General features: G+C 59.5%; 61 protein-coding genes and 1 pseudogene (2 of these 62 running past the window's edge). 38 read left to right on the top strand and 24 right to left on the bottom strand.

What is annotated here, in order from left to right:
* The 7 genes from ACA072_RS11730 to ACA072_RS11700 all read left to right on the top strand — a co-directional run.
* Positions 1–342: the 3' portion of a RidA family protein gene (locus ACA072_RS11730; protein ID WP_008038953.1), read on the top strand. It extends 75 nt beyond the left edge of the window; the window shows 342 of its 417 coding nt (coding positions 76–417); the start codon falls outside the window, past its left edge; the stop codon is at positions 340–342.
* A 168-nt stretch (positions 343–510) separates the two neighbouring features.
* Positions 511–1,188 carry a DUF1028 domain-containing protein gene (locus ACA072_RS11725; protein WP_497624438.1) on the top strand — a complete coding sequence of 226 codons (678 nt, stop codon included), beginning with the start codon at positions 511–513 and terminating at the stop codon, positions 1,186–1,188.
* On the top strand, positions 1,185–2,336 hold the full coding sequence (argE, locus tag ACA072_RS11720) for an acetylornithine deacetylase (protein ID WP_497624437.1): 1,152 nt from the start codon (positions 1,185–1,187) through the stop codon (positions 2,334–2,336). The genes ACA072_RS11725 and argE overlap by 4 nt, the downstream gene beginning before the upstream one ends.
* A 286-nt stretch (positions 2,337–2,622) precedes the next feature.
* Positions 2,623–4,038 (top strand): purine-cytosine permease family protein, encoded by a 1,416-nt coding sequence (locus tag ACA072_RS11715; RefSeq protein ID WP_497624436.1) that lies wholly within the window; start codon positions 2,623–2,625, stop codon positions 4,036–4,038.
* A gap of 175 nt (positions 4,039–4,213) precedes the next feature.
* Entirely contained in the window at positions 4,214–4,432 is a 219-nt protein-coding gene (locus ACA072_RS11710; RefSeq protein WP_497624435.1) for a PLD nuclease N-terminal domain-containing protein, read from the top strand.
* A 218-nt stretch (positions 4,433–4,650) separates the two neighbouring features.
* On the top strand, positions 4,651–4,965 hold the full coding sequence (locus ACA072_RS11705; RefSeq protein ID WP_462026762.1) for an immunity protein CdiI family protein: 315 nt from the start codon (positions 4,651–4,653) through the stop codon (positions 4,963–4,965).
* A 606-nt stretch (positions 4,966–5,571) separates the two neighbouring features.
* Entirely contained in the window at positions 5,572–5,865 is a 294-nt protein-coding gene (locus ACA072_RS11700; RefSeq protein ID WP_497624434.1) for a fructose-bisphosphate aldolase, read from the top strand.
* A gap of 53 nt (positions 5,866–5,918) precedes the next feature.
* On the opposite strand, the gene ACA072_RS11695 is transcribed toward ACA072_RS11700, so the two are convergent.
* Entirely contained in the window at positions 5,919–6,341 is a 423-nt protein-coding gene (locus tag ACA072_RS11695; protein WP_497624433.1) for a hypothetical protein, read from the bottom strand.
* Positions 6,342–6,470: 129 nt separating this feature from the next.
* Between ACA072_RS11695 and ACA072_RS11690 the strand changes: the two genes are divergently transcribed.
* The 3 genes from ACA072_RS11690 to ACA072_RS11680 all read left to right on the top strand — a co-directional run bounded on the left by ACA072_RS11690 (position 6,471) and on the right by ACA072_RS11680 (position 9,313).
* Positions 6,471–7,943 (top strand): hypothetical protein, encoded by a 1,473-nt coding sequence (locus ACA072_RS11690; protein WP_497624432.1) that lies wholly within the window; start codon positions 6,471–6,473, stop codon positions 7,941–7,943.
* Between the two features lie 252 nt (positions 7,944–8,195).
* Positions 8,196–8,624 (top strand): hypothetical protein, encoded by a 429-nt coding sequence (locus tag ACA072_RS11685; RefSeq protein WP_497624431.1) that lies wholly within the window; start codon positions 8,196–8,198, stop codon positions 8,622–8,624.
* A 239-nt stretch (positions 8,625–8,863) separates the two neighbouring features.
* Positions 8,864–9,313: a hypothetical protein gene (locus ACA072_RS11680; protein ID WP_497624430.1), complete on the top strand. Its 450-nt coding sequence runs from the start codon at positions 8,864–8,866 to the stop codon at positions 9,311–9,313.
* Positions 9,314–9,428: 115 nt separating this feature from the next.
* On the opposite strand, the gene ACA072_RS11675 is transcribed toward ACA072_RS11680, so the two are convergent.
* On the bottom strand, positions 9,429–9,899 hold the full coding sequence (locus ACA072_RS11675) for a GNAT family N-acetyltransferase (protein ID WP_497624429.1): 471 nt from the start codon (positions 9,897–9,899) through the stop codon (positions 9,429–9,431).
* 328 nt (positions 9,900–10,227) lie between these two features.
* On the opposite strand from ACA072_RS11675, the gene ACA072_RS11670 reads away from it, so the two are divergent.
* Both ACA072_RS11670 and ACA072_RS11665 read left to right on the top strand, forming a co-directional pair.
* Complete coding sequence (locus ACA072_RS11670) at positions 10,228–10,578, top strand: DUF6152 family protein (RefSeq protein WP_497624428.1); 351 nt, start codon at positions 10,228–10,230, stop codon at positions 10,576–10,578.
* The gene (locus tag ACA072_RS11665; protein WP_497624427.1) at positions 10,578–11,090 is read left to right on the top strand and encodes a DUF6644 family protein; all 513 of its coding nucleotides are present in this window, start codon (positions 10,578–10,580) and stop codon (positions 11,088–11,090) included. Before ACA072_RS11670 ends, ACA072_RS11665 begins: the two co-directional genes overlap by 1 nt.
* Here the strand turns inward: ACA072_RS11665 and ACA072_RS11660 are convergent.
* From ACA072_RS11660 to ACA072_RS11640, 5 genes are all read right to left on the bottom strand, one after another.
* Positions 11,050–11,529: an NUDIX hydrolase gene (locus ACA072_RS11660; RefSeq protein WP_497624426.1), complete on the bottom strand. Its 480-nt coding sequence runs from the start codon at positions 11,527–11,529 to the stop codon at positions 11,050–11,052. The two genes, ACA072_RS11665 and ACA072_RS11660, sit on opposite strands and share 41 nt — an antisense overlap.
* A gap of 105 nt (positions 11,530–11,634) precedes the next feature.
* Positions 11,635–12,183 carry a cupin domain-containing protein gene (locus ACA072_RS11655; protein ID WP_007946335.1) on the bottom strand — a complete coding sequence of 183 codons (549 nt, stop codon included), beginning with the start codon at positions 12,181–12,183 and terminating at the stop codon, positions 11,635–11,637.
* Positions 12,184–12,625: 442 nt separating this feature from the next.
* Positions 12,626–13,909 (bottom strand): NAD(P)/FAD-dependent oxidoreductase, encoded by a 1,284-nt coding sequence (locus ACA072_RS11650; protein WP_497624424.1) that lies wholly within the window; start codon positions 13,907–13,909, stop codon positions 12,626–12,628.
* Positions 13,910–13,966: 57 nt separating this feature from the next.
* On the bottom strand, positions 13,967–15,457 hold the full coding sequence (locus ACA072_RS11645) for an aldehyde dehydrogenase (protein WP_497624423.1): 1,491 nt from the start codon (positions 15,455–15,457) through the stop codon (positions 13,967–13,969).
* 169 nt (positions 15,458–15,626) lie between these two features.
* Entirely contained in the window at positions 15,627–17,003 is a 1,377-nt protein-coding gene (locus ACA072_RS11640) for a glutamine synthetase family protein (protein WP_497624422.1), read from the bottom strand.
* Between the two features lie 280 nt (positions 17,004–17,283).
* On the opposite strand from ACA072_RS11640, the gene ACA072_RS11635 reads away from it, so the two are divergent.
* From ACA072_RS11635 to ACA072_RS11615, 5 genes are all read left to right on the top strand, one after another.
* Positions 17,284–18,045, top strand: a complete 762-nt coding sequence (locus tag ACA072_RS11635; RefSeq protein ID WP_497624421.1) for a gamma-glutamyl-gamma-aminobutyrate hydrolase family protein — start codon at positions 17,284–17,286, stop codon at positions 18,043–18,045.
* A gap of 365 nt (positions 18,046–18,410) precedes the next feature.
* Positions 18,411–19,553 (top strand): polyamine ABC transporter ATP-binding protein, encoded by a 1,143-nt coding sequence (gene potA, locus ACA072_RS11630; protein ID WP_497624420.1) that lies wholly within the window; start codon positions 18,411–18,413, stop codon positions 19,551–19,553.
* 29 nt (positions 19,554–19,582) lie between these two features.
* Positions 19,583–20,464 carry an ABC transporter permease subunit gene (locus tag ACA072_RS11625; protein WP_167362304.1) on the top strand — a complete coding sequence of 294 codons (882 nt, stop codon included), beginning with the start codon at positions 19,583–19,585 and terminating at the stop codon, positions 20,462–20,464.
* The gene (locus tag ACA072_RS11620) at positions 20,461–21,345 is read left to right on the top strand and encodes an ABC transporter permease subunit (RefSeq protein ID WP_497624419.1); all 885 of its coding nucleotides are present in this window, start codon (positions 20,461–20,463) and stop codon (positions 21,343–21,345) included. Before ACA072_RS11625 ends, ACA072_RS11620 begins: the two co-directional genes overlap by 4 nt.
* A gap of 218 nt (positions 21,346–21,563) precedes the next feature.
* Positions 21,564–22,661, top strand: a complete 1,098-nt coding sequence (locus ACA072_RS11615; protein WP_497624418.1) for a polyamine ABC transporter substrate-binding protein — start codon at positions 21,564–21,566, stop codon at positions 22,659–22,661.
* Between the two features lie 243 nt (positions 22,662–22,904).
* On the opposite strand, the gene thpR is transcribed toward ACA072_RS11615, so the two are convergent.
* Positions 22,905–23,444 carry an RNA 2',3'-cyclic phosphodiesterase gene (gene thpR / locus ACA072_RS11610; RefSeq protein ID WP_497624417.1) on the bottom strand — a complete coding sequence of 180 codons (540 nt, stop codon included), beginning with the start codon at positions 23,442–23,444 and terminating at the stop codon, positions 22,905–22,907.
* A gap of 60 nt (positions 23,445–23,504) precedes the next feature.
* Between thpR and ACA072_RS11605 the strand changes: the two genes are divergently transcribed.
* On the top strand, positions 23,505–23,699 hold the full coding sequence (locus ACA072_RS11605; RefSeq protein ID WP_497317210.1) for a hypothetical protein: 195 nt from the start codon (positions 23,505–23,507) through the stop codon (positions 23,697–23,699).
* 14 nt (positions 23,700–23,713) lie between these two features.
* On the opposite strand, the gene ACA072_RS11600 is transcribed toward ACA072_RS11605, so the two are convergent.
* Both ACA072_RS11600 and ACA072_RS11595 read right to left on the bottom strand, forming a co-directional pair.
* On the bottom strand, positions 23,714–24,067 hold the full coding sequence (locus ACA072_RS11600; protein WP_438660366.1) for a DUF1428 domain-containing protein: 354 nt from the start codon (positions 24,065–24,067) through the stop codon (positions 23,714–23,716).
* 16 nt (positions 24,068–24,083) lie between these two features.
* A complete protein-coding gene (locus ACA072_RS11595; protein ID WP_497624416.1) occupies positions 24,084–25,151 on the bottom strand; it encodes a hypothetical protein in 1,068 nt (355 codons plus the stop codon).
* A 415-nt stretch (positions 25,152–25,566) separates the two neighbouring features.
* Here ACA072_RS11595 and ACA072_RS11590 point away from each other — a divergent pair, with 415 nt between their 5' ends.
* Complete coding sequence (locus ACA072_RS11590; RefSeq protein WP_497624415.1) at positions 25,567–25,836, top strand: hypothetical protein; 270 nt, start codon at positions 25,567–25,569, stop codon at positions 25,834–25,836.
* On the opposite strand, the gene ACA072_RS11585 is transcribed toward ACA072_RS11590, so the two are convergent.
* The 3 genes from ACA072_RS11585 to ACA072_RS11575 all read right to left on the bottom strand — a co-directional run bounded on the left by ACA072_RS11585 (position 25,833) and on the right by ACA072_RS11575 (position 28,787).
* Positions 25,833–26,471, bottom strand: a complete 639-nt coding sequence (locus ACA072_RS11585; RefSeq protein ID WP_497624414.1) for a Vgb family protein — start codon at positions 26,469–26,471, stop codon at positions 25,833–25,835. The two genes, ACA072_RS11590 and ACA072_RS11585, sit on opposite strands and share 4 nt — an antisense overlap.
* A 35-nt stretch (positions 26,472–26,506) precedes the next feature.
* The gene (locus tag ACA072_RS11580) at positions 26,507–27,727 is read right to left on the bottom strand and encodes a helix-turn-helix domain-containing protein (RefSeq protein ID WP_497624413.1); all 1,221 of its coding nucleotides are present in this window, start codon (positions 27,725–27,727) and stop codon (positions 26,507–26,509) included.
* 229 nt (positions 27,728–27,956) lie between these two features.
* Entirely contained in the window at positions 27,957–28,787 is an 831-nt protein-coding gene (locus ACA072_RS11575; protein ID WP_497624412.1) for an AraC family transcriptional regulator, read from the bottom strand.
* Positions 28,788–28,922: 135 nt separating this feature from the next.
* Here ACA072_RS11575 and ACA072_RS11570 point away from each other — a divergent pair, with 135 nt between their 5' ends.
* The 3 genes from ACA072_RS11570 (at position 28,923) to ACA072_RS11560 (ending at position 30,302) form a co-directional block, all read left to right on the top strand.
* Positions 28,923–29,441 carry a carboxymuconolactone decarboxylase family protein gene (locus tag ACA072_RS11570; RefSeq protein WP_497624411.1) on the top strand — a complete coding sequence of 173 codons (519 nt, stop codon included), beginning with the start codon at positions 28,923–28,925 and terminating at the stop codon, positions 29,439–29,441.
* A gap of 30 nt (positions 29,442–29,471) precedes the next feature.
* Positions 29,472–29,723 (top strand): glutaredoxin 3, encoded by a 252-nt coding sequence (gene grxC, locus ACA072_RS11565; protein WP_461958364.1) that lies wholly within the window; start codon positions 29,472–29,474, stop codon positions 29,721–29,723.
* 147 nt (positions 29,724–29,870) lie between these two features.
* A complete protein-coding gene (locus tag ACA072_RS11560) occupies positions 29,871–30,302 on the top strand; it encodes a nuclear transport factor 2 family protein (RefSeq protein WP_497624410.1) in 432 nt (143 codons plus the stop codon).
* A gap of 79 nt (positions 30,303–30,381) precedes the next feature.
* Here ACA072_RS11560 and ACA072_RS11555 read toward each other — a convergent pair whose 3' ends face one another.
* Positions 30,382–31,587: an NAD(P)/FAD-dependent oxidoreductase gene (locus ACA072_RS11555; protein ID WP_497624409.1), complete on the bottom strand. Its 1,206-nt coding sequence runs from the start codon at positions 31,585–31,587 to the stop codon at positions 30,382–30,384.
* A 257-nt stretch (positions 31,588–31,844) separates the two neighbouring features.
* Between ACA072_RS11555 and ACA072_RS11550 the strand changes: the two genes are divergently transcribed.
* The 5 genes from ACA072_RS11550 (at position 31,845) to ACA072_RS11530 (ending at position 34,715) form a co-directional block, all read left to right on the top strand.
* A complete protein-coding gene (locus ACA072_RS11550) occupies positions 31,845–32,414 on the top strand; it encodes an RrF2 family transcriptional regulator (RefSeq protein WP_497624408.1) in 570 nt (189 codons plus the stop codon).
* A gap of 33 nt (positions 32,415–32,447) precedes the next feature.
* Entirely contained in the window at positions 32,448–32,849 is a 402-nt protein-coding gene (locus tag ACA072_RS11545; RefSeq protein ID WP_497624407.1) for a hypothetical protein, read from the top strand.
* Between the two features lie 11 nt (positions 32,850–32,860).
* On the top strand, positions 32,861–33,400 hold the full coding sequence (locus tag ACA072_RS11540) for an HD domain-containing protein (protein WP_497624406.1): 540 nt from the start codon (positions 32,861–32,863) through the stop codon (positions 33,398–33,400).
* A 182-nt stretch (positions 33,401–33,582) separates the two neighbouring features.
* Positions 33,583–33,861: a DUF3303 domain-containing protein gene (locus ACA072_RS11535; RefSeq protein ID WP_497624405.1), complete on the top strand. Its 279-nt coding sequence runs from the start codon at positions 33,583–33,585 to the stop codon at positions 33,859–33,861.
* Positions 33,862–34,040: 179 nt separating this feature from the next.
* On the top strand, positions 34,041–34,715 hold the full coding sequence (locus ACA072_RS11530; protein ID WP_497624404.1) for a DUF3313 domain-containing protein: 675 nt from the start codon (positions 34,041–34,043) through the stop codon (positions 34,713–34,715).
* A gap of 173 nt (positions 34,716–34,888) precedes the next feature.
* On the opposite strand, the pseudogene ligD reads toward ACA072_RS11530, so the two are convergent.
* The 3 genes and pseudogenes from ligD to ACA072_RS11515 form a co-directional block, all read right to left on the bottom strand.
* A pseudogene (gene ligD, locus ACA072_RS11525) lies at positions 34,889–37,489 on the bottom strand (DNA ligase D).
* Positions 37,486–38,478: a methyltransferase gene (locus tag ACA072_RS11520; RefSeq protein WP_497624403.1), complete on the bottom strand. Its 993-nt coding sequence runs from the start codon at positions 38,476–38,478 to the stop codon at positions 37,486–37,488. Before ACA072_RS11520 ends, ligD begins: the two are co-directional and overlap by 4 nt.
* Positions 38,479–38,487: 9 nt before the next feature.
* The gene (locus ACA072_RS11515) at positions 38,488–39,873 is read right to left on the bottom strand and encodes an iron-containing redox enzyme family protein (protein ID WP_497624402.1); all 1,386 of its coding nucleotides are present in this window, start codon (positions 39,871–39,873) and stop codon (positions 38,488–38,490) included.
* Between the two features lie 193 nt (positions 39,874–40,066).
* Between ACA072_RS11515 and ACA072_RS11510 the strand changes: the two genes are divergently transcribed.
* Positions 40,067–40,513 (top strand): cupin domain-containing protein, encoded by a 447-nt coding sequence (locus tag ACA072_RS11510; RefSeq protein WP_497624401.1) that lies wholly within the window; start codon positions 40,067–40,069, stop codon positions 40,511–40,513.
* A gap of 168 nt (positions 40,514–40,681) precedes the next feature.
* On the opposite strand, the gene ACA072_RS11505 is transcribed toward ACA072_RS11510, so the two are convergent.
* Positions 40,682–41,401: a tellurite resistance TerB family protein gene (locus ACA072_RS11505; protein WP_497624400.1), complete on the bottom strand. Its 720-nt coding sequence runs from the start codon at positions 41,399–41,401 to the stop codon at positions 40,682–40,684.
* Positions 41,402–41,671: 270 nt separating this feature from the next.
* Between ACA072_RS11505 and pcsA the strand changes: the two genes are divergently transcribed.
* The 4 genes from pcsA (at position 41,672) to ACA072_RS11485 (ending at position 44,329) form a co-directional block, all read left to right on the top strand.
* Complete coding sequence (gene pcsA / locus ACA072_RS11500; protein ID WP_497624399.1) at positions 41,672–42,394, top strand: phosphatidylcholine synthase; 723 nt, start codon at positions 41,672–41,674, stop codon at positions 42,392–42,394.
* A gap of 6 nt (positions 42,395–42,400) precedes the next feature.
* Complete coding sequence (locus ACA072_RS11495) at positions 42,401–42,787, top strand: DUF488 domain-containing protein (protein WP_497624398.1); 387 nt, start codon at positions 42,401–42,403, stop codon at positions 42,785–42,787.
* Between the two features lie 69 nt (positions 42,788–42,856).
* Positions 42,857–43,327 (top strand): GNAT family N-acetyltransferase, encoded by a 471-nt coding sequence (locus ACA072_RS11490; RefSeq protein WP_497624397.1) that lies wholly within the window; start codon positions 42,857–42,859, stop codon positions 43,325–43,327.
* 75 nt (positions 43,328–43,402) lie between these two features.
* Positions 43,403–44,329 carry a universal stress protein gene (locus tag ACA072_RS11485; protein WP_497624396.1) on the top strand — a complete coding sequence of 309 codons (927 nt, stop codon included), beginning with the start codon at positions 43,403–43,405 and terminating at the stop codon, positions 44,327–44,329.
* 136 nt (positions 44,330–44,465) lie between these two features.
* On the opposite strand, the gene ACA072_RS11480 is transcribed toward ACA072_RS11485, so the two are convergent.
* Both ACA072_RS11480 and ACA072_RS11475 read right to left on the bottom strand, forming a co-directional pair.
* Complete coding sequence (locus ACA072_RS11480; protein WP_497624395.1) at positions 44,466–45,278, bottom strand: class I SAM-dependent methyltransferase; 813 nt, start codon at positions 45,276–45,278, stop codon at positions 44,466–44,468.
* Positions 45,279–45,314: 36 nt separating this feature from the next.
* A complete protein-coding gene (locus ACA072_RS11475; protein ID WP_403101622.1) occupies positions 45,315–45,584 on the bottom strand; it encodes a DUF4242 domain-containing protein in 270 nt (89 codons plus the stop codon).
* A 180-nt stretch (positions 45,585–45,764) separates the two neighbouring features.
* Here ACA072_RS11475 and ACA072_RS11470 point away from each other — a divergent pair, with 180 nt between their 5' ends.
* Positions 45,765–46,757: an AraC family transcriptional regulator gene (locus ACA072_RS11470; protein WP_497624394.1), complete on the top strand. Its 993-nt coding sequence runs from the start codon at positions 45,765–45,767 to the stop codon at positions 46,755–46,757.
* A 9-nt stretch (positions 46,758–46,766) separates the two neighbouring features.
* On the opposite strand, the gene ACA072_RS11465 is transcribed toward ACA072_RS11470, so the two are convergent.
* The 3 genes from ACA072_RS11465 to ACA072_RS11455 all read right to left on the bottom strand — a co-directional run bounded on the left by ACA072_RS11465 (position 46,767) and on the right by ACA072_RS11455 (position 48,676).
* The gene (locus ACA072_RS11465) at positions 46,767–47,975 is read right to left on the bottom strand and encodes a cytochrome c biogenesis protein DipZ (protein ID WP_497624393.1); all 1,209 of its coding nucleotides are present in this window, start codon (positions 47,973–47,975) and stop codon (positions 46,767–46,769) included.
* Between the two features lie 172 nt (positions 47,976–48,147).
* Positions 48,148–48,360 (bottom strand): hypothetical protein, encoded by a 213-nt coding sequence (locus tag ACA072_RS11460; RefSeq protein ID WP_497624392.1) that lies wholly within the window; start codon positions 48,358–48,360, stop codon positions 48,148–48,150.
* Positions 48,361–48,409: 49 nt separating this feature from the next.
* Positions 48,410–48,676: a DUF2790 domain-containing protein gene (locus ACA072_RS11455; protein WP_497624391.1), complete on the bottom strand. Its 267-nt coding sequence runs from the start codon at positions 48,674–48,676 to the stop codon at positions 48,410–48,412.
* 306 nt (positions 48,677–48,982) lie between these two features.
* On the opposite strand from ACA072_RS11455, the gene ACA072_RS11450 reads away from it, so the two are divergent.
* The 5 genes from ACA072_RS11450 to ACA072_RS11430 all read left to right on the top strand — a co-directional run bounded on the left by ACA072_RS11450 (position 48,983) and on the right by ACA072_RS11430 (position 53,296).
* Complete coding sequence (locus tag ACA072_RS11450) at positions 48,983–49,723, top strand: response regulator (RefSeq protein WP_497624390.1); 741 nt, start codon at positions 48,983–48,985, stop codon at positions 49,721–49,723.
* The gene (locus tag ACA072_RS11445) at positions 49,720–51,030 is read left to right on the top strand and encodes an ATP-binding protein (RefSeq protein WP_497624389.1); all 1,311 of its coding nucleotides are present in this window, start codon (positions 49,720–49,722) and stop codon (positions 51,028–51,030) included. Before ACA072_RS11450 ends, ACA072_RS11445 begins: the two co-directional genes overlap by 4 nt.
* 103 nt (positions 51,031–51,133) lie before the next feature.
* Entirely contained in the window at positions 51,134–51,766 is a 633-nt protein-coding gene (locus ACA072_RS11440; RefSeq protein ID WP_497624388.1) for a CDP-alcohol phosphatidyltransferase family protein, read from the top strand.
* On the top strand, positions 51,753–52,352 hold the full coding sequence (locus tag ACA072_RS11435) for a lysophospholipid acyltransferase family protein (RefSeq protein ID WP_497624387.1): 600 nt from the start codon (positions 51,753–51,755) through the stop codon (positions 52,350–52,352). The genes ACA072_RS11440 and ACA072_RS11435 overlap by 14 nt, the downstream gene beginning before the upstream one ends.
* Complete coding sequence (locus ACA072_RS11430; protein ID WP_497624386.1) at positions 52,349–53,296, top strand: phosphatidate cytidylyltransferase; 948 nt, start codon at positions 52,349–52,351, stop codon at positions 53,294–53,296. The genes ACA072_RS11435 and ACA072_RS11430 overlap by 4 nt, the downstream gene beginning before the upstream one ends.
* Positions 53,297–53,432: 136 nt before the next feature.
* On the opposite strand, the gene ACA072_RS11425 is transcribed toward ACA072_RS11430, so the two are convergent.
* Positions 53,433–53,511: the end of an HvfC family RiPP maturation protein gene (locus ACA072_RS11425; RefSeq protein ID WP_497624385.1), read on the bottom strand. The gene runs 680 nt beyond the window's last position; only the last 79 of its 759 coding nucleotides appear in the window; its start codon lies off the right edge, out of view; its stop codon occupies positions 53,433–53,435.

The raw sequence follows: 53,511 nt of genomic DNA, 5'->3' as shown, positions 1-53,511 counted from the left end.
GACCTGTGCCAGGCAGTCCGCGCCGGTAACACGGTTTATGTTCGGGGCCAGGTCGGGACTGATTTCGAGGGCAGGCTGGTGGGTCTGGGTGATCCGCGCGCGCAAACCGAGCAAGCCATGCGCAACGTCAAGCAGCTGCTGGAAGAGGCTGGCAGCGACCTCAGCCACATCGTCAAAACCACGACTTATTTGATTGACCCTCGGTATCGCGAACCGGTGTATCAGGAAGTCGGGAAGTGGTTGAAAGGTGTGTTTCCGATTTCCACTGGTCTGGTGGTTTCGGCACTCGGGCAGCCGCAGTGGTTGATGGAGATTGATGTGATTGCGGTGATTCCTGAGTAAGCAGGTTCACCGAGTCGCGGCCTTCGCGAGCAAGCCCGCTCCCACAGGGGATCTTTAGCGAACATACAATTTGTGAGCAATACCGATCCAAATGTGGGAGCGGGCTTGCTCGCGAAGGCGCCAGCACAACCACCCATTTCCTCCAAGGCAACCCAAGGAGCAAAACCCATGACCTTCTCCATCGCCGCCCGTTGCCCCGAAACCGGTCAGTTTGGCATTGCGATCAGTTCCTCCAGCATCGCCGTCGGCGCCCGTTGCCCGTGGCTGCTGCCGGGTGTCGGCGCCGTCTCCACACAAAACATCACCCTGCCGTCATTAGGCCCGGAAGTCCTCGCCCTCATGGAGCAAGGCCTTGCCCCTGCCGAGGCGCTGGACAAAGTCCTGACCCGCAACGGCTACAGCCAATACCGACAGATCACTGCGATTGACCACCTCGGCCAGACCGCTCATTTCAGCGGCGCGCAAACCCTCGGCAACCACAACGCTGTGTCGGGCGAGCAATGCGTCGCCGCCGGCAACATGCTTGCGGACCAGGCGGTGATCGAGGCCATGGTCGAAGCGTTCGAACACGGCGAAGGTCAACTCGCCGACCGCTTGCTCGCCGCCATGAAAGCGGCCATCGCCGCTGGTGGCGAAGCCGGGCCGGTGCATTCGGCGGCGATGGTGGTGGTCGGCGAACTCACCTGGTCGATCATCAACCTGCGGGTTGATTGGGCGGACGAAAATCCGATCGGCCAGTTGGAAAAACTCTGGGACGCCTATCGCCCACAAGTCCAGGACTACATCGACCGCGCCCTCGCCCCCGACAAATCCCCAGGCTACGGCGTCGCCGGAGACGACCGATGAGTACCCGCCGCGATTTGCTGCAAACACTGGTGGCGTTCGACTCCACCAGCCGCGAATCGAATCTGCACCTCATTGAGTTCGTCCGCGATTACCTCGCGGGTTTCGATGTGCCGTGCGAGCTGATCTACAACGAGCAGCGCAGCAAAGCCAATCTGTTTGCGACCATCGGCCCGGCGGACCGGCCGGGCATCGTGCTGTCGGGACACACCGACGTGGTGCCCGTCGATGGTCAGCCGTGGACGGTTGCGCCGTTCGAACTCACCGAGCGCGACGGCAAGCTGTACGGGCGTGGTACGGCGGATATGAAAGGCTACATCGCTTGCGTGCTGGCGTTGGTGCCGTCTCTGGTTAAAGCCACGCTGCGGCTGCCAGTGCACATCGCGCTGTCCTACGATGAGGAAGTCGGTTGCCTCGGCGTGCGTTCGTTGCTGGCGGAACTGGAGCAGCGTCCGGTCAAACCGATGCTGTGCATCATTGGCGAACCAACCGAGTTGAAACCGGTGCTCGGGCATAAAGGCAAACTGGCGATGCGTTGTGATATTCACGGCGAAGCTTGCCATTCGGCGTACGCGCCGCTTGGGGTCAACGCCATTGAATACGCCGCTGAACTGATCGGTGAGCTGGGGCGGATCGGTCAACGCCTCAAAGCCCCCGAACATCACGATGCGCGGTTTGATCCGCCGTTCAGCACCGTGCAGACCGGGGTGATTTCCGGTGGCAAAGCCTTGAACATCGTCCCCGCCGATTGCCGCTTCGACTTCGAGATCCGCGCGTTGCCTTCCCATGATCCGAGTGAGGTTGCGCAGGAGCTCAAAGCCTATGCCGAGCAGCAGGTTTTACCGCGCATGCGTGCGGTGAGTGAACAGAGTGAGATCCGCTTCAGTGAGTTATCGGCCTACCCCGGTTTGGCGACTGATGCGCACAGCGAAGCGGCTGAGTTGATCGCCAAGTTCTGCGGCTCCCGCGAGTTTGGCACCGTGGCCTTCGGCACCGAAGGAGGCCTGTTCGACGCGGCTGGAATCCCCACCGTCGTCTGCGGGCCCGGCAGCATGGACCAGGGCCATAAACCCGACGAATTCGTCAGCCTCGAACAACTCACTGCCTGCGACGCCATGTTGCAACGGATGCTGCTATCGATCACTGAATAACAAAGCTGTTGAACACCCAAAAAACCCCTGTGGGAGCTAGCCTGCTAGCGATAGCGATCTGTCAGCCAAATCAGTTTGGACTGTCAAACCGCTATCGCTAGCAGGCTAGCTCCCACAGGTTTTTCGGCGTCCAATCGACCTACATTTTTTAACGTCTATACCCACAATCTTACTAATTTATCTATCCGCCCCCACCCCACATCATCCACTCCAACAAGAAAAGCGTCGCCCCCGTGCAGCGCTCACCGAAGTACGTCCACGTACTCAAATTGCCTTGGAGTCCGTCATGGTTACCACCGCAACAACCGCCGCCCCGCTCATCGAAAAACACACCATCGGCTACGTGCCGCCCGAAGATCGCCACGGCAAAACCCGCGACTTGTTCACCCTCTGGTTCGGCGGCAACATCGCCCCGCTGCCCATCGTCACCGGCGCCCTCGGCGTGCAGATGTTTCACCTCAACCTGGTGTGGGGCATCGTTGCCATTCTCGTCGGCCACCTGGTCGGCGGCGTGCTGATGGCGCTGCACTCGGCGCAAGGCCCGCAGATGGGCATCCCGCAAATGATCCAGAGCCGAGCCCAGTTCGGCTCCCTCGGCGCGCTGCTGGTGGTGCTGATCGCCGGCATCATGTACATCGGCTTCTTCGCCTCCAACATCGTCCTCGCCGGCAAATCCCTGCACGGCGTCGTCGACAGCGTCCCGGTGCCCGTGGGCATCGTCATCGGCGCCCTCGGCTCGGGCATCATCGGCATCATCGGCTACCGCTTCATCCACGTGCTCAACCGCATCGGCACCTGGGTGCTCGGCGCCGGCATCGTGCTCGGCTTCGGCTACATCTTCACTCACGTGCAGACCGCCGATTTCCTCACCCGTGGCAGCTTCAACATCTCCGGCTGGCTGGCCACCGTGTCCCTCGCCGCACTCTGGCAGATCGCCTTCGCGCCCTACGTTTCCGACTACTCGCGCTACCTGCCGGCCAACGTGCCCGTCGCCGCAACGTTCTGGACCACGTATCTCGGCACCGTCCTCGGCTCCAGCCTCTCGTTCATCTTCGGCGCCGTCGCCGTCCTCGCCACGCCCGTCGGCATGGACACCATGGACGCCGTCAAACTCGCCACTGGCTCCATCGGCCCGTTGATGCTCGTGCTGTTTTTGCTCAGCGTCATCAGCCACAACGCCCTCAACCTCTACGGCGCCGTGCTGTCGCTGATCACCCTGATCCAAACCTTCGCCTACCGCTGGATCCCCACCGCCAAAAGCCGCGCCGTGCTTTCGATAGTCATCCTCGCCGCCTGCTGCTTCGCCGCCGTCGGCGCCTCCGCCAACTTCATCGGCCACTTCGTCGACATGGTGTTGGTGCTGCTCGTGGTGCTGGTGCCGTGGACCGCGATCAACCTGATCGACTTCTATGCGATTCACAAAGGTCAGTACGACATCAACTCGATCTTCAAAGTCGATGGCGGGATCTACGGCCGCTACAACCCGCAGGCGTTGCTGGCGTATGCGATCGGGATTGCGGTGCAGATTCCGTTTATGAACACGCCGCTGTATGTCGGGCCGATCTCCGAGCACATCAACGGCGCTGACCTGTCCTGGCTGGTCGGCCTGCTCATCACCTCCCCGCTCTACTACTGGCTGGCCAACCGCGACACCGCCTACAAACGCCGCCTCTCAACCGGGAAACTGGCCAACTCGATCTAACTAACCCCCCAATCCCCTGTGGGAGCGGGCTTGCCCGCGAAGAGGTCCTGACAGCCAATATTAATTTGACTGACAGACCACCATCGCGAGCAACCCCCGCTTACGTCCCCCAAAAATTAAATGAACCCTGCCCACCACAACCCACCTAACGGAGAGACTATCTGGAGGGTGACCAATGCAAATCGAAACAATCTGGATCGTACTGACCGTAGTCCTTTTGCTGGTCGAGCTATGGGCAATCAACCGAGTTCGCAAAGCCCAAGGCAAATCGAGCAACAAACTCTTGTGGATCGTCGTGATCGTGTTTGTGCCGCTGATTGGGGTGGTGGCGTGGGCGTTGGCGGGACCGAAGCACACTGAGCACAATCCGCATTCGCCGCAGGCTGGGCAATGAGGTCGGATGGTCCGCGATAAGGATTAGAAAACTGCGCAATTTGAAATGACAAAGCCCCGATGATTTGGGGCTTTGTTTATTCTGACTGACTCAAAGCACAATTTACTTTTGCAGGTACATCTGAAATCTGTTTCAGGTCTCACCAGCTGTTGTGGATGGTTGCCCTTTAAAATTACCGCTACCATCTCGGGCACTATTACCCCCGCCGGAACAGCGCGATGAAACAAAAATTCGTTATACGCTTGATGTTCGAATGGGGTGGCGGCGTGTTGTGGTGCGGGAACGAAGCCGCACGCGAACAATTTTCGGTAGGCCCAATTGAAGATCAGCTACCGCTTACTGACAAAACCCGAACGTCTCTGAATGAATTGACACGCTGGCATGACACATCTCTAAACTGGGACTACCCACCAGATCCCGGCCCTTGGGAATCAGAGGAGTACACACGGTTCGATTCTGCGGCGCACGCCCTGCTCGCCACTATCCAAATCGAACTGGGATCTAATTTCGAAGTGGTTTATGAAAAGCTATGAATGAAGCCGTGCCTCTCCGGCCACGCTTAATGACCACGCAACAGAGGCTGCTTTTCTTTGATTTTCATCTCCGAAAATCATGTGGGAAATCACCCTCTGTGACGAGGGAACTTGCTCCCGCTGAGAGGCGAAGCCGTCCCAAACCCCACCGAACTTTTAAACATGCACACATCCTGTAGCAGCTGGCGAAGCCTGCGTTCGGCTGCGCAGCAGCCGCAAATCCAGCACGCACGGTCCACCTGACATTAAACAACCTCTGATTAAACGACTGCTGCTCAGCCGAACATAGTCTTCGCCATCAGCCACAAAACACCGATTTACGTCCTACACCCCTGTTTGCAGCCACCAAAATCGCCGCCTATATTCGAACCATCGCTGACCAAAGTCAGCGATTGGGTTTCGCAGCCCTCCAGAAGTGATCACACCGCTAAAAACAACTGTGGCAAACTTTGCCGCCGTTACGTTTTATGGCGGCTGTGTGTGGGAGACCTTCGGGTCTGCCGGCTTTGATCTCTTCTCCGGTCTGCGAACCCGCACATAGCTGCCACCCCTTTGTTTCGCAGCAGAAAAGGTGGCGCCTCATAATTCCTTGAAGAGCTCATCCTAATGTCCACAAACAATCCGCCCCGCCGCTTCACCCCAATGTCCCAGCTCGCCACCGACTACCCCGTCCTGCTCATCGACTACGACGCCCCACTGCGCGAGCTCCACAACTGCCTAAGCGAACGCCTCAACGCCGTCCTCAAATACCTCAACCTCATGGCCTGCACCAGCCTCCCCGACTACGCCGAACACGACATCAACACCGTGACCAACATCGCCCGGATCATGGTCCAGGATGTGAGCGATGTGTTTCGGGTGATTGAACAGCGTGGGTTTGATGTACCAAAGAGTCAGTGATCAGAGTTGAGTCGTAAAAAAACCCGCATTGAGTTGCGGGTTTTTTGTTCTATTCAGGCCTGTCGAGTTGGCGAGAGGATCATCTTCTCTATCAACGCAGCGACGTCCTTCGCACCAAAACAGCGGAATTTAACGCTACCAGCGCTGGTATCCAAACGGATGATCTTCGTCATGAACCCACCCTCAATAGTGACCTTTCGAACTAATGCCAGTGGGAGCTCAACATCCAGCGTCCCATCCTGAACGAGGCGGTTCATGGCATTTGCGCTCAAGTGAACTGCGGTTTGAGTCAGCACCATCTTCCCGCCAACCCAAAGTCCTCCGTATGCTTCCTTGAAGGCCTCCAGCACATCGCCCAACGCGTCCACATTGCCAGCCTCAGCCATGGAATATAAATCGTCGACGTTGTCATAGTTCACCTCGACATCGGCCACCAAGAAATTGACCAACTTCGACTTCAAAACCTCTCCAGTCATCCTCGCCTCTCCATAATTTGAGTAGCAGCCCTGAAATCCGGAGGCCTGTTTGTTGCTATAAGCACCGTTCTATTTGGCAGCCAGCACTCATGTTAATATGCCATCACTCTTTCAATGAAGTACACCCGCATGGATGCCACGTTCCGCCCTTCCCGCTTTTTTTCACTGCTTACCGTTGCCGTGATCCTCTCTGGATGCCAAGCAACAAAACCCGCTCAAATCACAACACCTGAGGCCCAGCCGGGTTTTTCGGTTTTCAACAGTGTGCTGTTCGAGACACCCGAGCCGAACTCGATCATTCGCGAGGGAGATCGGATCACCTATATCGTGGCTTCGTCCCCAAGTCCGGAACTCCACTATCTGGCACGTTTCGACGCCAACTGCAGCCAGCCGGATGCGCAAATGGCGTACTACAGCAAAGCGGGAATGTCGCTATTCGCCGCCAACCCGAGGGGGCGTTCGGAGGAGTCCCGGCAATTACCTGCCGAACAAAAGAGCCAGTACCTGCAAAGTGCGCAGTTGAAGCAAGTGTGTGCCCAGACAGCACCTCCTCAATGGCGCGTGTTCTCGGCACCCGAGCATCAGGATTGGCAGATAATCGACCGCAGCAGCCTGAGAGTAAAAGGTGATGAGGTGACTTTCTGGACGGCTCGGGTACAGCCCGGCGAAATGTTGGTGCCCGACGGAAAAGTCTTGTATGGGCAGGTACGCCAGCGGTGGACGGCCAACTGCGCCCTGCAACAACTGACCGCGTTAAGCCGTTTCTACCTTGATACTCACAGTCGTGTGCTCGCTGGAAACGTGCAGACAGATCTCAAAGCTATTGGCTCGCAAAGCCTCGGAGCCGATGAGCGTCAGTTGGTTCAAGTGGCCTGTGGCAAACCGCAGTCGCTGGACCAATACAAACCATTTGAAGGGCGTGAGCAGTCGCCTTTCGAATTACCGGTCCCCATCGTTGCCGCCCCGGTGTTGAAAGCCATCGAGGCATTGAATATGCCCAAACCGGAGAAAAGCATTCGGCACCTGCGGCGAGTGTTCAAGGACAACTCCGTGCCAAGACAGTATTCGGATGAAGGCGTGCGGCTCAACGGGCGTGACTCGACATACCTTTCAAGCGAGGCAGGCAATCAACTGACGGAGCGTTTTGAAAAGCAAGGAAGTCAGTGGGTCAAAGCCACTTTCCGGGGCCTGATTGACTTGGGTGAAAGTAAATACAGAACTCGTGCAGGTGAAATATCGATCGAGGATAAGGCGCTGACGAACCTCAGCTTCGAGGGCGATTGGGCGCACATGCCGGTCGGCGCACTCCTGCGATACACGGCGCAGGAAATGCGGCTTCAATACACCAACGGCGGGAAAGGTCCCAGAGCCCTGGTGCCGGTCCACGACAGATACAGCTGTGAGGTGCAGTCGCAGAAACCCGCCAGCACGTATCACCCGAGTTTGACCGGGACTGCCAAGGTACTCAGCTGCATAAAAGATGCTTACCAATACAGCACCGACATTTACGTCTACCTCGAAGCATATGGAATATTTGTGCCGTTCCAATACGTCACGAAGAATGTGCTGGGCGAATGGACGATTGAGGTGGTGGAATCTTGAGTTGGCGGGTCATTCGAAAAACGGTGACAGATCTAATTTAAATAGACCTGTCACCTGATGTCGGGGCCACCCCACATTGGAAAACCAAATGCCCGTTCCTTGGATACAGGCATTTTTATCGCTCTCCTCGCCCTCTCAGTTGTACCTTGGAACTTATCTACAAACTGATGTCGATATGATGGCGCACCACGACGTCTTGTCAGTGGGGCCACCAGCGTCAGGCTGATTCCTGGCAAACCATGGACGTGTGTGATGAGACTAATCCTCGCGGTGATGCTGATGTTCAGCAGCTACGTTTACGCCAGTTGCGAAAACATTAGCAACGATGACCAGCGCAACTATTGCAAGGCCCGGGAGGGTCGGGGCGGCTGTCAGAATATTAAAGACGACGACCAGCGCAATGCCTGCAAAGCGGAAACGGAAGGTACGGGTGATTGTGCAAACATTCGCAACGATGACCAACGCAACCTTTGCAAGGCCAAGCAGGGTTCGGGGGGATGCCAAAACATTAAGGACGACGACATGCGCAATGCCTGCAAAGGGGAAACGGATGGCGGTAATTGCGCAAACATTCGCGACGATGACCAACGCAATTACTGCAAGGCCAAGCAAGGCTCGGGAGGTTGTCAAAACATCAAGGACGACGGTCTGCGCAATCAGTGCAGATCCTTGGCTCCCTAGTTGAACAGCACGCTGACGGGGCTGATAAAACTGCCGTCGGTTAAACCCTGTCGCGTGCCTTTTCGATGCGCTTGCATGAATCAGGTATTTCCAACGGTGACAGATCTGTTTATTTAAATAGATCTGTCACCTTTATTGGTCACCTTTATTGCAGACGCAATGAGTGAGCGGTCCATCTGAGAGACAACTTGGATCAACCAGCGTCAGGCTGTTTCCTGTCAAAACCATGGACGTGTGTAATGAGACTGATCATTGCGGTGCTTTTGATGCTTAGCGGGTATGCCTACGCCGGTTGTGCCAACATCAACGACAGCGACCAGCGCAACTACTGTAATGCCAAATCAGGTAATGGGAGCTGTGCGAGTATCAACAACTCGGATTTGCGCAATGCCTGCAACGCGGAGACCGGCAGCGGCAGCGGCAGCGGCAGCGGCAGTTGCGCCAACATCAATGACAGCGACCAGCGCAACTACTGTAATGCCAAAATAGGTAACGGGAGCTGTGCGAGTATCAACAACTCGGATTTGCGCAATACCTGCAACGCGGAGACCGGCAGCGGTAGCGGCAGTTGCGCCAACATCAATGACAGCGACCAGCGCAACTACTGTAATGCCAAAATAGGTAACGGGAGCTGTGCGAGTATCAGCAACAGCGACCTGCGTAACCAGTGCGAATCCATGAAGCGATGATTGAACGGTTCACGGATTGAACCAGGTAGAAGCCGCAAGCAAATTTCAGCCACAAAAAACCCGCATCACTGCGGGTTTTTCATGACCTGTTTTTACCCCTGCCCGCCTTTCCCAATCAACGAAATAGCCCCTTCACCATAGGCACACACGCCAACTGAAGCCCTGACGGTGAATGGTAAACAGCAGGTTCGTCACCCACGAAACCGCAGCGCCGGTAAAAATCAGCCGCGTTCAACGTAGCGTCCAGATTGACCTCCTTCAGACCCAACTCCCGCGCCAGGCATTCCAGGTAGTCGAGCATCTTCAAGCCGATGCCTTGCCCCATGAATTCCGGCAGCACAAAGATCGCGCCGATTTCGCTGTTCTCCAGATCAAGCATCCCTGTCGCCACCGGTTCACCCTGAATACAGCCCAGATAAAAGTGTTTTTCCACTAAATCGCCATACCCATCCTTGGCGGCTCCGGCTGTCCAGGCGAACATTTGTTCTGCGGTATAAGCCCCGATGCATTGGTGCCGTATCGCCTGAAGGCGGATATCGAATGCCGTTTGGGCATCGCTGGGCTGGGCGCGTCTGATCTCGAGCATTTCATTCTCCTTGAGCCATCGGTGGACGGAGAACTAAAAAGCCCCGTCCATTTCTGGCGGGGCTTTGGGTCACTACGTCAAATCCTGCGAACGCGTGACCTCACGGCCCGCCAGCGGCGGTCATGGAAGTGCACATCATGTTCATGCGGGAAATGTAGGTCATGGGTCGATAGTGTTTTGGATGATCCGAATTGTCAATTTTGAGGGGGAAATAGGCCGGCCTCCCCACGTCGCGAATTTGTACTATTTTTATAGATTCTCCGGATTGACCTGTTCCTGATCAGAACGGGCTGACGGTCATCAATGATCCGTAACAGGAGGTCGCATCATGAAGCGCTTGCTTGCATCCCTTGGATTCTCATTGTTACTGGTGGCATCGGCGGTGTTCGCTCATCACGGCTGGAGTGAGTACGATTCGAGCAAACCCTTGCAGCTGGACGGAACGATCGAGGAGTCCGGCTATTCCCACCCGCATGGGTTCGTTCGCCTGAAGACCGACGACAAAACCTGGAACGTCGTGCTGGCGCCACCCTCGCGCATGGAGAACCGTGGACTTTCCCCGGAAATGCTGAGTGTCGGCAAGCGCGCGCTGGTGGTTGGCTATCAGAATCGCAGCAACCCCGATGAACTGCGCGCAGAACGCATCACGGTCGACAACAAAACCACTGAGTTACGCTGATGCAGACAACCAGCACCAGCGGTGGATCGGGCCTGGGGAGCTGGCTGGACTATGTGGGTGACTCGCAACTCGGGTCGGCCATGCGAAGCGAAATATGGCTGTATCCGATAGTCGAAGTGGTTCACATCATTGGATTCGTGGTGCTGGTCGGCTCGGTCGTCATGTTCGACCTGAGGGTACTCGGGCTGTCGAGAGATCTTCCGGTGACGGCACTGGCTCGCCACCTCCTGAGGTGGGGAGTTGCGGCGCTGCTATTGATAGTTCCAGCCGGGCTGATGATGTTTTCAGCCCATCCGCACGACTTCGCATCCAATGGCGTTTTTATTCTGAAGCTGTGCTTGATCGGCATTGCGGGCCTCAATGCGGCTCTTTTCCATGTTGGTGTCTTCCGTTCAGTAGATAGGTGGAACACCGACACCGCGGCGCCTGGAATAGCAAAAATACAGGCGATTTTTTCGATTATGTTATGGATCAGCGTGGTGCTCTGCGGTCGACTGCTGGCGTATACCTGACAGGTGCGACCTTCTCCAGCAGCTCATACAACCCGGCAGGAACCAGCGGCGTATCGCCAGTAATACTGTCGAGCGGCAGCCACTTTGCAATAAAGGCAGCACCATCGCTTTCTTGAGCGTTCAAGTGGGTCAGTTCATAGACGCTGGCATCTACGAATTTCGCATCATAGACCTGCACAATTTCGTGCCCGGGCGTGCCGGCATAGGTGAAGATGTTTTCGAGCGTGCCGAGTAGGCGAACATCGGTGATGGATAAACCGAGTTCTTCATCGACTTCACGTATTACGGCCTGGGCGCTGGTTTCGCCAAACTCGATTCCGCCACCGATTGGGCGCAAGAATGGCTTTCCAGTAACGGGGTCCAGTGCTTCGTTGACCAGTATCTTGCCGTCGTGGTGGAAGATGCAGAGTGCGAGGGCGCGAATACGGAGTGCGGTCATGAGGTGAAGTCCATTTACTTGTTTAAACCCTGTAGCAGTTGCTGCCCATCGGCGTTGGCCGCGGACGCAGCCTTCGGCAGGCGCTACAGGGTGTCCGTTTTGATATCAGAAGTTGGCTGGAGTGTTAGCGCTGATGATTTCCGCTTCATCCTGGCCGATATTGCGAAACTTGTGAGGCAGCGTCGTCGGGAAGTAATAGCCGTCGCCCGCATTGAGCACACTAATCTGCCCATCAACCGTCAGCTCAACAGTCCCCCGCGTAACCAGCCCACACTCCTCCCCTTCAGAATGCACGATCGGCTCTTCCCCCGAACTCGCACCCGGTGCGTATTGCTCCCGCAACAGACGCATCTGCCGGCTCGGCACCGAAGCGCCGATCAGCAGCAACCGCAGTCCATGACGGCCAAGATCCGGCTGTTCATTGGCGCGGAATACGTACTGATGTTCGCGCGGCGGTTGATCAAAGGTGAAGAAGTCCGCCAAAGACATAGGAATGCCTTCGAGCAGTTTTTTCAGGGAGCTGACGGAGGGACTGACGCGATTCTGTTCGATCAGGGAAATGGTGGCATTGGTGACGCCGCTACGCCGGGCCAGCTCGCGCTGGGACAGTTTGTAGCTTTCGCGTACTAATTTGAGTCGTGAGCCCGTGTCCATGACAGCCTTATGCGAGAAATACTTAAGGGTTATGGGGGTGGATGGCGGGCGACTTTTGGCCGCGAAAGTACCGCTTCCCTGTCCCGGAAATGTGAAAGGCGGGTATTAAATCACGTTTGGTGGTGTTGCTCAGCAGGATCGATAAGTGGCTGGGTAAAAAGGTTGTTGGGTGGTGATGGCAGCTAGTTCAGTGATGTGAATTGTGGGAGTGGGCTTGCTCGCGAATGCGGTGTTTCAGTCAACATCATTAGTGACTGTGCCGCCGTCTTCGCGGGCAAGCCCGCTCCCACAGTGATCAGTGGTGTTAGCCGAGATTGTGTACGCCGCCAATCCCCTGTGGGAGCGAGCTTGCTCGCGATGGCGGTGTGTCAGACGACATTGATGGCGACTGATATGGCCTCATCGCGAGCAGGCTCGCTCCCACAGGGTTTCTGCGTTGGGCTTAGATGCCGAAGCGATCACGCAGTGCGTAATACGCGGCGCCCATGGCGGTGAGTGGGGCCTGGAAGGTGCGGCCGCCGAGCATGGGCATGTGCGGAAGCGAAGCGAAGGCATCGAAGCGTTCGGCATCGCCACGGATCATTTCCGAGATCAGTTTGCCGGCCAGGTGCGAGCAGGTGACGCCGTGGCCGCTGTAGCCTTGCATGTAATAGGCGTTTTTCTCGATGCGGCCGAATTGTGGCATGCGGGACATGGTCAACAAGAAGTTGCCGGTCCAGCGGTAGTCGATTTTCACGTCCTTCAGTTGCGGGAAGGTCTTGAGGATTTTCGGTTTGATCAGCTGTTCGATGTCGTCCGGCTCACGAGCGCCGTAGACCACGCCGCCGCCGTACAGCAGACGGTTGTCGGCGGTGAGGCGGTAGTAGTCGAGCAGGTAGTTGCAGTCTTCGACGCAGTAGTTGTTTTTGATCAGGCTACGCGCAACCTTTTCCGACAACGGCTCGGTGACGACGATTTGCGAACCGCACGGCATGCTTTTGCGGGTGACTCGGTTGTCGAGGTCTTGCGGCAGGTAGGCGTTGCCGGCGATCAGCAGGTACTTGGCGCGCACGATGCCTTTGGCGGTGCGCACGGTGATCGGCTCGCCATAGGTTATTTCCACCGCAGCCGATTGCTCGTAGATTTTGCCGCCCAGGCCGATGATGGCCGAGGCTTCGCCGAGGGCCAGGTTCAGCGGGTGGATGTGGCCGCCCTGCATGTCGAGCAGGCCGCCGACGTAGTTGTCGCAACCGACTTCGCGCTTGATGTCCGCCGCGTCGAGCATCTTCAGATTCTTGTTGCCGTAACGTTCCCAGCTGCTTTTCTGCTCGGCTAGGCCTTTGAGCTGCTTCTTGTTCAGCGCGGCGAAGATGCCGCCCGGCTTGTAGTCGCACTGGATGTCGTAGTGTTGTATGCGCTGACGGATGATGTCGGCGCCTTCGAAGATCATGCTGCCGAGGACTTCGGCGGTCTTGTCGCCGTAGCGCTCTTCGATGACGTCGACGTCGCGGCTGTAGGAGTTGACCAGTTGGCCGCCGTTGCGACCGCTGGCGCCGAATCCGACTTTGGCGGCTTCGAGCACAGTCACGCTGTAACCCGCTTCGCACAGGAACAGGGCCGAGGACAAACCGGTGTAGCCAGCGCCGATGATGCAGACGTCGCAGTCCACCGCTTGTTCCAGGACTGGGAAGTCACCGGTGAAGTTACGGGTGGCGGCGTAGTAGCTGTTTACGTGCGTTTGTTTCATAGGTTTCTCCGATGGCCACCGGCAGTGTGCCGGCGACCGTCGCTTTTTTTATGGGTGTTAGAGCTTGATCCAGGTCGCTTTGAGTTCGGTGTATTTGTCGAACGCGTGCAGCGATTTGTCCCGACCGTTACCCGACTGCTTGTACCCGCCGAACGGCGCGGTCATGTCGCCGCCGTCGTACTGGTTGACCCAGACGCTGCCGGCGCGCAGGCCACGGGCGAAGGTGTGGGCCTTGCTCAGGTTGCTGGTCCAGACGCCGGCGGCCAGGCCGAAGATGCTGTCGTTGGCGATGGCCAGGGCTTCTTCAGCGGTGTCGAAGGTGATCAGCGACAGCACCGGGCCGAAGATTTCTTCCCGGGCGATGGTCATGGCATTGGTCACGCCGTCGAAAATCGCCGGTTCCACGTACAGGCCGCCGGTGGCTTCGAGGGTGCGACTCCCGCCCGCGATCAGTTGCGCGCCCTGGTCTTTGCCGACCTGGATATAGCGCAACACGTTGTCCAGTTGTCGCTGATCGACGACGGCGCCGACGGTGGTTTCCGGGTCCAGCGCGTGGCCCGGTTTCCAGGCCTGCAGCGCTTCCACCAGCAGCGGAATGAACTGCTCGCGAATCGAGCGCTCCACGAGCAAGCGCGAACCGGCGGTGCAGACTTCGCCCTGGTTGAAGGCAATCGCACCCGCCGCCGCTTGTGCTGCCGCGCGCAAATCCGGCGCGTCGGCGAACACCACGTTCGGGCTCTTCCCCCCTGCTTCGAGCCAGACGCGTTTCATGTTGCTTTGCCCGGCGTAGATCAGCAGTTGCTTGGCAATCGCGGTCGAGCCGGTGAAGGCCAGCACGTCGACATCCATGTGCAATGCCAGCGCCTTGCCGACGGTGTGACCGTAGCCTGGCAGGACGTTGAACACGCCTTTCGGGATACCGGCGTCCAGCGCCAACTGGGCGATGCGAATCGCGGTCAGTGGCGACTTTTCCGAAGGTTTGAGGATGAACGAGTTGCCCGCGGCCAGGGCCGGGGCGAACTTCCAGCTGGCCATGATCAACGGGAAGTTCCACGGCACGATAGCGGCTACCACGCCCGCAGGTTCACGGGTGATGAGGCCGAGTTGGTCGTGCGGCGTGGCGGCGACTTCGTCGTAGATCTTGTCGATGGCCTCGGCGCTCCAGCGGATCGCGTTGGCGGTCGCAGGGATGTCGATGTTCATCGAGTCGTTGATTGGTTTGCCCATGTCGAGGGTTTCGAGCAGGGCCAGTTCTTCCTGATTGGCCAGGATGAGGTCGGCGAAGCGGATCAGGATGCGCTTGCGCTCGGCCGGGGCGAGATTGGCCCAGATGCCGGATTCGAATGTGCGGCGCGCGACGGCTACGGCTTCGTTGGCGTCGGCTTCGTCGGTGCTGGCGACGTTGGCCAGGAAACGGCCGTCGACCGGGCTGATGCATTCAAAGGTGTCACCGCTGAGTGCCGGGCGATATTGGCCGTCGATGAAGGCGCGGCTTTCGATGGTGAGGGACTGGAAGCGTTGCTCCCAGTCGCTGCGAGTGTTTGTCATGGTTGTGACTCGACGCAGAGGAATAGTTGATCGTCAGTTAAAACTTGAAATGCAATCCCCTGTGGGAGCGAGCCTGCTCGCGATAGCGGTGTGTCAGGCGACATCTGTGTTGAATGTGCCGACGCCTTCGCGAGCAAGCCCGCTCCCACAGTTGATCGGGGATGCAGCATCAAACCGTATGCAAATACCAGTTGTACTCAAGGTCGGAGATGGAGTTCTCGAACTCGGCCAGCTCGCTTTCCTTGCACGCCACGAACACGTCGATGTACAGCGGGTCGATGTAGCGCGACATGACTTCGCTGTCGTCCAGTTCGCGCAGGGCATCGCGCAGGTTGTTCGGCAGGCTCTGCTCGTTTTGCTCGTAGCTGTTGCCTTCCACCGGGGCGCCCGGCTCGATTTCGTTGGTCAGGCCGTGGTGAATACCCGCCAACACCGACGCCATCAGCAAGTACGGGTTGGCATCGGCGCCCGCCACGCGGTGTTCGATGCGCACCGAGTCCGGCGAACCGGTCGGCACTCGCACGGCAACGGTACGGTTGTCGATGCCCCAGCTTGGCGAGTTCGGCACGTAGAACTGCGCGCCGAAACGACGGTACGAGTTGACGTTCGGGCACAGGAAGGCCATCTGCGCCGGCAGGGTCTCGAGCACACCGCCGATCGCGTGTCGCAGCGCGGCGTTCTGCTCGGGATCCTCGCTGGCAAAGATGTTGTTGCCTTCTTTGTCGAGAATCGAAATGTGCACGTGCAAACCGTTGCCCGCCTGACCCGGATACGGCTTGGCCATAAACGTGGTGTCCATCTCGTGGTCGTAGGCGATGTTCTTCACCAGACGCTTGAGCAACACCGCGTAGTCGCAGGCCTTGATCGGGTCATTGACGTGATGCAGGTTCACTTCGAACTGCGCCGGGGCGCTTTCCTTGACGATGGCGTCGGCAGGAATGCCCTGCTCTTTCGCGCCTTCGAGGATGTCTTGCAGGCAATCGACGTATTCGTCGAGGTCGTCGATCAGGTAGACCTGGGTCGACACCGGACGCTTGCCCGATACCGGCGAACGCGGCGACTGCGGACGACCGTTCACGTTGTCCTGGTCGATCAGGTAGAACTCCAGCTCGAACGCCGCGCAGATGGTCAGGCCCAGATCGTCGAACTTGCGCACGATGTTGGCCAGCACTTCGCGTGGATCGGCAAAGAACGGCTCGCCTTCCAGCTCGTGCATGGTCATCAGCAACTGAGCGGTCGGGCGCTTCTGCCACGGCTCGATGCTCAGGGTGCCAGGAATGGGGAAGCAGATTCGATCCGAGTCGCCGATGTCCAGACCCAGGCCGGTGCTTTCCACCGTAGAACCGTTGATGTCCAGAGCAAACAGAGATGCCGGGAGGTTGATGCCTTTTTCGTAAACCTTATGAAGACTGGTGCGCTCGATGCGCTTGCCGCGCACCACACCGTTCATATCCGCAATCAGAAGGTCGACGTACAAAACCTCAGGATATTTCTTAAGGAATGCGTTTGCTTCGTTGAGTTGAACGGCACGCAGAGGGACCGACATTTTGCACCTATTAGCTGTTAATTATTATGTTCACTACCTTGTTGCGAGCCCAGTCAACCCGAACGGCAAAGTGAAGTCAATAGCGAACACTTGGCCGCTCAACCTTTATTTTCTGGCCTTTTATGGGCACGAGAGTGCCAATCAAGTCCTGCGCACCGCGTAAAACCTCAGGATCAGACGCACGGCGTTTAGAATTTTTTACATGAGAGTTGTTAATTAAAATCAACAAGGCTAAGCTCCGGAAAAGCTCGTTCAAGTGTGAAACTTCGAGGTGATAAAAATGGCATTCAAGCCATTGATCGGCGTTACTGCGTGCGTCAAACAGATTGGCCTGCACCCCTACCACGTCAGCGGCGACAAGTACTTGCGTGCTGTCAGCGTCGCGGCTCTGGGGCTGCCTGTGGTCATTCCTTCCTTAGGCGAATTGACTGACATCGAGGATGTGCTGGCGCATCTCGACGGTCTGCTGCTGACCGGCTCACCTTCGAATGTGGAACCCTTCCACTATCAAGGCCCGGCCAGCGCGCCCGGCACGGATCACGATCCGGCGCGGGACGCCACCACCCTTCCTTTATTACGTGCAGCCATTGCGGCGGGCGTGCCGGTGCTCGGCATCTGCCGCGGCTTTCAGGAAATGAACGTGGCGTTTGGCGGCAGCCTGCATCAGAAGGTGCATGAACTGCCGGGCATGCTCGATCACCGGGAAGCCGACAGTCCGGAGCTGGCGGTGCAATACGCTCCGGCGCATGCGGTGACGGTGCAACCGGGCGGCGTGTTCGAAGCGCTGGAGTTGCCGGCCGAGTTCAGGGTCAATTCGATTCACAGCCAGGGCATTGATCGACTGGCGCCGGGCTTGCGCTCGGAAGCCATCGCGCCGGACGGTTTGATCGAGGCGATTTCGGTGGAGCACAGCAAGGCGTTTGCCGTCGGCGTGCAATGGCACCCCGAATGGCAGGTCCTGGCGAACCCGCCTTACTTGAGTATTTTCCAGGCGTTCGGCGATGCGTGCCGGCGACGGGCCGCGCTGCGTAAAACCCGCTGACCTAAAACACAAATTTACTGCCCCCGCGAGTCAGGCGGGCGTGCCTTTGCGCGTCCGTGACTTGCGAAACAACACACTGCAATAACAACAAGTACGACCCAGGCAGCCAGGATGGCGGCGCCGAATTAGCCCGAGCCGTATGGGCGATGTCAGTGAGTCAGGCGCGGTCCATGTGGGAGCGGGCTTGCTCGCGAAGGCGGAGTGTCAGTCGACATTGATGTTGCCTGATACACCGCTTTCGCGAGCAAGCCCGCTCCCACAGGTAACCACTGCTGGACTCACTGGCATCGCCCGCCCCGGGCTTGCAATCCACTATTAAGTCAGGCCGCGTTGGCCCGACGACTGAAACCTGTTGGGAGTTTCACATGGCAAACGCCTCCAGCACTTACAGGAAGGCTCTTGAAGGTCACCAGACATCGAAAAAGGTGCTGGTGAAAGTCGACCGCGTCACCAAGAAATTCGACGAAACCTGCGCAGTAGACGATGTCTCGCTTGAGATCCATCAAGGCGAAATCTTCGCCCTGCTCGGCGGTTCCGGCTCTGGCAAATCGACCCTGCTGCGCATGCTCGCTGGTTTCGAGCGCCCGACCGAAGGGCGGATTTTCCTCGACGGCGTCGACATCACCGACATGCCGCCGTACGAACGGCCGATCAACATGATGTTCCAGTCGTACGCGTTGTTCCCGCACATGACGGTGGCGCAGAACATTGCCTTCGGCCTCAAGCAGGACCGTTTGCCCGCCAGCGAAATCGACGCCCGCGTTGAAGAAATGCTGCGCCTGGTGCACATGACCCAGTACGCCAAACGCAAACCCCATCAGTTGTCTGGCGGTCAGCGTCAGCGTGTAGCCCTCGCCCGCTCCCTGGCCAAACGTCCGAAGCTGTTGCTGCTCGACGAACCGATGGGCGCACTGGATAAAAAGCTGCGTTCGCAGATGCAACTGGAGCTGGTGGAAATCATCGAGCGCGTCGGCGTGACCTGCGTGATGGTGACCCACGACCAGGAAGAGGCCATGACCATGGCCCAGCGCATTGCGATCATGCACCTGGGCTGGATCGCGCAGATCGGTAGCCCGGTCGACATCTACGAAGCACCGGTCAGCCGCATGGTCTGCGAATTCATCGGCAACGTGAACGCCTTCGAAGGCACGGTGGTGGAAGACCTTGAAGGTCACGCGATCATTCACAGCCCAGACCTGGAGCAAAAGATTTACGTCGGTCACGGCGTCAGCACCTCGGTGCAGGACAAGTCGATCACCTACGCGATCCGCCCGGAAAAAATGCTGGTCAGCACCCTCAAGCCGGACACCCGCTACAACTGGTCCGAAGGCAAAGTGCATGACATCGCCTATCTCGGCGGTCACTCGGTGTTTTACGTCGAGCTGCCTGGCGGCAAGGTCGTGCAATCGTTCATGGCCAACGCCGAACGCCGTGGCGCACGTCCGACCTGGGACGACAAAGTCTACGTGTGGTGGGAAGACGACAGCGGCGTGGTACTGCGCTCATGAAAACACTCAATCAGCAGTTCATGCGGCTGATGCCGAGTGGTCGAAAGCTCGTCATCGGGATTCCGTTCCTGTGGCTGTGCCTGTTTTTTCTGTTGCCGTTCTTCCTGGTGATGAAGATCAGCTTCTCGGAAGCGGCGCTGGCCATTCCTCCCTACTCGGAGATCTACACCTTCGCCGAGCAGAAATTCCAGCTGCTGCTGAACCTCGGCAACTACTCGCTGCTGACCCAGGATGAGCTGTACATCTCGGCTTACTTCGGCTCATTGAAGGTCGCGTTTTTAAGCACGCTGATGTGCCTGGTGATCGGTTTCCCGATGGCCTACGCGATCACCAAGGCGAACAAGGAAACGCAAAACGTTTTACTGCTGCTGATCATGATGCCGACCTGGACTGCGATCCTGATCCGCGTTTACGCGTGGATGGGCATTCTCAGCAACAACGGTTTGCTCAACGGGTTTTTGATGTGGACCGGGCTGACGGATCACCCGATCGAGATCCTCAACACCAACACCGCCGTGTATATCGGTGTGGTTTACGCCTACTTGCCGTTCATGGTGCTGCCGCTGTACGCCAACCTGGTCAAGCACGATCAAAGTCTGCTGGAAGCCGCGTCTGACCTGGGTTCGAGCAACTTCAACAACTTCTGGAAAATCACTGTGCCGCTGGCCAAGAACGGGATCATCGCCGGCTGCATGCTGGTGTTCATTCCGGTGGTCGGCGAGTTCGTGATTCCGGAACTGTTGGGCGGTCCGGAGACGCTGATGATCGGTCGCGTGCTGTGGCAAGAATTCTTCAACAACCGCGACTGGCCGGTGGCGTCTGCGCTGGCGGTGGTGATGCTGTTGATCCTGATTGTGCCGATTCTGCTGTTCAACCGCAGCCAGGCCAAAGAGATGGAGGCACGGGGATGAAACGTTTCGGATTTTCAAAGTTCATGCTGGTTTTCGGCCTGTCGTTTATCTACCTGCCGATGCTGATTCTGGTGATTTACTCGTTCAACGCCTCCAAGCTGGTCACCGTCTGGGGTGGATGGTCGCTCAAGTGGTACGCCGGTTTGCTCGACAACACGCAACTGATGGGCTCGGTGGTGCGCTCGCTGGAAATCGCCTGCTACACGGCGATTGCGGCGGTGGCTTTGGGGACGCTGGCGGCATTCGTGCTGACACGAGTGACGCGTTTCAAGGGTCGTACCTTGTTTGGCGGACTGGTGACGGCGCCGCTGGTGATGCCGGAAGTGATTACCGGTCTGTCGCTGTTGCTGCTGTTCGTGGCGATGGCGCAGTTGATCGGCTGGCCGATGGAGCGTGGCATCGTCACGATCTGGATCGCCCACACCACGTTCTGCGCCGCCTATGTCGCGGTGGTGGTTTCGGCGCGCTTGCGTGAGCTGGACTTGTCCATCGAAGAAGCGGCCATGGACCTCGGGGCGAAGCCGTTCAAGGTGTTTTTCCTGATCACCATTCCGATGATCGCGCCGTCACTGGCGGCCGGCGGCATGATGTCGTTTGCCTTGTCGCTGGATGATCTGGTGCTGGCAAGTTTTGTGTCGGGGCCGGGTTCGACGACCTTGCCGATGGAAGTGTTCTCGGCGGTGCGTCTGGGTGTGAAGCCTGAGATCAATGCCGTGGCCAGTCTGATTCTGTTGGCGGTATCGATTGTGACGTTCATGGTCTGGTACTTCAGCCGCCGCGCCGAAGCCACCCGTAAACGGGCGATCCAGGAAGCGATGGACCAGACTGCCAGCGAATCGTGGCAGCAGCCTGAAAAGAAAATGGTGGGAGCAACGGCCTAAGTGCCGGCAGCACGCACACTTTGTAGCAGCTGGCGAAGCCTGCGTTCGGCTGCGAAGCAGTCGTAAACCCTGCGAATTCAATCTTCCTGAAAGAACCGCAGTGTCTGAATTCACGACTGCTTCGCAGCCGAACGCAGGCTTCGCCAGCTGCTACAAGGGGTGCGCGAAGGCTGCAATTGTTTTGCGTACTTGAATAAAAAAGAATTGGAGTTGTACCGATGAAAATGTTTGGCAGGACTCTGCTGACACTGTCCTTATTGGGCGCAATGACTACCGGCGCCCAGGCCAATGACAAGGTTCTGCGTGTCTATAACTGGTCGGATTACATCGCCCCGGACACGGTCAAGAAGTTCGAAGACGAGACCGGCATTCGCGTGACCTACGATGTGTTCGACAGCAACGAAACCCTTGAGGCGCGCCTGCTCGCCGGCAAGTCCGGCTACGACATCGTCGTGCCGTCCAACAGTTTCCTGGCCAAGCAAATCAAGGCCGGTGTCTATCAGGAACTGGACAAGTCGAAGCTGTCGAACTGGAAAAACCTCAACCCGGTGCTGCTGAAAAATGCCTCCGCGAGCGACCCGGATAACGGTCACGCCTTCCCGTACATGTGGGGTTCGATCGGCATCGGCTTCAATCCGGCCAAGGTCAAGGAAGTGCTCGGCGCCAATGCACCGACCAACTCCTGGGACCTGCTGTTCAAACCGGAAAACGCGGAAAAACTGAAAGCCTGCGGCATCAGTTTCCTTGATTCGCCCACCGAAATGCTCCCGGCCGCCCTGCACTACCTGGGCTACCCGGTGAATTCCCAGGACAAGGCTCAAATCGCAGAAGCCGAAGCGCTGTTCATGAAGATCCGGCCGTCGGTGGCGTATTTCCATTCGTCGAAATACATCTCCGACCTGGCCAACGGCAACATCTGCGTCGCGGTCGGTTACTCCGGCGACGTGTTGCAGGCCAAGGCGCGCGCCCAGGAAGCGGGCGACAAAGTGAAGATCGACTACAGCATTCCGAAAGAAGGCGCCGGCAGCTTCTATGACATGGTCGCTATCCCGCGGGACGCGGCGAACGTGGAAAACGCCTACCTGTTCATGAACTTCCTGATGCGCCCGGACATCATCGCCGAGATCACCAACAATATCGGCTACAGCAATGCCAACGCAGCGGCCACGCCGTTGGTGGATGAGGCGATCCGCGATGATCCGGGGTCGTATCCACCGCAAGACGTGATGGCGACGCTGTATGCGATTCCGGATATGCCGATCGGCGTTCAGCGGGTAATGACCCGGGGCTGGACGCGGGTGAAGCTCGGGAAATAGTCGCGCGTATCTGATGATCGTTCCCACGCTCCGCGTGGGAATGCAGCCCGGGACGCTCCGCGCCCCTTCCAAAGCCGAACGCGGAGCGTCCGTGGAGGCATTCCCACGCGGAGCGAGGGAACGATCAGTGTCAAAGTTTCCGTTCACGCAGCGCCTTACCACCGCTGCACCCTCTCTGACGAACGGCCTCACCTGGCTTCCTCGGTTCAGGTGAATTCGGGCGCCCTCCTCGGGCGCCTTTTTTTATGAGGGGACGAGTGGCCATTCCGCCAACGCCCGATACCGTCCCTTATGGGATTCAAACAAGACAAAGCGATCAGCCCGCAGGAAAAACTCGGGCGGCGTCGCGGATTCAGGCACCGGCACTCGATAGTCGCGCATCAAGGTCAAGTGCGGTCGAAACTCCTTCGGCGCCTCCTCAAAGCCAAACGGCAACATCGCCTGTTCCAGCGCATACACCAGACGCAGCAACTCCGGCGGTGCCTGCTCCGGCGCCAGCACCAGAACCCCTGCCCTGCGCCAGACATCCAGTCGATCCAGCGCCAACCTCAACGGCACACCCGGTACGCGAACCTTTGCCGCCGCTGTGCAAATTTCGCCGATTTGCGCCACCCCCACAGCCCCCAAAAACAACAACGTCAGGTGGAAGTTTTCCGCCGGCACCGGGCGCCCGCTGCGCAGCTCAAGTGCGCTGCGCCATTGGGCAATAGCCTTGCGTTGCTCGGGCGGGCAATGGAGTGCGAAAAACAGCCGTTTGGACGGCTCATGGGATTCGTCAGTCATGCCTGGCAGCTCCTGACATGCACGTTATAGTTGAACCAACCGAATCAACGGGAGGGGGCCATGCGAGCAATCATCAGCAAAGAGCCATGGTGGGCAATGCCACCGAAACCGGGTCAGGATGAGTCCGAGCTGGAATGGGGCTGGCTGGTTCACTATAGCGAAGGTGAGCCGCGCTTCGAGTTCGTCAGGGAGCGGCCGACAGACAGCGAAATCCGCAACCGCAAGAGCTGCAGGATCACCCCGTCGCCGGAGTGATCCTTTCGTCGGGATCAGGCCTTCACGATCATCTCGAAACCACCATAGACCAGGCGCTGGCCATCGAAGGGCATCGGATTGACGTCCGGCTGCATCCGCGGATCGTTCATGAGTTTGTCCATGCCTGCATCACGGGTGGCCTTGTCCGGCCAGATGATCCAGCTGAAGACCACGGTTTCGTCTTCCTTGAGTTTTACTGCCATGGGAAACGAAGTCACCTTCCCGTCGGGCACATCGTCGCCCCAGCATTCAGCGACGCTGAGCGCGCCGCTCTCCTTGAAAATGACCGCCGCAGTTTCGGCGTGTTTCTTGAATTTTTCGCGATTGGCGGTGGGTACGGCAGCGAGGAAGCCATCAACGTAGGACATGGTGTTTCTCCTTCGGTTATGGAACGGTCTGCTGGCTAGTCGTTTCCATGGGGCTCCAATCGACAGCGCCATTGCCCGAACTGACCGACGGTACGTCGGCACTCCCCGCCAGGTTGCCCTCGATCTGCGCCGCCATGTACAGCGTTCCTGCCATCACGCCGGTGGTCGGGTTCTGCACCAGTTTCGTCCAGGCCTTGTCGAACGTGTTGCCCAGACTGCTGCGAATCAGCGCCTCGCTGTCCGGCCGGTCGTTGGCCTGAATAATCGCCCGAACGCCTGCCACCCCCACCGAAATCAGGGCGCCGGCCAGTTTCCCGGCGGCTGCCGCCACCGCGCTGGCCGCTCCCCGCGGGGCCATTTCGGCCTCAATTCGCTGACTGGCGCGCTTGGCCACCGGCGCCATGGCGGTGTCGGTGTTTTCCACCCCTTTGTCGCCGCCCGCCTTGTGGATCTTCTCGATCAACGCCGCGTAGGCCGGCAACGTGTTCAGCGGCTGGGTGTGCACGACCTGATACAGCGACGCGTCGCGAGCAGGCGGCGGGCCCAGTGCAATGGCGGGGATTTTCTGGAGGCGGCCGTTGAGCTGGGCCATCGGTATGCCGTGGCGCTGGGAGATTCGCTGCAACTCTTCCTGAATAATGTCCACGTAGAAGGCCGTGGCCAGGCCGAGAATCGCGTCGGGATCGATCTCCACCGCCACCGGCGCCAACACGCGCTTCTGGTATTGCTCCAGCAGATAGGCCGCCAGGCGCTTGGCCGAGGCATCCTGCTCGCCCTGGGCACTGAGGCTGTACCAGCTGACCTTCACCGACAGCCATTCCTGGGTCCAGTAACTGCTGAACCAGGGAATGAAGTTTTCTTCGGTCAGTTGGTAGACCCGGGTGCGCCAGTAATCCATGGCGCCACGGGCGTAGATTTTGGTCTGTTCGGTGGCCGATTGGGAGGCTGCGACAATCTCCTGATCCACCTGGCGCCAGTTGCTTTCGGACACCACTACGATCGGCGCCACCACCGGGGCACGCGCAGGCGTGGCGCATCCCGCCAACACCACCATCACGGCGACGATCAGCGAACGCAGGTTCAAGATCGCGGTTTCCTACAGTGATCCCCGGACGGAATGTCCGGAGCTCGAAAAGCCTATTTATTTGAGTATAGGTGTCGGGATTTGTTCGCTTGGGGATGGTGGTGATTTTCAGGCCGCCTTCGCGAGCAAGCCCGCTCCCACATTGGGTTTTGGTGAACTCGACAATGTGGGAGCGGGCTTGCTCGCAAAGGGGCCCTGAAGACCACCATCAACGCCGTCGATACTCACCATCGCGATGATCGCCTTCCGCTAAAAAACCGCCAGGCGCAGGATCAACCCATCTCAAGGCAAAAGCCCACATCGGAGGGGAAAATCATGTTGATCCATCTGCTGACCTGCCTGTGACCTGCCTGGCCCTGACGGCCGTGACCTTGACTGTCTTTTCCTACATTGTCCTCGCCGAGGAGCGCAGATCATGATCCACGCCATCACCCTCTCCGTCAGTTTCCCGGTGTTCGGCAACAACTACTATTCCCAGGCATTCGTCTCCCGTAAAACACTGTCACTGGTGTTTGACAAAAAATTCGAGGCATTGCTGATACCGGCCGCCGCCAACCACTTCAACAATGAAGTGGTCGGTCTCAACGATCAGTTCCGCTTTCTCAATGACGTTTTGGTGGAACACCTGCTGGAGATCGAATTGGCGCAAAGCGCGCCTCGGTCTTCCCGAGCGTTCACGTTCTAGGATGAGGCGGGCCGACGAACGGCCCGCACCTTGCCGCTGTTCCCCCCTCCGCAGAAAAACCGGTTCGCACCGTCGGACTCAAGCCCTGACACGCCGACACCGGTTGGCAGCGTAAGGCTTTCAAGCACCTCGCCGGTGTTTGGGTCTACTCGCCGCAATTCCCCTTCCTCTCCTTCCCAGGTGCCGTGCCACAGCGCACCTTCCACCCAGGTCACGCCGGTGACGAAGCGGTTAGACTCGATCGTGCGCAGAATCTTGCCGGTGTCGGGGTCGATCTGATGGATCTTGCGTTCCTGATACTGCCCGACCCACAGCGTGCCTTCGGCCCACGCGAGCCCTGAGTCGCCACCCCCGCCGGGCGCCGGAATGGTGCCGAGTACCCGGCCGTTGGAAGGATCGATTTTCTGAATGCGATCCTCGGCGATCTGGAACAGGTGCTGGCCGTCAAAGGCTGTCCCGGCATGCGCGGCGATATCAAGCGAGCGCAGCGTCTTCCCGCTGGTCGGGTCGAGGGCGTTGAGTTTTTCTCCGGAAGCGAACCAGACGTGCTGACCGTCATAAGAAACGCCATGCACGCTGTCGACGCCCGGAAAGGGTCCGTATTCACGGATGATTTCGGCAGATGATTGCTTCATGGTTGCATCCTCTTCGTTGGGTGGTGGGATGGATCCTAGTCACCCGGCACCCAGGCTGTGAGTAACAAAGTCGTCGCGAATCCCGGCAGCGGCGGCATCATCCAGCGCCGGGCTCGCCCGCGGCCAAACGAATGCACTTTGCCCGCAACCGCCAGCGAATCGAGTGCCCGTTGCACGGTGCGCTGACCGGCCTTCAGCGCCAGGGCGAGCGCGGAGCTCGACCACGACTCGCCGTCGGCGAGGAAAGCGAGCAGCGCCGCTTGCGGCTCTTCGACGGGCCGCGCCAGTACTACAACGTCGTCAGCAATCTGTGGTTGCAGCGCAAACCCGCGCTTGGTCGCACTGACACCCGCCAGAGGTTTCAGCGCCGCGCGAAGCCGACCGATTTCGACGCGCAATCGCGCGCGATGGGACTCGTCGGTGAGCTTCAAGCGAAAGGCCTGGGTGATCAGGGTTTCCCGCGCCACATCTGCGGGCCAGGCTTCGGCCAACGCCCGTAAGAGCGTGAACAGCACCGGGCGCTTGGCCAGGGACACCGACATCCCCGCGCCGCGCACGCCGTATCGGCACGCGTCCACCACCAGTGACGGTGAACTCAGCAGCGCTTCCACTTCATCCAGCAACAGGGGGCGCTCTTCACCACGGGCAATCCGTCGTGCCACAGGCGTATTGAGAACTTGAGCGGCGTGTTCAACCTCGGCGGTCAGTGCGGGAATGCCCGCGTCGAACGCAGCACGTTGAGCCCTTTCTAGCGCAGACCGCGCCTTTTTTGTTTCGAGTCGCCGCACGGCGATCCCGACCACCACCCACTCATGAACGGCGCGCAATGCCGGCGGCAGCGGCGCGGGGTCGAGCTCGGCGAGCAAACTTTCGACCTCATCCAGATGCCCGATCAGCAACAATCGGCGTATCTGCAAATACCGCGCATGGGCCGCGTTCGAGTGATCGCCATGGGCCTCCAGCGTCAATCGCGCCGCTTCGAGCGCCTTCACCGGCCAGCCCAGATCCCGGGAAGCCAGGGCGATTTCGGCTTCGGCGACCACGCATCGCGCCCGGGCCACCGGCGCTTTCGGACCGAAGGCGCGTGCAGCGCTGCGCACCAATGCCTTTGCCCGAACCAGATCGCCCAACTGCGCCATGGCGATACCGCGAAGTGCCAACGCAGGCGCATCGTCGCGCAAGGAAACCCGGTTCAGCGCACCGAGGGGATCACCCGCCGCGAGTGCGTGCGCTGCGGCGGTGATCAACGAGTCCATTTGAATTGCGCCACAGGTGTCACTCCCACGGTTCGATGCCCGTTGATGAGTCTATCTCACGCTCACCAAACAGCCTGCCGGTTGAGCACAATGCCTTGTGGGAGCGGGCTTGCTCGCGAAAGCGGTGGTTCAGTCGCCATCAATGTTGGATGTGCCGGCCTCTTCGCGAGCAAGTCGAATCGTCGCACCGCCGCTCCCACATTGGAATGTGTTTAACCGGTCGGGGTAGTCAGCGCGGGCGTTTGGCGTCTTGCAGCCATTCGCGCGGGCTAGTACCGGTTTTACGCCGGAACGCCCGGGCCAGTGCAGAGGGGCTTTCGTAGCCCACTTCATCAGCGATCAGCGCAATCGACTTGCCTTCTCGCAAGCGTTTCTGCGCCAGGCTGATCCGCCAGCTCACCAGGTAGTCGACCGGCGTCTGCCCCACTACCGAGCGAAAATATTCGGCGAAACTGGCCCGGGACATGTTGGCCGCCGCCGACAGTTCGGCCACGGTCCAGGCCTTGCCGGGCGAGTCGTGCATCAGGCTCAAGGGGCGCGCCAGGCGCGGATCGGCGAGACCGGCCATCATCCCGGGCGTCTGATCGCGGCTGGTCAGAATGTGCCGCAACAGCTGAATCACCAGCAGTTCGAACAGTCGGTCCATCATCGCTTCGCGACCGCAAATACCGCCAAAGGCCTCGCTGAACAACCAGTCCAGCGTGCCGGCCATGGTCGGGATACTGTCGAGTGTGAGCACCAGGTATTCAGGCAGCGCCGCCGCCAGGGCATTGCCCGCCCCGCCATCGAATTCCAGGGTCGCGCACACCAGTTGCGTGCCAGACGTTTCGTTGGCGAACAACCGATGGCGATAAGGTCGCGGGAAGAAAATCAACGTCGGCTCATTGAGCTGCAGGTCTCGCCCATCCGCAAGTTTGAGCGTCAATTCACCGGCCTGAAGCAGATGCAGGTGCCCGGTGGCCTGGTCGCCCTCAAACGCCGTGACGCCGCAAAAATCCCCGCTGTGAAAGGTTCCGGCACTGACACCGAAATGCGTGAGCAAAGTGGACAAGCGATCCATGGAACGGCTCCCCGGAGACATATTTGGACGATCTGTCGCATATCCTCGACGATTTGCACCCTCAAGGCCAGCGCAGCTCCCTAGCATGGACCCCGTACCCAGCGCATACCGCGCTTGAATCGACGGAGTCTCACCATGAGCCGCATCAACACCCTGAGCCTTGACCAAGCCACCGACACCACTCGCCCGCTGCTGGAAGGCGTGCAAAAGAAAATCGGCTTTTTGCCCAACGTCTTCAAGACGCTGGCCCATGCACCCGCTGTGCTGTCTGCCTATTTGCAACAATCGGTGGCCCTGGGCAAAACGTCCCTGAGTGCGACTGAAAAAGAAGCGATCTTCCTGGCCACCTCGCAGGTCAACGGCTGCGACTACTGCCTGGCGGCGCACACGTTGTTTGCCGGCAAGGCCGGGCTGTCTGCACAAGACATTCTCAGCGCACGACACGGGCAACTCAATGCATTCGCCACCCTCGCCCAACAAATCACCGAAAGTCGCGGCCACTTGAGCAACGAGCAGATTGAAGCGGCGCGCGCAGCCGGCATCACCGACGCCAAGATCATCGAGGTGGTCGCCCACATTGCCTCGCAGACGCTGACCAACTACCTGAACAATCTGGCCCTGACCGAGATCGACTTTCCTGCGATCGACGCTTGAATCGGATCTCAAATCTGAGGAGTTCACACCATGAGCACTGTGACGCTTTACACCACTGACACCTGCCCCTATTGCCGCAATGCCAAGGCATTGCTGGCCAGCAAAGGGATCGCCACCCGGGAAATAAACGTTCAGTCGGACCCCGGCAAATTCCAGGAGATGCTCACCCGCAGCGGTCGTCGCAGCGTGCCGCAAATATTTATCGGTGACACCCATGTCGGCGGCTTCGATGACCTGGCCAAACTGGACCGCCAAGGTGCCTTGATGTCGATGCTGGCCTGAAGCAGTGATCCAGAGTTCCTTCCCCTTTCCCGGCAAGACTTCTATCACCCCATAGAAGTCTTGCCAGGTCGCTTTGCCACTATTCAATTATTTTCCTCCAGGTTGTACGATGACCGACGAGTCATTCATAACAACAAGGAAATACCCATGAAGAGAGTCAAATTGCTGATCGGTTTTCTGTGCCTGTTCAGTGGCTACGTGGCGGCAGCCCCTGCACCGGGCGAGAAGGATGTGGCGGACGCTGTGGATCATCTGACGCAAGCCATGCTCCACAAGAACATCCCCGAACTGAAAGCGTTGACCGCCGAGAACCTGACCTACGGCCACTCCAGCGGCAAGGTACAGGACAAGAAAGCCTTCATCGCCGATATCGAAACGGGCAAGAGCGCGTTCAAAACCCTGGAAATGCAAAACCAGACCATCACCGTCTCGGGTGATGTAGCGCTGGTTCGCCATCATTTTTCGGCACAGGCGATAAAGGGCACCGAGCTGGTCCCGACCGAAATCGAGAACTTCCAGATCTGGCAGAAAAAGGCTGGCAAATGGTTGCTGGTAGGCCGGCAAGCCTTCCGCATCTGAACAAAAAAATCCCGCCCAAGGTCACTTGAGCGGGATTTTTTCAGGCCGGCCGACTTATCGAGACAGCTCTGCCAACCTCTTAGGCCACAACCGGGATCATCGGATCCGCTGCCGCCAGCGCTGTTGCGCGGTCTGCCGCCGGCGGGTAGATCCACACCGTGTTGATCTGGGTCTTCAGCGACTTGCCTTCTTCCTTGACCAGTTTGACCTGGCGATCCCAACCCTCGGTGTACACCGCGCCCCACGCCCCCAGATCCAGGCAGGTAACGTACTTGGGCTGACTGTACGCCTTCGGATCCACACCCAGAATTTGCGCAGCAACGTTGTTGCCGGCGTGACGCCCCAGCGAGATTGCGTGTTGGCAGGTCATCAGGGCGTAGTTGCCGATGTCGTCAGTGGCGGCGTAAGCCACGTCGCCGGTGGCGAAAATGTCGTCCTGACCGATGACTTTCAGGTGCGCGTCGACGTGCAGGCGGCCGAGGTGATCGCGTTCGGCCGGGATCTGCTCGGTCAGCGAGCTGGCCCGTACACCGGTGGTCCAGACCACGGTTTTGGCGTCGATGCGTTGGCCATTGTCCAGGGTCACACCGTTTTCATCGACGGCCACCACCGACGACTTCAAGCGCCATTGCACGCCCAGCTCAGTGCTGGCTTCGGCGATTGACTGGCTGATTTCGCTGCCCATGGACGCCCCGACTTTTTCACCGCGATCAACGATGATCACTTCGATGTCGGCCTCTTCACCGAGGATTGCCCGCAGACGTGCTGGCATTTCGGTCGCCGTTTCAATCCCGGTGAAACCACCGCCGGCCACCACGACGGTGTTGCGGGCCTTGCTTTGCGGCAGGTTGGCCAGGGATTTCAGATGGTTCTCCAGGCGAACGGCTTGTTCAATCTGGTCCACGTCGAAGGCGTGTTTGGCCACGCCGGGGGTGTTGGGCAGCGCGAGCCCGCTGCCGGTGGCCAGAACGAGTTTGTCGTAGCTGCACACGTGTTTGGCACCCGATTCATCGGTGTAGCCGACACTTTTTTGCTGCACGTCGATGGTTTCTGCGGCGCCTTTGATGAACTTCACACCGACCGCATCGAACAGGTCGCCAAGCGGTGCAGCGAGTTGATGAGCATTCGGCTCGTAGAAGCGCGGACGCACCCTCAGCTCGGCCTGTGGCGCCAGAACCGTGACTTCTACGTGGTTGTGATCGTGGATGTCCAACAGGCGTGTAGCGCTCAATGCCGTCCACATGCCACCGAAACCTGCGCCGATTACCAGAATGTGCTGTTTCATTGTTTTAACTCCGAAGAAGACCAAAGACTGAACTCAGTGCCGAGCTGGCAACGGCGACTATAGTGATCCGAGTTATAGGAAGCAACGACCTTCTATCGATGGTTATCATCACTCATACAAATACTTCGAAACTCCGGACACAAGCTTCTGCCCTTAGGCAGCACAGGTCATATAGCCGATCAAAGCCAACCCGATGGTTCGTTGCACCCCTCACCATCGGCTGGTAATATTGGCGACTCATTCAGTCGGAGATAACCATGTCTCTTTACAGCGCAGGCGTTGAGTACGGCATTCATTGCCTGCTTTTTCTGGTGGGCGATCACGGCGATAGCCGTGAGGCAAGCGTGCGCGACCTCGCTGAACTGCAAGGCGTGCCGCTGGACTACCTGGCAAAAATCTTCACCAAGCTGGCCAAGGCCAGACTGGTCGTGGCGACCGAAGGTGTGCGCGGCGGCTTCAAACTGGCGCGGCCGGCGGATGAAATCAGCGTGCTGGACATCGTCAACGCCATCGATGGCCAGAAGCTGATCTTCGATTGCCGTGATATCCGCGGGCGTTGTGCGCTGTTTGACGGTTCCCCGCCGACGTGGGCCGTGGAAGGTCATTGCTCGGTTCACGCGGTCATGATGACCGCCCAGCAACGCATGGAAGACGCCCTCGCCCAGCAGACCATTCTCGACCTTGCCCGCAGGGTCGGGCGCAAAGCCCCGGCCGAGTTCGGCGCCCAAGTGGACAACTGGATCAATGATCGTCGGGAAAAGAAAACCGTGACCGGCACTCAGCGCGATGGCGAACAGATCATCCCGGTGACCGATATTTCCGACTGACGATTTGTCCGGGCCGCTCTATGATTAAGGCCCATGACGACCTCGACCCCGATCCGCTCACCCTGCCCGCCCGGCGCCTGCATCTGCGGGCGAGACCCGTTGCTGGAAACACCGGGCGCGGACGTGCGCATCCTGTTTCTGACCCGGCAGGAAGAAAAGCGTCTGCTCGAACGTCTGGAAAACCTGCAAAGCCTGGCTGACCTCGTACGCTTGCAAAACCGCATGTACGAACAGTTGGGCATCCGCGTGGACATCGTCCCCAGCTTCAACGAAGTACGCACAATGCGCGGCATCGGCATCACCCTCGGCGAGTTGCCCGGTCTGTGCCGCAAGACCCGGCAGTCGATCCCGGCCGCGATTCGTCGCAGCCTGGAAAAACGCCCGGAGATCGCCTTCGAGATCCTCAACGCCAATGACCTGTTGCGCGACGCCTGAGGTCCGCACCGATGAACCCCCTTCTCGAATTCCCCGTTACCGACGAAATACTCACGTCCTATGCGCTGGCGATCGGCACCGATTTGCCGGGTTATCGCAATCACATTTACCGGGTGCTGAACTTCTACCGCGCGATCAGCGGCATTGAAGGCCTGCCGTCCGAAGCGGTGCAGATCGCGGGGGCGTTTCACGACCTGGGCATCTGGACCGACCAGACCATCGATTACCTGGAACCCTCGGTCCGCCTGGCCACCGATTACCTCGCCAAGCGGCAACTGTCGTACTTGAGCGACGAAGTGACGGCGCTGATTATGGAGCACCACAAGGTGCGGGCCTACGCTGCCGACCATGCACTCAGCGTCGAGCCCTTCCGGCGTGCCGATGTCATTGATGTGTCCCTCGGCTTGCTGACGTTCGGCCTCCCACGGGCCTACATCAAAACGGTGAAATCGGCGCTGCCCAATCATGGCTTTCACGGGATGCTGCTCCGGCAGACCGCGCGGCAATTCCTGCGCTCCCCGCTCAAGCCGCTGCCGATGTTTCGCTGGTGAAACAGACGTCACCCAAACCTCGAAAAAGCCATTAAAGAGGATCAGCGGTCGTACGTAGACGGCCGGGCGCTGCTATGCCTTCACATGGGGGCAAGTAGCGCTAGACACAGCGTCACCGTGGTCCCGGCGCCAACCCGGTGCGCGCAGACAAACAGGTGCCAATCCTTATCAGGAGGTGGCAAATGTTATTCATCGTCAGTTGGTCGATTAATCCGGATAACCGTAACAAAGCGATCGAGCGCTTCCTCAAGACCGGCGCCGTTCCACCGGCCGGCGTCCAGATGCTCGGGCGCTGGCATGCCGTTGGCGGTTCGAGCGGTTTTGGCATCGCAGAAGCCAGTGATCTGGTGCAGATTCAGAAGTGGGTGCTGGAGTGGAACGACATCATGAAGATGGACGTCCAGGCGGCATTGACCGATGAACAGATGGCGCCGTTGCTGGCAGGCACGGTCGGCAAATAGCTGTCATCGGGGCGGCGGATGTTGCTCGCCGCCCCATCCTCTGTCGACTCTCTGAAAACGACTGGAAAATTTTGCGACCGAACCTACGCTCATGGCGAAGGATCCGGTTTCAGCCAGGGTTTGCCCCGGCCTGGAATGACCGGGCCGACCCTGCGCTGAACCTACGGAGTAGAAAACATATGAACCTGTCGCAGAAACTGTTCATCGGCGCTGCACTTGCCAGCCTGTTGCTCGGCGGGTGTACCTCGAAAGTCACGGAAAAAGACCAGTACTCAGGCTTCCTGACTGACTACAACAACCTGCAGCAAGTCACCACCAGCAGCGGCGAGACTGCCATGCGCTGGGTCAGCCCGTCGTGGAATCCGAAAGCCTATGACACCGTCGTCTTCAACAAACTGGAGCTCTATCCGGCGCCCAAACCCAACGAGCGGGTCAATCGGCAAACCCTGGATGAACTGCAGAGCTACATGACCAGCAAAGCCAAAGGCGTGCTGGGCCAGAGATACCGTGTGGTGTCGAGCGAACAATCAGCGCCGGCCGGTTCAAAAAAACTGATCCTGCGCGCAGCGATCACCGGGGTGAACGCCGAAAACGAAGGCATGAAATGGTATGAAGTGGTGCCTGTCGCGGCTGTCGTCGGTGGTGTTTCCGCGGCCAGCGGGCATCGGGATCAGGACACCACGCTGTTCATAGAAGCCGAGTTCATCGACGCCAGCACCGACAAGACAGTGGCCAAGGTGGTGCGCAAGGTGTTCGGTAGCACACTGGAAAACGCCAGCCAGAAAATCACTGCCAAGGATTTCAAAGTGGCGATCGATAAATTGACCAGCGATTTGCAGGCGTTTATCCGCTAGCGACAACCCTGTAGCAGCTGCCGAGCAGCGCGAGGCTGCGTTCGGCGACGAAGTCGTCGTGAAATCAGAACATGCGGTGCATCAGGATGACCGCCTGCGCAGGTTTTACGACGACTGCGTCGCCGAACGCAGCCTCGCGCTGCTCGGCAGCTGCTACAAAGCTGCGTCGGTAGCTATTTTTTCATCCCGACCCGCCGACGCATGTCGGCGGTGATCGCTTGCCGGGTTTTCTTCAGGTCGGCCCAAGGCTCATCACCCACTTCCGCCAGGCGTTCCTGCACGTTGTGAATGTTCCACTGATTACCGCCCTTCAATTCGGCCACCTCATCACGAAAGATCGGCACCGACACCGGCAGCCCTTAGCGGGTGCGCGCGGCATAGGCGCAGATAGTGGTGGCGCCCAAGCCATTGCGCAGGTAGTCGATGAAGATCCGCCCGACCCGATTCTTCGGTCCCGACACTGCGGAAAAACGCTCCGGCAGCAGCTTGGCCATGTGGCTGACAATCGCGTGACTGAAGTCTTTCACCTCGTCCCAACCGAGCTTGCGAGTCAGCGGCACCACCAAGTGAATCCCTTTGCCACCGCTGGTCTTGAGAAAAGCCTTGAGCCCCAATTCATCAAGCACCGACAGCGTCAGTTGAGTCGCCTCGACCATGCTTTTCCACGGTAACGCCGGGTCAGGGTCGAGGTCGAGGACGAAGCGGTCAGGTTTGTCGAGGTTGTCCGACGTGGCGTTCCAGGTGTGCAACTCCACGGTGCTCATCTGCACGGCGCCAATCAGGGCTTCGGCATTGTTGATGATCATCACCGGTTGGCCGGTGACGTCCTTGTCCAGCGTGGTGATGCCGGGAATGGCCAGGCGCTCGGCGTTCTTCTGGAAGAACAGCTCGCCGGCGATGCCGTCCGGGGCGCGCACCAGCGCCACTGGCCGGTCCTTGAGTTCGGGCAAAATCCATTCGGCGACGCTCGCGTAATACTCCGCCAATTGCACCTTGGTGGTGCCGCTGCTGGCGTCGATCACACGGTCCGGATGGGTGATGCGCACCTTACCTTCGCCGAGGCCGATTTGTGAGGGCGCGGGCGCAGCCTTGGCAGGCTTCTTTTTCGCCGCGGCGGCCGGTTTGTCAGCGGTGGCTTTTTTGCTGGTCTGGGCTTTCACGGCTTTCGGACGCTCCTCGGTGATGTCTTCGGCGGGTTTGTCATCGCGCAGGCCATGGAACACCGCATGGCGCACCGACCCGTCCTTGGTCATCTCGGCGAACGCGACTTCGGCGAGCAAAACCGGTTTGAGCCAATGCACGCCCTTGGCGTCAAAACCGGTCGGCGGATTGACCACCGCGGGCTTTTTCGCCAGCAATGCTTTCAGCTGTTCGTAGATGTGCTTGAGCGTGGTCTCGTTGAAACCGGTGCCAACCTTGCCGGCGTAGCGCAACTCGCCGCTGTCGCGATCGTGCAGGCCCAGCAGCAACGCACCGAAGGCATTGCGCGCACCTTTGGGATCGGTGAAACCGACCACGACGAATTCCTGCCGATGCTTGCACTTGAGCTTGATCCAGTCGTTGCTGCGCCGAGACACGTAAGGCGAACCCAGGCGCTTGCCGATCAGCCCTTCCATCTGCATCTGGCAGGCGCTGTTGAGCAAAGCTTCCGGTTCTTCGCCGAATGCGTCGGAGAAACGCAGCAGCGGGTCTTCATTGGGCTTGAGCACCGTGGCCAGGGCGACCCGCCGCTCCTCGACCGGCACCTCCCGCAGGTCCACGCCATTGAGGTAAGGCATGTCGAACAGGTAATAAACGATGTTGCCGCTGCGATTGGCTTCGAAGGCATTTTGCAGCGCCTGAAAGTCCGGCACGCCCTGCTCGTTGGCCACCACCATTTCACCGTCAAGCCAGGCGGATTCCAGGCCCAGCGCGGCCAGCGCCTCGGCCTGCTTCGGCAGTTTGTGGGTCCAGTCGTGGCCATTGCGGGTGAAGAGTTTCACTTCGTCGTGGTCGATGCGGGCCATGATCCGGTAGCCGTCGAACTTGATCTCATAGCTCCACTCGCCCTGCGGGGCTTTTTCCACCAGCGTCGCCAGTTCCGGCTTGAGCTGATCAGGCAGTCTGGCCTTGTGAGCGCCGGTGAGTTGCGCTGACTGTTCTTTCGGCGTGACCTTGCGCGCCGGCTTCTTGACCGGCTTGGGTTTGGCGTCGGCCTTCGCCTTCCTCGGGACGATGGTTCGGTCGCTCAGCACGCTGTCCGGCTCGGCGGCGACCACGTCGTAATCGCTTTCGGGTTTCGCCGCGCCGTCCTGATGCTTGATCAGGAACCATTGCTCCTGTTTGCCGGGCATGTGCGTGCGCACCAGGTTCCACAAGCCTGCGAGTTTCTCGCCTTGCAGCTCGAACTTGAGCTTGCCCTTGGCGTACGCCTTGGCCGGATCTTCCTGCGGAATCCACACGCCCCGGTCCCAGACAATCACGTCGCCGGCGCCGTAATGCCCCTCGGGAATGTTGCCCTCGAACGTGGCGTAATCGATCGGATGGTCTTCTACGTGGACCGCAAGGCGCTTGACCTTGGGGTCCAGCGAGGGGCCTTTGGGTACTGCCCAGCTTTTCAGCGCGCCATCGAGTTCCAGGCGAAAATCATAGTGCAGGCGCGAGGCATCGTGCTTCTGGATACAGAACTGCAAGGCATGGGCTTTCGCGGTTTTCTTGCCCGAGCGTTTCGCGGCAGGTTCAGAGGTCGCCGAGAAATCGCGCATGCGGTTGTAGTCGTCCAGATTCTTGCTCATGGCGCACCTGCTGGCTCAACGCGTCCCCCGATGCCGGGGCCGATACGCGTGACGATCAAGGCCACGACTGCAATCCGCTCCACCCGTTGATAGCCTGGAGTCAGCAACTCTTCACCGAACACATCGGGATCGAGTTCGCGGTAGGTCCAGCCAAACATCGGCGACTCGAGACGCGGGGTCAGCGCCGCGAGAAACGGGTCCTGGCCATCGATCATTGCCACGCCGGTGTACAGCACCAACGAGCCACCGGGCGCCAGGCGATACAACGCTTGCTCGACAATACGCAACGACAACTGCTCACCGAATTCGCCGCCGCCATGGCGATAAGCACGCTCGGCGGGATCGGCCATGTACGGCGGATTGGCGACGATCAGGTCGAAATGGCCGTCAACGTCCTGCAGCACATCGCTGGCCTCGACCGTGACGTTAGCGACTTCGGCAAGCGCTGCGTTGACCGCCGTCAGGCGCAGTGCTGCTGGATTGATGTCGACGGCCAGCACTTCAGCTTCACGGCGTGCGCGGGCAATCACAATCGCCCCGACGCCCGCGCCGCAGCCTATGTCCACGGCGCGCCGGATCGGTGCGAAGTTTTGTTGAAGATGGGCATGAATCAGCTGTGCAAAACGGTAGGTGTCCGGGCCGAAGAACACTGCATCGGCGGCGTCGGTAGGAAACCCGGAGTGCACGAACAGCAGGTCATCCAGGCTGGACCAGCGCACGCGGCTTTTCAGCCGGCCGTTACTTTCTTGAAGGACGCCCGCCTGCTGCAACTGCTTTTGTTCATCGGTCGACAGCAGGCCCGGTTCGAATGACCGCGACCAGCCGAACACATCACGCAGGGTCCGTGCGTTTTGTCCGAAAGCGCGATCATTGACCCGCTGGTGAGTGAGCGGCGTCGGGGTGATGAACCGGTAGCCATCGGCCTGCAAGCGGCGCCCCAGCTGCACCAACGCCAGATCGGCCGCGCCCAGTTGCTCTTCCTGATTCATGCCGTGTTCCTATCGCAGTCTGGATTTGAGTTCGATGAATCGTCGCGTAGCCATCAGACCGGCCGGATGGGAATGCCGATGCGCCGACAGCCACGGAATCAAGACCTGCATCTGTTCGTGTGCGGCAAGGCCATCCAGCGAAGTTTGCAGGCTTTGGATATCCGGATCGTTTTCGGGTACCGGCGGCTCTGTCGCGACGCTCGTGCCCCGGCGAACCGCTGTGGCTGCGCGCTCCGGCGTCCACTCGCCGGCGATCCAGTCATGCAGCAGCTGTTTTTCGTAAGGGCTGAATACCCCGAACATCGCGGCGCCGTCACCCTCGATCAACTGCCAGAAACGACTGGCTTGCGGGTCCTGCTGACGTTTGATCCAGCCTTTGTTCTCCATGGCCGTCAGGAAACCGGGCAACTGATCCGGCGCCGACAACCATTGGTTAACGGTCTTGCCTTCGAAGCGGCAGTAGTCGGAATGCATGTGCTGGCCGAAAGGACGCTTGCGTTCGAGCATGTTGAGCAGCTCGGCGTCGAGGTCGAACGATTCGATGATCGCTCGACTGCCCTGACCCAAATCGTTGAGCCGATATCCCAGCGCCACCCGGCGCAGAAACTCTTCGCGATCACCTTCCACCGGTAGCAGTTGCAGCACCGACTGCACGGCTTTGTGGGCGTGGCCGGTGCTGGCGTTGTCGATGGTCACGTGCAGGGTGAAGTAGTACGGATCGATGCCCAGTTCGCTGAGTTCATAAGCGCTGATCAGCAAATGCAGCGGCAGTTGTTCGTAGCCGAGGTTATAGCCGATCACCTCCGGCAGAAATTCGTCGGCGGATTCGCCCAGCGCCAGTTGTATCGCGCCTTGCAGGTAATGCTCGTCGGCAATCACGCCGGTGTCTTGCAGGCCATGTTCGGCGAGCAACTTGCGGTAGATCACCACATGATTCTGCGCCGGGTTGCCGTCGCCCAGTTCCTCCAGATAGGTGCAGATCAGCCCTTCGAAACGCGGGTCGCGCCACTGACGCAACAGGCCAAACAGCCAGGCGCCGTCGACCAGTTTGGTCGGGGCCACGGCTTGCAGGAAAAACAGCGCGTGCGCCTTGTTGATGAAGAACTGGCGCGGCCCGCCTGCCTTGCGTTGTTGCAAGTAGTCGGCGTATTGGCGGGCGACCTCGACACTGTGTTGTTCGACGAACGATTGCAGGGCCGACAGGTCGGTCGGCATCTCCTGAGGCAGGTCGGTGGCGTGTTCGATCTGCGTCTCGAGAAAGGTTCGGGCAAGTGCGCGCCGTTGCTCGGGGTCGTCGCCAAGCAGCAAGTGTTCATAGGCTTGTTTCAGGCTTCCGGCGGTCGGAATCGGGTGTTCGTCGGCAGTCCGCGATTCGAGTCGTGTCAGGGCAGTCATGGGCGCATCTCTCGGTCTGAGGCCAGTGGCAGGACGCTGAATCAACAGGTCTCTACATCAGCAGAGCAATTTGCCGGGATAAAAATTCAATTGGCGTTGAATTTGCCCTGACGGACGGGCTTGTGGGGGCGGCGCCCGACTGGCACGCCAGGCATATACTCAGCGGGTGTTGACTCATCTTCGGAGAGCAATCATGCGAACGGTGCACGTCATCGAGCAATCGCCGGCGCCGGTGAACGTCGTGGGCGAGGCGATCACGATCCTTGCGGGCGGCGACCTGAGCAAGCCCTTTGAAATGCATATCCAGGAAGGTGTGCAAGGTGGTGGCCCGCCGCCGCACTTTCATCCGTGGGACGAGGCGTTCTACGTGGTCGACGGCCAGGTCGAAGTGACTGTGGCGGGTAAGTCCACCACCGTCTCGGCCGGGGGTTACGTGCATATCCCCGGTGGATCGATCCATGCGTACAAGAACATCAGCCCTACGGCGAAGATGATTGGCGTGGTGTCGGATCCACGGGGCGGGCAGTTTTTTGCGGCGGTGGATCAATTAAGGGTGCCGGAGGATTTGCCGCGGATACTGGAGATAGCCGAAGCGCACGGGGTTATCTTCCTGGTCCCCAAAGCACCGCCAAACTTGTAGCAGCTGCCGAGCAGCGCGAGGCTGCGTTCGAGGACGAAGTCCTCGCAAACCCGGTGTACGCGGTACTCCTGAGAGAACCAGCTGCCTGATTTTACGACTGCTTCGCAGCCGAACGCAGCCTCGCGTTGCTCGGCAGCTGCTACAAAGTCGGCGCTCGGCGTTACGCCACTAGGCCACGCCACCCTTGGCCTGCTGCTCCAGATGCACTTGCAGCTCCGGATCAATGCCCAGCGCCGCCGCCAGCTCATCCAGATAGTTGCGCTCGGCATCCTGCTGATCGTCCACCAGCATCACACTGGCCAGGTACATCTCTGATGCCATGCCGGGATCCGTCGCCGCCTGCGCTACATCGGCGGCATCCAGTGGCCGGGCCACTTCGTCATCCAGCCATTGCTGCAGCTGCGGGTCATCGGTGTGGCGACCGATTTCGGTGCTGATCATCTGCTTTTCGGATTCATCGATCCGGCCATCAGCCTTGGCCGCCGCAATCAACGCGCGCAGGATTGCATGGCTGTGGTCCTCAACCTCCGGACCGGACAACAGATCTACGGTGCGCGGTGCCTGTTGCGGCGCAGCCGCCTGACTGCGTTGCCACGCCTGATACGCCTGGAATGCCATCATCCCGAGCGACGCCAGGGCCGCATAGTTAGTGCCACCGCCCGAGCGGGTCCGGGTCGCGCCGCCCATGGGCGAACCGCCGCCCAGCAGACCACCGAGCAAGCCACCCAAGCCGCCACTGCCCGCGCTTGAGCCGGCGCCACCGCCCAGCAGGCCGCCAAGCAACCCGCCCAGACCGCCGCCGATGCCTCCCTGAGCGGATCCGCCACCCGGTTGCGCCCCGGAGCCCTGGCCCCGCAGGAGTTGTTCGAGCAAATCGCTGGTGTTCATGACGACGTCCTCATCGATGGGAGTGACCCGGTCAGGCAACAATAGTCCTCGCTACTGAATGCGCCACCACCGTTTGGCCTGAAGCACCTTATTTAAGTGAACATCAGTGCGGATTAATCCGGAGTATTTCTTGCCGGCCCAGCTAAGATTTACAGACGGTGAACCTTATTCCCGGATTTCCGGTCGATACCTGCAACCGAACCGGTTTGCCGCCGCCCTTTTTGATGAAGGGTGATGACTGGCTTGCTTCACTTTTTGGAGAACGCCCCCGTGATATCCACCCTACACATCGCCAGGCTCAAAGCATGGGGCGCCCATGGTTTTACTGCCACCGGCGTGGTCACTGCCTTCCTCGCCACCCTCGCCTTGCTGGAGAACCAGGCCACCAACTGCCTGCTGTGGCTTGGCGTGGCCCTGATCGTCGATGGTCTGGACGGTGCCCTGGCGCGCAAGGTCAATGTGCAGTCGGTGCTGCCGAGCTTCGATGGGTCGATCCTCGACCTGGTGATCGACTACCTGACGTATGTGTTCATCCCCGCGCTGTTCATCTATCGCTACATCCCGTTACCGAACTACACGCTGCTGCTGACCGTGTCGCTGATTCTGGTCTCGTCGCTGTTTTGTTTCTGCAACGTCAACATGAAAAGCAAGGACAACTACTTCCAGGGCTTCCCCGCCGCGTGGAACGTCGTGGCGCTGTGCCTGTACATCATCGCCCCATCGCCATGGATTACCTTCCTGACCGTCATCGGGCTGGCCTTGTTGACCGTGACGCGCATGAAGTTCCTGCACCCGTTCCGCGTGCGCAAATTCATGCCGATCAACATCGCCGTGACGGCCATCTGGTTGCTGTGCAGCTTGTCGCTGGTGGTCAACCATCCGGTCATCAACCCGATGGTCATGGGACTTTGGTTGCTGATGTCCGCGTACTTCCTGGGTATCTGCATCTGGCGCACCGCCATGGAGTGGTTTGACGGATCACGTCACAAGTAACCCGGCATGGCCATCCATATCGTAAGACTCGGCTCACCCCGCTCGCCCGATGAAGGGCTGCGGATCGGCACGGTACGCCGCCCGCCTCGCGGGGTACCGAAGGCCGAGTTTGCCAGTCGGGATTTTTATGATGTGTGGCAGCCGTTGCTGTCGCCGAGTGCGGAATTGGTGGCCGAAGCCAAAGCGGCTGAGGATGAACAGGCCTGGGAGGCGTTCAGGCGCAAGTTCAAGTCTGAAATGAACCATCCCGCGTCCAATCAGTTGCTGGATCTGCTGGCTGCCCTCTCCCATCAAACCTCGCTGGCGGTGGGGTGTTATTGCGAGGAAGAGGCGTATTGCCATCGATCGGTATTGCGCGAACTTCTTGAAGCACGCGGCGCCAAGATCGCCTAAATCCCTGTGGGATCGCCGCACCGCCGCTCCCACAGGGGATTTGTGTGTTCAAGGGATTGAGGTAGCACTATGAAACCGCAAGTAAGGCCCGCCACCCCGGCAGACGCGGCCGCCATCAGCCAGGTCATCATCCAGTCGCTGCGCCAATCAAATGCCCTGGACTACTCCCCCGACATCATCGCGCAGGTGGAAAAGAGCTTTTCCATCGAATCCGTTCGCGCGTTGTTGAGCCAACGACAGGTCTTTGTCGCAACGATCGACAGTCATGTCGTGGCCACGGCCAGCCTTGATCGCGATGTGGTGCGCAGCGTGTTTGTCGACCCCGAACATCAAAGAGAAGGCCTGGGCCGGCAGTTGATGACAACGATTGAATCCATCGCCACCGAGGCGAAAATCAAGGTATTGCGCGTCCCCTCCTCCATCACCGCAGAAGCCTTCTACTCCAAGCTGGGCTTTCGAAAGGTCCGCGACGAATTCCACGGTGCCGAGCGCACCATCATCATGGAACTGCACCTGCCAGACCGCCGGACGGGACGTTGATCATGGTCAATACTTAAGGGATTGAATGGCTATTGAATGACCGCTGTCTCTTCGTTCACCCACGGGAGGTTTGCCATGTCTGGTCAATCACGCTTCATGCTGGTCGCCTCGCCATTGATGGAGCACAGCCCCGCGTTCGACAGGGCAGCAGCGCTGGCGAAGGCCGAAGACGCGGCGTTGCACATCGTGGCTTTCGATTATCTGGAAGGCTTGGCCACCGCCAGCCTGGTCAACGAAAAAGCCCTGGAGCAGATGCGTTTGGGCTACGTCGACCGACACCGTCAGTGGCTCGAAGAACAGGCCCGGCCCTTGCGCAAGATCGGCGTGCACGTCACCACCGAGGTGGCATGGGTCGAAAAACCCCTGGAAGAAATCCTGATTCACCTCAAAGAACAGCCGATGGACGTGCTGATCAAGGCCTTGGAGCACGAATCGCTGCTATCACGGTTGATGTTCACCCCGCTCGACGTGCATCTGCTGCGCGAATGCCCGGTGCCGCTGCATTTCGTCAGCCATGCCGTTCACGCCCTGCCGCGCCGGATCGTCGCGGCGGTCGACCCTTTCCATCGCGATGATCACTACAAGACGTTCAACGACCGGATCCTTCACGAAGCCGCGAAACTGGCAAGCGCCTGCAACGCCGAGCTGGATGTGGTGTACGCCTACGACCTGTCATCCATCAGCGCCGACGAGTTCGGCTTCGACAACGGTTCGGCGTTTTTCAATTCCGGCAAGGCCAAGACCCTGTTCGACTACCAGGAAGACGCGTTCAACGACTTGGCCGAGCGTAACGGCATAGCGCCCGAGCAACGGCACATGATCATGGGCAACCCGGCCAAGGTCCTGACCCGTTATGCCGATGCCTATGACGTCGACGTGATTGTCATGGGCCGGGTCGGCCATCGCGGCCTGGGCCGGTTGATCGGCAGCACGGTGGAGCACCTGCTGTACAAAATGCCGTGCAGCGTGTGGGTGGTGTACACCGAACGGCTGGATGAGTGATGCCCTTGAACACACCACATATCCCTGTGGGAGCTAGCCTGCTAGCGATGGCGGAGTGCCAGGCAACATCATTGTCGATTGACACTCCGCCATCGCTAGCAGGCTAGCTCCCACAGGGGTTTTGTGTGCTGCCGGGTCAACGCCGGGTGATCACCACTTCGAGGTATTCACTCGGCACCACCAGCGATTTCTCTCCCGCCCGGTTCATCTTGTTGATCAGTCCGCTCAGGTCGCTTTCCAAGGCCTGGCCACTCTCAGGAGGCAACGCCGCGAAGGCCTTGTGGACCGGGCCGTACCAGGTGCGAAAAGTGTCGATGAAGTGCGCCGCCGAGCGGTAGCGGAAGTTGAAACTGCGGCGCGCCACCTGGACCTGGAAGTCGCGCTCATCGAAGTGCGTGTGCAACCAGGCTTCGGTTCCCCAGTTTGAGGGCGGTTGCGCGCCTGCCGGTGGCGGCAGGTGGCGGCCCAGTGTCTTGAACATCTGGCCGACAAAACCTTCAGGCGTCCAGTTGGCCAAACCGATGCGGCCGCCAGGGCGACAGACGCGCGCCAGTTCCGAAGCCGCTTTGGCCTGGTCCGGCGTGAACATCACACCGAACGTCGAGAGCACGGCATCGAAGCTGGCGTCCTCGAACGGCAGCGCTTCGGCATCGGCGACCTGGAAGGTCACTTCGAGGCGTTCTGCCCGGGCCCGGTCTTCGCCGCGCTCCAGCAGCGCGGCAACGTAATCGGTGGAAGTGACGTTGCAGCCACGGCGTGCGGCGGCGAGCGTCGCATTGCCGTTGCCGGCGGCCACGTCCAGCACCCGCTCGTCGCAGAGCAAGTCACAGGCTTCGGCCAGTTGCTCGCCGACGATCTGCAGGGTGGTGCCGATGACGGCGTAATCGCCGCTGGCCCAGGAGGCCATCTGGCGGTTTTTCAGGGCAGTGAGATCAAGGGGGGTACTCATTAATTCTGCTCCGTAAGGATTGGAACGCTGTCCGGCTTATTCCGCCGTGGTGGGATCGATGATGCTGGTGACCTGGGAGATGCGGTTGGCCGGGAAACCGCTCTGCCTGGCGTGCTCCTGGATCAGCGCTTCGCTGGGCGAGATGTACACGCAGTACAATTTGTCGCCCGTGACATAACTCTGAAGCCACTGCACCTCCGGCAAATCGCGCAACGCCCGGCAGGACTTTTGCGACGCCGCTTTCAAATCCCTTTCTGACAGTGTTCCAGCACCTGGAATCTCGCGTTCTATGACGAACTTCGGCATGGCAACCTCTCATTCTTGTTATTGATGACAGGGTCGGCAGTGGCCCTGTAGGCAAACTATCGCTCCGCTGCTCGCCTGCGTCCTGCCCGATCGTCGGGCAACACTGCCCGATCGTCCGGAGAATTCACGTTTAGTGCAGACGCGCTCACAATCAGAAAGCCCTCCGCACGGGAAACCACCATGGACGCCCTGTCCCAAACCCTGCGCGTCGTCCGCCTGGTCGGTGCGATTTTCATCAATGCCAGGTTTACTGCGCCCTGGTGTTACCAGTCGCCCAGTGCCGACACCGCTGCCCCGTTTCTGGAGCCCGGTGCCGAGCAGGTGGTGATCTTCCACTTGATCACCGAAGGCGAATGCTATGTCGAGATGGGCAACGATCCGCCGCTACGGCTGACGGCTGGCGATGTGGTGGTGTTCCCTCAGGGCGACGCCCATCGCATGAGCTCGCAACCGGGGCTGACGCCGGTCACCGGCAAGCGACTGGACGTGGTGCTGGCGCGCCGTCCCCGGCAGCTGAGTTATGGCGGTGGTGGCGCGGTCACGCGTCTGGTGTGCGGTTATCTGGCCTGCGATACGCGGTTGGCGGGCATGTTGCTGACCGGGTTGCCGGCTGTGGTCCGGGTCAATGTGCGTGGCTCGAATGCCGGCATCTGGCTGGAATCTTCCGTCCGTTATGCGCTGGCGGAAGCACGCTCGCCCAGGCCTGGCGGCGAAGGTGTGCTGGCGAAACTGGCCGAGGTGTTGTTCATCGAAGTGCTGCGTCTGTACATGAACGAGCACGGTGAAGGTCGGACCGGTTGGCTGGCGGGTGTGGGCGACCGGATCGTCGGCGCGGCCCTGAATGCGTTGCACAAAAAACCCTGTCACGCCTGGACGCTGGATGAACTGGCGCGGACGGCCGGGACGTCAAGGTCGGTGCTGGCGGAACGCTTTGCGCAATTGGTGGGGAGTTCGCCGATGCAATATTTGACGCAATGGCGGATGTTGCTGGCGGCCAATCTGTTACGCAGCAGTAACAGTTCGTTGATGCGGATTGCCGAAGAGGTGGGTTACCAGACCGACACGGCGTTCAGCCGGGCCTTTCGACGAGAGTACGGTGCGCCGCCAGCGGCGTGGCGGCGCAATCAGGAGAAAAGACCAATGGCCCACGGCGCGCAGCCTGTGAGCCATTGATGTCGCGGGTTACGCGGAAGGTGCCTTGGCCTCTTCCAGCAGTTGCTGAATCATTTTCTCCTGGGTTTCGTAGGCGCCTTCACCGAAGTGGGTGTAACGCACCTGGCCCTTGGCGTCGATCAGGTAGTGAGCGGGCCAGTACTGGTTGTCGAAGGCGCGCCAGATCGCGTAGTTGTTGTCGATGGCCACCGGGTAGGTAATGCCGAGCTCTTTGACCTGATCCTTGACGTTGTCGATGATGCGCTCGTAACCGTATTCAGGGGTGTGGACGCCGACAACCACTAGCCCATCCTTCTCGTATTTCTTCGCCCAGTCCTTCACGTACGGCAAGGTGTGCTGGCAGTTGATGCAGTCATAGGTCCAGAAATCCACCAGCACCACTTTGCCTTTGAGCGAGTCGTTGCTCAGCGCTGGCGAGTTCAGCCATTGCACAGCACCGGACAGCGACGGCATGGCACCTTGGGCGTTGCCCAGGGAGTCGGCCTTGACCTTGCTGACGAAGTAATCAACGACTTTCGGCACGGTTTCGATCACGCCTTTTTCGAGGCTGCTGACGCCTTCGGACGAGGTGCTGGCCAGCAATGTCCGGTCGGCACCGGTGGAAATCACCGCGACGGTGGCCAGCACCGCAACACCGGCACCACGACGCAGCCAGCCGGTGACCGGGATCGACACTTTCAAGCGATTGACCAGGCCGCGACCGAAAAAGATCAAAGTACCCAGGGACAACGCGCTGCCCAGGCCGTACGCCAGCAGCAACAGGCTGGTCTGTGCGTTGGCGCCTTGCAGCATGGCACCGGTGAGAATCACCCCGAGGATCGGCCCGGCACACGGTGCCCAGAGCAGACCGGTGGCCACGCCGATCATGACCGAACCCAGCGGGCCGGACATTTTGCGGGTGTCGGGGTCAAGGCGATTGCCCAGCGCCACGAACGGACGGGCCATCCAGTCACCGACACGGGCGGAAATCAGCGACAGAGCAAACAATCCCATCACGAAGAGCGCGACGTGGCGACCGGTGTTATTGGCTTGCACCACCCATTCACTGCTGACCACGGCCAGGCTGGAGATCAGGGCGAAGGTCAGGACCATGCCACCGAGGGTGAGCAGGATGGAGGAACGCGTGCGTTTGACCCCGGCGAACAGGAACGGCACGACCGGGAGGATGCAAGGGCTGAGGACGGTCAATATGCCGCCCAGGAAAGCGATGAGAAACATGGTAATCACCTTTGAAATAGAGAGGGGCGACACACCACCGATCCCCTGTAGGAGTGAGCCCGCTCGCGATAGCGGAGTGTCAGTCGACATCTGTGTTATCTGACACACCGCCATCGCGAGCAGGCTCACTCCCACATTGGAATTTTGGTGTTCACGAAACAGTTTTCGGGTTTCAGGCCGTCTGGTTATCCAGTTGCTGGCCCTGCGGCGTACGGCTTGCACCGTCCTGTGCCAGGAAGGCGTGACCGCTCTGCTCCGCCACCGGCGTGAGTTGGAAGCAGGTCGCGCTGCCACAGCTTTTCTGTTCAACAGCGGCATTGGCATGGGCAGCCGCGCCGGCGACGGAGAAGGCAACAGCGGTCAAGAAGCGAGTGACGTTGTTCATGGTGTTCTTCCTGTTTCAAAGGGGGGTTGGCAATCGGTCAGCGAAGGACTCAGTTGTCCGCGCTGCAGCCGTCAGCAAACTTGCGGTAATCCAGCACCTGGGTGTTGTGCCGGGAATCCAGGTAGGTCAGCTGGGCATTCACAATCCCGCAGGCAGGTGCGGCGTCTTCTTTCAACGACACTACTTTCTTGATGTCCAGATGGCTGCCGTAGGTGTAGGTCTTGGCGCTGACATCGGCGGCTTCGGCGCGGGCCGACAAGGTGCAGATGTTCAGGGCGGCAAACAGGCAAGCGGCGTAAATGGCTTTGGTGTTCATGGTGATTTCCTCAAGGCTTCAATGGGTAGATCGTTCAATTGAGAAGAGGCGGTGTGGGTTGCCTCGATGGAAGCCATTAGAAGCTCGCGAGGTATCTCGTCTGTGTCGAAAACAGCCGCGTGTAAATCGGTACGTATCAAAGCCGGCCCCTGATACAGAGCGATACAAAACCGCTGGAAAACCGCATTTTTACGTTTGCGTGTATCCGCCGCTACGCCAGATACACTGCAATACAAAGGGGGGCGGGCGAGCGGACCAAGGCTCGATAGACTGCGCAACATCCCCCATTGATAGAGGCTTGGCCCCATGGAACACGTCGATCACATTCTCATCGTGGACGATGACCGCGAGATCCGGGAACTGGTAGGCAACTACCTCAAGAAGAACGGCCTGCGCACCACGGTTGTCGCCGACGGGCGTCAGATGCGTACCTTCCTTGACTCCACGCCGGTGGACCTGATCGTGCTCGACATCATGATGCCGGGCGACGACGGCCTGATGCTCTGCCGCGAGTTGCGCGCCGGCAAACACAAGGCCACCCCGGTGCTGATGCTCACCGCCCGCAACGACGAAACCGACCGCATCATCGGCCTGGAAATGGGCGCCGACGATTACCTGGTCAAGCCCTTCGCCGCCCGTGAACTGCTGGCGCGAATCAACGCCGTGCTGCGCCGCACGCGGATGCTGCCGCCGAACCTGGTGGTCACCGAAAGCGGCCGCCTGCTGGCGTTCGGGCGCTGGCGTCTGGACACTTCGGCCCGTCACCTGCTGGATGAAGACGGCACCATGGTCGCGCTCAGCGGCGCGGAATACCGATTGTTGCGGGTGTTCCTCGATCACCCGCAGCGGGTGCTCAATCGCGACCAGCTGCTCAACCTGACTCAAGGCCGCGACGCCGATCTGTTCGACCGCTCCATCGACTTGCTGGTCAGTCGCTTGCGCCAGCGTTTGCTGGACGATGCCCGCGAACCGGCCTACATCAAAACCGTGCGCAGTGAGGGCTACGTGTTTTCGCTGCCGGTGGACGTGCTCGGTGCGCCGTCATGAACCTTTCGCTGCGTTGGCCGCGCACCCTCGCCTCCCGGTTATCGCTGATCTTTCTGATCGGCCTGATCCTGGCCCAGGCGCTGTCCTTCGGCGCGCAGTATTACGAGCGTTACGAAAGCGCGAAAAACACCATGCTCGGCAACCTGGAAACCGACGTCTCGACCTCCATCGCGATCCTCGACCGCTTGCCGGCCGAAGAGCGCATGAGCTGGCTGCAACAACTGAACCGCCGCAACTATCGTTATTTGCTGGACGAAGGTTCACCGGGCGTGGCCATGAGCGATACGCCCATCGCGATGACATCGATCAAAGACGCCATCGGCAAGGATTACCCGATGACCGTGACTGATATTCCCGGCGAGCAGAAACACTTTCAAGTCCACCTGAAACTCGCGGACGGCAGCCCGGTGACCATCGACGTGAGGCCATCGATGATACCGTTGTCGCCATGGTTGCCCATCGTCCTGCTGGGTCAGTTGGCGCTGATGATTCTCTGCACCTGGCTAGCCGTGAGAATCGCCATCCGCCCCCTCACCCGCCTTGCCGAGGCAGTGGACAACCTTGATCCCAACACCCACGCGGTGCACCTGGACGAAAAAGGCCCGACCGAAGTCGCCCATGCCGCCATCGCCTTCAATTCGATGCAGGCGCGCATCGCCGCGTACCTGAAGGAGCGCATGCAACTGCTGGCAGCGATTTCCCACGACCTGCAAACCCCGATCACCCGCATGAAACTGCGCGCCGAATTCATGGACGACTCCAACGAAAAAGACAAACTGTGGAACGACCTCGGCGAGATGGAGCATCTGGTGCGCGAAGGCGTGGCGTATGCCCGCAGCGTGCACGGCGCCACCGAAGAAAATCGCCGCACCGACCTGGATTCGTTCCTCGACAGCCTGGTGTTTGACTATCAGGACGTGGGCAAAGACGTGCAGCTCAGTGGCAAATGTGGCGCGGTGATCGATATCCGGCCGCATGCCTTGCGGCGGATTCTGGTGAACCTGACGGATAACGCACTGAAGTTCGCCGGGGCCGCTGAACTGAAGGTGGAAGCGAATAAAGGCAGCCTCTCGGTGAAGGTCATGGATCGCGGACCAGGCATTGCCGAAGAGGAACTGGCCCACGTGATGGAACCGTTTTATCGGGTAGAGAATTCGCGCAACCGCAGCACCGGCGGCACCGGTCTGGGGCTGGCGATTGCACAGCAATTGGCGTTGGCGCTCGGGGGATCGTTGACGTTGAGCAATCGTGAGGGCGGCGGGTTGTGTGCGGAGTTGAAGCTGCCGGTACGACTGGCCAGTCAGTAAACAGACCCAAGGCGAAGGAAAGCCTTTATATTGTCGGCACCGTCGCGCCACACGTGACGGCGGCGCACCCGATAGCAACTGACACTTATATGGATATTGGCGAATGGATGACAACAGACGGCCCATCAAGACGCGCTCTGCGGGCTGGGCGAAACACATCACCGACCTCCTGGTGAAAAGAGACATCTCCCCCAATCAGATCTCCGTCGCCAGCATCGCCTTCGCGCTCGCCGGGGCCGTGGCGCTGATTATCGATAACGGCCTTGTCGGCTCGATCCTCTGCGCCGTCGGCATTCAATTGCGCCTGCTGTGCAACCTCTTCGACGGAATGGTGGCGATCGAGGGCGGGAAGAAGTCCGACATCGGCAGCCTCTACAACGAATTCCCCGACCGCATTGCCGACAGCCTGCTGATCGTCGCGCTGGGGTACGCCATCGGCTACGCCGATCTCGGCTGGTTTGCGGCGTTGGCCGCGGCACTGACGGCTTACGTCAGGGTGTTTGGCGGCTCGATTGGCCTGAAGCAGAGCTTCATCGGCCCTATGGCCAAGCAGCATCGAATGGCCGTGATGACCGTGGCACTGCTGTTGAACGCCGTCGAAGCCAGCGTTTATGCCACTCACTACGTGCTGTTGATCGCGCTGGTCGTCATCGCTGCCGGATCCGCCGCGACCTGCGTCACGCGAACCCTGGCCATCTCGCGCCAGCTCAAGGGGAATGCTCATGTGGATCAGTAACGCGCTGATTTCGGTTCTTCGCTTCCTCATCGGCGTCACCGCCCGCTGGGAAAGCCCACCGGACCTGACACGCCAGCGTATCTATTTCGCCAATCACTCCAGCCACATGGACACCTTGGCAATCATCGCCGCCCTGCCGCCGGAAGCCCGAGTGAACGTGAAACCGGTCGCCGCCGCCGACTATTGGGGCAAAAACAAGTTTCTGTCGTACATCTCGCAGAAAGGCCTGAATGCGGTGCTGATCGACCGTAACCCGGCGCCCGGCGTCAACGTGCTGGAACCGATTTTTGACGTGGTGCGCGCCGGCCATTCGATCATCATCTTTCCGGAAGGCACGCGCGGCAGCGAGGCGTTGCCCGGCCCTTTCAAATCGGGCCTGTTCCGCTTGGCCGAGACATTTCCCGAGGTGGACCTGGTGCCCATCTACCTGGAAAACCTGCATCGCTCCATGCCCAAAGGCAAACACGTCCCGCTGCCCATCATCTGCACGATCCGTATCGGCGACCCGCTGCAACGGATCAGCGGCGAGGAAAAGCAGGTGTTTCTGGATCGGGCGCGTGAAGCGATTGTGAGGTTGTCGGAATGAATCTTGATGAAAAGTTCTTGTGGTTCTTCGGCGCCATTGCCGGCCTGTTGGCCATCGCTTCGATCATCGGCCGGATACTGGCCAAACGCGCTACGACAGAAGGCTCGATCTCGACCATCGAAAACCTCAATCAGCGGGTGAATGCCTGGTGGGGCATGGTCATCATCTTCTTCGTGTCCTACCTGCTGGGCGGGAACGCGACGGTCATTCTGTTTGGTTTCATTTCATTGTTCGCACTCCGGGAGTTCATCACCCTGACGCCGACTCGGCTTGGCGACCACAACGCGCTGTTCTCGGCGTTTTTCATTCTGATCCCGCTGCAATACGTGCTGATCGGCACGCACTGGTATTCGTTGTTCACGCTGTTGATTCCGGTGTACGCCTTCCTGCTGTTGCCGGCGATTGCGGTGCTGAGCCAGGACACCGACGCCTTCCTGGAACGGGCGGCCAAGATCCAGTGGGGGGTGATGATCTGCGTTTATTGCATCAGCCACGCGCCTGCGCTGCTGTTGCTGGACCTGGAAGGCTTCAAGGGTCAGAACGCGCTGCTGCTGTTCTATCTGGTGTTCGTCGTGCAGTTGAGTGACGTGTTGCAATACGTGTTCGGCAAACTCTTCGGCAAGCACAAGGTTGCGCCGCTGGTAAGTCCGTCGAAAACGGTGGAAGGCTTGGTCGGTGGCGGTCTGTCCGCGACGCTGATTGGCGGGTGCATGTTCTGGATGACGCCGTTCAGTTTCTGGCAGTCGCTGCTGATGTCGCTGGTGATCGTGGTGATGGGGTTTCTGGGTGGGCTGGTGATGTCCGCCATTAAACGCAGCCTGAGCGCGAAGGATTGGGGGACCATGATCAAAGGTCATGGCGGCATGCTGGATCGAATGGATTCGATTTGCTTTGCGGCGCCGATCTTCTTTCACCTGACGCGGTATTTCTTCTCCGCCCCATAAACCCCGGTTAACCCTGTAGGAGTGAGCCTGCTCGCGATAGCGGTGGGTCAGTCAACATCAGTGTCGGATGTGATTCAGTCATCGCGAGCAGGCTCGCTCCTACAGGGTCAAGTGGTGTTTGGTGGATTGTGTTCGGTCAGGCGGTTACGCCGACCACCCCTTCCCCATGCATCTGCCGCAACAACGCCGTGCCACTCGCCAAAAACTCTGGCGAT

The sequence above is a fragment of the Pseudomonas sp. LBUM1656 genome (assembly GCF_059716065.1).
The sequence above is the reverse complement of the archived record's forward strand: the minus strand, read 5'-3'. Positions and strand labels throughout refer to the sequence as shown.

Bases quoted from the DNA above. Each gene is read 5' to 3' on its own strand.
- ACA072_RS11455 (WP_497624391.1), bottom strand. From the start codon at position 48,676: ATGAACACCAAAGCCATTTACGCCGCTTGCCTGTTTGCCGCCCTGAAC.
- ACA072_RS11690 (WP_497624432.1), top strand. From the start codon at position 6,471: ATGGATGCCACGTTCCGCCCTTCCCGCTTTTTTTCACTGCTTACCGTT.
- ACA072_RS11580 (WP_497624413.1), bottom strand. From the start codon at position 27,727: ATGGACTCGTTGATCACCGCCGCAGCGCACGCACTCGCGGCGGGTGAT.
- ACA072_RS11440 (WP_497624388.1), top strand. From the start codon at position 51,134: ATGGATGACAACAGACGGCCCATCAAGACGCGCTCTGCGGGCTGGGCG.
- ACA072_RS11670 (WP_497624428.1), top strand. From the start codon at position 10,228: ATGAAGCGCTTGCTTGCATCCCTTGGATTCTCATTGTTACTGGTGGCA.
- ACA072_RS11635 (WP_497624421.1), top strand. From the start codon at position 17,284: ATGGCATTCAAGCCATTGATCGGCGTTACTGCGTGCGTCAAACAGATT.
- ACA072_RS11480 (WP_497624395.1), bottom strand. From the start codon at position 45,278: ATGAGTACCCCCCTTGATCTCACTGCCCTGAAAAACCGCCAGATGGCC.
- ACA072_RS11520 (WP_497624403.1), bottom strand. From the start codon at position 38,478: ATGAATCAGGAAGAGCAACTGGGCGCGGCCGATCTGGCGTTGGTGCAG.
- ACA072_RS11515 (WP_497624402.1), bottom strand. From the start codon at position 39,873: ATGACTGCCCTGACACGACTCGAATCGCGGACTGCCGACGAACACCCG.
- ACA072_RS11530 (WP_497624404.1), top strand. From the start codon at position 34,041: ATGAACCTGTCGCAGAAACTGTTCATCGGCGCTGCACTTGCCAGCCTG.
- thpR (WP_497624417.1), bottom strand. From the start codon at position 23,444: ATGACTGACGAATCCCATGAGCCGTCCAAACGGCTGTTTTTCGCACTC.
- ACA072_RS11600 (WP_438660366.1), bottom strand. From the start codon at position 24,067: ATGTCCTACGTTGATGGCTTCCTCGCTGCCGTACCCACCGCCAATCGC.
- ACA072_RS11535 (WP_497624405.1), top strand. From the start codon at position 33,583: ATGTTATTCATCGTCAGTTGGTCGATTAATCCGGATAACCGTAACAAA.
- ACA072_RS11430 (WP_497624386.1), top strand. From the start codon at position 52,349: ATGAATCTTGATGAAAAGTTCTTGTGGTTCTTCGGCGCCATTGCCGGC.
- ACA072_RS11660 (WP_497624426.1), bottom strand. From the start codon at position 11,529: ATGACCGCACTCCGTATTCGCGCCCTCGCACTCTGCATCTTCCACCAC.
- ACA072_RS11725 (WP_497624438.1), top strand. From the start codon at position 511: ATGACCTTCTCCATCGCCGCCCGTTGCCCCGAAACCGGTCAGTTTGGC.
- ACA072_RS11570 (WP_497624411.1), top strand. From the start codon at position 28,923: ATGAGCCGCATCAACACCCTGAGCCTTGACCAAGCCACCGACACCACT.
- ACA072_RS11550 (WP_497624408.1), top strand. From the start codon at position 31,845: ATGTCTCTTTACAGCGCAGGCGTTGAGTACGGCATTCATTGCCTGCTT.
- ACA072_RS11680 (WP_497624430.1), top strand. From the start codon at position 8,864: ATGAGACTGATCATTGCGGTGCTTTTGATGCTTAGCGGGTATGCCTAC.
- ACA072_RS11645 (WP_497624423.1), bottom strand. From the start codon at position 15,457: ATGACAAACACTCGCAGCGACTGGGAGCAACGCTTCCAGTCCCTCACC.
- ACA072_RS11640 (WP_497624422.1), bottom strand. From the start codon at position 17,003: ATGTCGGTCCCTCTGCGTGCCGTTCAACTCAACGAAGCAAACGCATTC.
- argE (WP_497624437.1), top strand. From the start codon at position 1,185: ATGAGTACCCGCCGCGATTTGCTGCAAACACTGGTGGCGTTCGACTCC.
- ACA072_RS11715 (WP_497624436.1), top strand. From the start codon at position 2,623: ATGGTTACCACCGCAACAACCGCCGCCCCGCTCATCGAAAAACACACC.
- ACA072_RS11705 (WP_462026762.1), top strand. From the start codon at position 4,651: ATGAAACAAAAATTCGTTATACGCTTGATGTTCGAATGGGGTGGCGGC.
- ACA072_RS11685 (WP_497624431.1), top strand. From the start codon at position 8,196: ATGAGACTAATCCTCGCGGTGATGCTGATGTTCAGCAGCTACGTTTAC.
- ACA072_RS11460 (WP_497624392.1), bottom strand. From the start codon at position 48,360: ATGAACAACGTCACTCGCTTCTTGACCGCTGTTGCCTTCTCCGTCGCC.
- ACA072_RS11700 (WP_497624434.1), top strand. From the start codon at position 5,572: ATGTCCACAAACAATCCGCCCCGCCGCTTCACCCCAATGTCCCAGCTC.
- ACA072_RS11560 (WP_497624410.1), top strand. From the start codon at position 29,871: ATGAAGAGAGTCAAATTGCTGATCGGTTTTCTGTGCCTGTTCAGTGGC.
- ACA072_RS11490 (WP_497624397.1), top strand. From the start codon at position 42,857: ATGAAACCGCAAGTAAGGCCCGCCACCCCGGCAGACGCGGCCGCCATC.
- ACA072_RS11695 (WP_497624433.1), bottom strand. From the start codon at position 6,341: ATGACTGGAGAGGTTTTGAAGTCGAAGTTGGTCAATTTCTTGGTGGCC.
- ACA072_RS11590 (WP_497624415.1), top strand. From the start codon at position 25,567: ATGATCCACGCCATCACCCTCTCCGTCAGTTTCCCGGTGTTCGGCAAC.
- ACA072_RS11470 (WP_497624394.1), top strand. From the start codon at position 45,765: ATGGACGCCCTGTCCCAAACCCTGCGCGTCGTCCGCCTGGTCGGTGCG.
- ACA072_RS11650 (WP_497624424.1), bottom strand. From the start codon at position 13,909: ATGAAACAAACGCACGTAAACAGCTACTACGCCGCCACCCGTAACTTC.
- ACA072_RS11710 (WP_497624435.1), top strand. From the start codon at position 4,214: ATGCAAATCGAAACAATCTGGATCGTACTGACCGTAGTCCTTTTGCTG.
- ACA072_RS11495 (WP_497624398.1), top strand. From the start codon at position 42,401: ATGGCCATCCATATCGTAAGACTCGGCTCACCCCGCTCGCCCGATGAA.
- ACA072_RS11585 (WP_497624414.1), bottom strand. From the start codon at position 26,471: ATGAAGCAATCATCTGCCGAAATCATCCGTGAATACGGACCCTTTCCG.
- ACA072_RS11510 (WP_497624401.1), top strand. From the start codon at position 40,067: ATGCGAACGGTGCACGTCATCGAGCAATCGCCGGCGCCGGTGAACGTC.
- ACA072_RS11665 (WP_497624427.1), top strand. From the start codon at position 10,578: ATGCAGACAACCAGCACCAGCGGTGGATCGGGCCTGGGGAGCTGGCTG.
- grxC (WP_461958364.1), top strand. From the start codon at position 29,472: ATGAGCACTGTGACGCTTTACACCACTGACACCTGCCCCTATTGCCGC.
- ACA072_RS11435 (WP_497624387.1), top strand. From the start codon at position 51,753: ATGTGGATCAGTAACGCGCTGATTTCGGTTCTTCGCTTCCTCATCGGC.
- ACA072_RS11620 (WP_497624419.1), top strand. From the start codon at position 20,461: ATGAAACGTTTCGGATTTTCAAAGTTCATGCTGGTTTTCGGCCTGTCG.
- ACA072_RS11445 (WP_497624389.1), top strand. From the start codon at position 49,720: ATGAACCTTTCGCTGCGTTGGCCGCGCACCCTCGCCTCCCGGTTATCG.
- ACA072_RS11675 (WP_497624429.1), bottom strand. From the start codon at position 9,899: ATGCTCGAGATCAGACGCGCCCAGCCCAGCGATGCCCAAACGGCATTC.
- ACA072_RS11485 (WP_497624396.1), top strand. From the start codon at position 43,403: ATGTCTGGTCAATCACGCTTCATGCTGGTCGCCTCGCCATTGATGGAG.
- potA (WP_497624420.1), top strand. From the start codon at position 18,411: ATGGCAAACGCCTCCAGCACTTACAGGAAGGCTCTTGAAGGTCACCAG.
- ACA072_RS11625 (WP_167362304.1), top strand. From the start codon at position 19,583: ATGCCGAGTGGTCGAAAGCTCGTCATCGGGATTCCGTTCCTGTGGCTG.
- ACA072_RS11545 (WP_497624407.1), top strand. From the start codon at position 32,448: ATGACGACCTCGACCCCGATCCGCTCACCCTGCCCGCCCGGCGCCTGC.
- ACA072_RS11540 (WP_497624406.1), top strand. From the start codon at position 32,861: ATGAACCCCCTTCTCGAATTCCCCGTTACCGACGAAATACTCACGTCC.
- ACA072_RS11575 (WP_497624412.1), bottom strand. From the start codon at position 28,787: ATGGATCGCTTGTCCACTTTGCTCACGCATTTCGGTGTCAGTGCCGGA.
- ACA072_RS11615 (WP_497624418.1), top strand. From the start codon at position 21,564: ATGAAAATGTTTGGCAGGACTCTGCTGACACTGTCCTTATTGGGCGCA.
- ACA072_RS11505 (WP_497624400.1), bottom strand. From the start codon at position 41,401: ATGAACACCAGCGATTTGCTCGAACAACTCCTGCGGGGCCAGGGCTCC.
- ACA072_RS11605 (WP_497317210.1), top strand. From the start codon at position 23,505: ATGCGAGCAATCATCAGCAAAGAGCCATGGTGGGCAATGCCACCGAAA.
- ACA072_RS11465 (WP_497624393.1), bottom strand. From the start codon at position 47,975: ATGTTTCTCATCGCTTTCCTGGGCGGCATATTGACCGTCCTCAGCCCT.
- ACA072_RS11555 (WP_497624409.1), bottom strand. From the start codon at position 31,587: ATGAAACAGCACATTCTGGTAATCGGCGCAGGTTTCGGTGGCATGTGG.
- ACA072_RS11655 (WP_007946335.1), bottom strand. From the start codon at position 12,183: ATGGACACGGGCTCACGACTCAAATTAGTACGCGAAAGCTACAAACTG.
- ACA072_RS11450 (WP_497624390.1), top strand. From the start codon at position 48,983: ATGGAACACGTCGATCACATTCTCATCGTGGACGATGACCGCGAGATC.
- ACA072_RS11475 (WP_403101622.1), bottom strand. From the start codon at position 45,584: ATGCCGAAGTTCGTCATAGAACGCGAGATTCCAGGTGCTGGAACACTG.